Genomic DNA, 56,530 nt, shown 5'->3' on the forward strand with positions numbered 1-56,530 from the left:
GGGGGGGTCCCCAGCACGTACTTGCGGGGGGGGTAGGCGTGGTGTGGTTGTGGGTCGCCGAACACCTTGGCGGCCGCCGGGGGGCCCGGGGAGGGAGCGGCGTGCTCAGACGACGCGAGTTCCCAGTTGATCAGCTTGAGCACTTCGGCCTTGGCGTGCACGCGGGCCAGGTTCAGCTGCACCCACTCGGAGTCGATGAGCCGGTTGCCGTGTGCGTCCTTGGTGTTCTGCGCCCACTCCCTGACGCCGTCGAGCGCGACGAAGATCGGCTGCGCGGACACCAGGGCGACGCGCTCGTGGTTCAACTGGTTGGTGACGAGCTTCCAGCCCGCGTTCTCCTCGCCCACGAGGTTGGTCACGGGCACGCGCACGTCCTGGTAGTAGGTGGCGCTGGTGTCGACGCCGGACATGGTGTGCACGGGCGTCCAGGAGAAGCCCTCCGCGGTGGTCGGCACGATGAGCATCGAGATGCCGCGGTGCTTCTTGGCTTCGGGGTTGGTGCGGACGGCCAGCCACACGTAGTCGGCGTAGGCGATCAGGCTGGTCCACATCTTCTGGCCGTTGATGACGTAGTCGTCGCCATCGCGGACGGCGGTCGTGCGCAGCGCCGCCAGGTCGGTGCCCGCGCCGGGCTCCGAGTACCCGATGGAGAAGTGCAGATCACCCGCGGCGATCTTGGGCAGGAAGAACTTCTTCTGTTCGTCGGTGCCGAACGCCATGATCGTGGGCGCGACGCTGTTGATGGTCAGGAAAGGCACCGGCACGTTGGCGATCGCGGCCTCGTCGTTGAAGATCAGTCCGTCCATCGGGGGACGGGCCTGCCCGCCGAACTCCTTGGGCCAGGACAGGGTCAGCCAGCCGTCCTTGCCCATCTGGGCGACGGTCTCGCGGTAGACGTTGCCGCGGCCGACCTCGCCGTCGTTGGAGGCAAGCGCTTCGGCTCGCTCCGGAGTCATGAGCTTGGTGAAGTAGGCGCGCAGCTCGCGGCGCAGCTCCTCCTGCTCTGGGGTGTAGCCGATCCGCATCGAACGTCCTCGCTTCTCCGGTGCTGTTCTGCGATCTGTGCGGGACTCTGCTCGCCCCATGCACCAACCTCGTTGTAACACGTTCTAGTCTTGGGGTCCAGAACGGTGCAACACTGGCCGTTAGCGGCAGACGTCCTATTCTGTTCGCCAGCCCTGCCGGCGGTTGCTCCGTCGGCGCCGTGAAGTGCGGGAGGAGAGTGCTCATGCGAATCGAAGTGGATCTCGATCGCTGTGAAGGCAACGCAGTATGCGTGGGAATCGCGCCGGACCTGTTCGACCTCAACGACGACGACTACGCCGTGTTGAAGGTCGATGTCGTCCCGGCCGATCAGGAGGAGCGGGCCGAGCAGGCGATCGCCGAATGCCCCCGGGCCGCCCTGAACCGCCGAGACTAGAGGTATTCATAAGTGACAACGAACGTAACGCAGGATCAGGACGCCCTCGATCTGTCGGGGAAGGTCGCGGTCGTCACCGGCGCCGCGGCCGGACTCGGCCGGGCTGAGGCCGTCGGCCTGGCCCGCGCGGGCGCCACCGTGGTGGTCAACGACATCGCCAAGGCGCTCGACGCCTCCGATGTGATCGACGAGATCACGGCTGCCGGCGGCAAGGCGGTCACCGTCGCCGGTGACATCAGTGCGCGCTCGACGGCCGACGAACTGGTCACCACCGCCGACGGGCTCGGTGGTCTGCACATCGTCGTGAACAACGCGGGCATCACCCGGGACCGGATGCTGTTCAACATGTCCGACGAGGACTTCGACGCTGTCATCGCGGTGCATCTGCGGGGCCACTTCCTGCTGACGCGCAATGCCGCGACCTACTGGCGGGACAAGGCCAAAGAGGGCGACGGAACGGTTTACGGCCGCCTGGTCAACACGTCGTCCGAGGCCGGACTGGGCGGCCCGCCCGGGCAGGCCAACTACGGCGCCGCCAAGGCCGGCATCACGGCCCTCACCGTGTCCGCCGCCCGCGGCCTCGCCCGCTACGGCGTGCGGGCGAATGCGATCTGCCCCCGGGCCCGCACGCCCATGACCGCAGAGACGTTCGGATCGGCACCGGAACTGGCCGACGGCGAGGTCGACAGCCTCTCACCCGAGCACGTCGTGACGTTGGTGCACTTCCTGGCCTCTCCGGCGGCCGAGACCGTCAACGGTCAGGTGTTCATCGTCTATGGGCCCTCGGTGGCCCTGGTGGCGCCGCCGGTCCTCGAGGAGCGGTTCGACGCCGAGGGCGGTGCCTGGGATCCCGCCGCGCTGAGTTCGGCTGTGGGCTCCTACTTTGCCGACCGGGACCCGGCGCGGATGTTTTCCGCCGTCGGCCTTCTGGACGATTGACGGCTGCTTAAGAGAGCCGCGGATGCCCGCCGAGACTAGAACACGTTCTAAGATGATCTACGTCACATAGGCCTTGACCTGGACAGATATATCATTCATGTCTCATCTGTGCGATCTTTGACACTGCGAACGTGTTCTAGTTTAATATGGCGATCTCACGGGTTCGGAGGCCGAATCGGGTGAGGGAACCACCGCGGACAGCAGGTGGCAAACACTTCGCCAAGCCAACAATCCCGTGGCGAGAGCCCAGACATGTGAACTTCGCCGGACGAGAAGGGAACCGAGGTTGATCGAACAGCTTGCGGTTCCGGCTCGGGCCGTGGGCGGCTTCTTCGAGATGTCGATCGACACCTTCCGGGCGATGTTCGCGCGGCCCTTCCAGTTCCGGGAGTTCCTGGACCAGACCTGGATGATCGCGCGCGTCTCCCTGATTCCGACGCTGCTGGTCTCGATTCCGTTCACCGTGCTTGTCGCATTCACGCTGAACATCCTTCTGCGTGAGATTGGCGCCGCCGACCTGTCAGGTGCGGGCACCGCGTTCGGCACCGTCACCCAGCTGGGCCCCGTGGTCACCGTGCTCGTGGTGGCCGGTGCCGGTGCGACGGCCATCTGCGCCGACCTCGGCGCCCGCACCATCCGTGAAGAGATCGACGCGATGCGCGTGCTCGGAATCGATCCCATCCAGCGCCTCGTCGTGCCCAGGGTGCTCGCTTCGACGTTCGTCGCGCTGCTCCTCAACGGTCTGGTGTGCGCGATCGGCATCGCCGGCGGCTACGTGTTCTCGGTCTTCCTGCAGGGGGTCAACCCGGGTGCGTTCATCAACGGGCTGACCGTGCTCACCGGCCTGCCGGAACTTCTCCTCGCTGAGGTCAAGGCCCTGCTGTTCGGCGTGGTCGCCGGACTGGTCGGCTGCTACCGCGGCCTGACCGTGCAGGGCGGCCCCAAGGGTGTCGGCGTGGCGGTCAACGAGACCGTGGTCTACGCCTTCATCTGCCTGTTCGTCATCAACGTCATCATGACCGCGATCGGCGTTAGGGTCCTGGAACGATGAGCGGCTTCAGCAGTTACGACGCCACACTGCGCCTGCGGCGCTTCGTCGCGGGCCTTCCCCGGATCGTCGACGGGTTCGGTGAGCAGGCGCTGTTCTACGGCGAATCGATGCGCTACATCCCGAACGCGCTCAGGAAGTACCGGCGGGAGACCGTCCGACTCATCGCCGAGATGACGATGGGCACCGGCGCACTCGCGATCATCGGCGGCACCGTGGGCGTCGCGGCGTTTTTGACGTTGGCCTCCGGCGGCGTCATCGCGGTGCAGGGCTACTCCTCACTCGGCAACATCGGCATCGAGGCCCTGACCGGGTTCCTCTCGGCCTTCCTCAACGTCCGCGTCGTCGCACCGATCGTCGCCGGCATCGCCCTGGCCGCCACGATCGGCGCCGGAACCACGGCCCAGTTGGGCGCCATGCGTGTCGCCGAGGAGATCGATGCCGTCGAGTCGATGGCCGTGCACTCGGTGTCCTACCTGGTGTCCACGCGCCTGATGGCGGGTCTGATCGCGATCATCCCGCTGTACTCACTGTCGGTGTTGGCGGCGTTCTTCGCGGCGCGGTTCACCACGGTGTTCATCAACGGTCAGTCCGCGGGCCTCTACGACCATTACTTCAACACCTTCCTGGTGCCCAGTGACCTGTTGTGGTCGTTCCTACAGGCGATCGTGATGTCGATCGCGGTCATGCTCGTGCACACCTACTACGGCTACAACGCCTCCGGCGGTCCGGTCGGCGTGGGCATCGCGGTCGGCAATGCGGTGCGCACCTCGCTGATCGTGGTCGTCGTGATCACGCTGTTCATCTCACTCGCCGTCTACGGCGGGTCCGGCAACTTCAACCTCTCCGGGTAGCGGGACATGGCAGAAGGCGAAGCAAGACGCACGCATGTGCGGGTGGCCGCGGCCATCCTCGGCGCGATCATCGCGGCGGCGACGGTGTTCACCTACCTCGGCTACACCGCCGCATTCACCTCGACCGATGCGATCACCGTGATCTCGCCCCGCGCGGGCCTGGTCATGGAGCAGGACGCCAAGGTGAAATACCGCGGCATCCAGGTCGGCAAGGTCAAGAAGATCGAGTACGAGGGCGATCGGGCCAAGTTGACCCTGGCCGTCGAGAGCAGCCAACTGCGTCATATCCCGGCCAACGCGGACGTGCAGATCGCGGGCAATACGGTGTTCGGTGCCAAGTCGGTCGAATTCCTCACGCCCGCCGAGCCCGAGGGCCGGATGGAACCCGGCGCGACGATCGGCGACGCCAGCGTGCAGCTCGAGGTCAACACGTTGTTCCAGACGCTGACCGATGTGCTTCACAAGATCGACCCGGTCCACCTCAACGCCACGCTGACCGCGCTCGGTGACGGTCTGCGCGGCAACGGCGACAACTTCGGTGCGGCGCTGGCTGGGCTGAACGGCTACCTGGACCAGATCAACCCCAAGCTGTCGACGCTGCAGTCCGACATCCAGCAGGCCGGTGTCGTGGCCAACATCTATGCCGACGCCGCGCCGGACCTGGCCCGGATCTTCGACAACGCACCCGCGCTGAGCCAGACCATCGTCGACGAGCAGGAGAACCTGAACGCCACCCTGCTCGCGGCGACGGGGCTGGCCAACAACGCCTACGACACGCTTGCGCCGGCCGCTGAGGACTACATCGCGGCGATCCAGAGGGCACGTGCGCCGGCCAAGGTGCTGGGCGACTACTCACCGGTGTTCGGCTGCCTGCTGGAGGCCATGGTGGACGCCGCCGCCAAATTCGGACCGATCATCGGCGGCACCCGGCCGGGCCTGTTCGTGTCGTCGAACTTCCTGCCCGGCTCGCCCGCGTACACCTACCCGGAGAGCCTGCCGATCGTGAACGCCACGGGTGGCCCCAACTGCCGTGGCCTGCCGGACATTCCGAGCAAGCAGTTTGGTGGCTCCTGGTACCGCTCACCGTTCCTGGTGACCGACAACGCCTACGTGCCGTTCCAGCCCAACACCGAGTTGCAGTTCGACGCACCGTCGACGCTGCAGTTCCTGTTCAACGGTGCCTTCGCAGAGCGGGATGACTTCTGATGGGCGAGAACGGAAACCTGGTCAAGGTCGGCGTGTTCACCACGGTCATGCTGTTGGTGGCCGCCGGCCTGGTGGTGGTGTTCGGCGAGTTCCGGTTCGCGGCGGGCAACACCTATCACGCGATCTTTGAGAACGCCTCCCGGCTCAAGAGCGGTCAGGACGTGCGCATCGCCGGTGTTCCGGTGGGGACGGTCAAGTCCGTCAAGCTCGCCAAGGACAACACCGTCGACGTCACGTTCGACGTGAACAAGAAGTACCAGATGTACACCTCGACTCGGGCGCTGATCCGCTACGAGAACCTGGTGGGGGACCGGTACCTCGAAATCACCTCCGGCCAAGGCGAACTGCGGAAGCTGCCAGCAGGCGGCACGATCGGTCTGGACAACACCGAGCCCGCCCTGGACCTCGACGCGCTGCTGGGCGGACTGCGCCCGGTGCTCAAGGGTCTCGACGGCAACAAGGTCAACGAGGTCAGCAACGCGGTCATCGAGCTGCTTCAGGGACAGGGTGGTGCGCTCGCCGAGACATTGTCGAGCACAAGCGCGTTCACCACCGACCTCGCAGCGCGTGACCAGCTGATCGGTGACGTCATCAGCAACCTCAACGTCGTGCTCAAGTCGGTCGACGACAAGGGTGCCCAGTTCGACAAGAGCGTCGACCAGCTCCAGCAGCTGATCACCGGGCTCGCGCAGAACGCGGACCCGATCGCCAACGCCATCCCGCCACTGGCCGCGGCCGAGGCGGATCTGACTGACATGCTCGCCAAGGGCCGCCGACCGGTCCAGGGCGTCATCGAGAACCTGCGGCCGCTGATGTCGAAGCTCGACGAGCGCAAGCAGGACGTCAACGACACGCTCGATCCGTTGGCCGAGAACTACCTGCGGCTCAACGCCCTTGGCGCCTACGGTTCGTTCTTCAACATCTATTACTGCTCGGTCCGGCTGAAGATCAACGGACCTGCGGGCAGTGACATCCTGATCCCGTTCGGCGGACCGCCGGACCCGTCTCAGGGGAGGTGCTCTCCTGCCAAGGACAACTGACGGGTCCAATCCCGTCCGGACCGGTGTCTTCGGCATCGCGGTGGTCGTGTGCCTCGTCCTCGTGTCGTTCGGCTACACCAAGTTGCCGTTCTGGCCTCAGGGCAAGACCTACGAGGCGTACTTCACCGACGCCGGCGGCATCTCGCCGGGTAATGACGTCAACATCTCCGGCATCAAGGTCGGTCATGTCGAATCGATCGGCCTGGCGGGCAACGCCGCCAAGGTGAGCTTCACCGTCGACCGCGGAATCCAGGTCGGGGACCAGACGCTCGTCGCCATCAAGACCGACACGGTGCTCGGGCAGAAGTCGCTCGACGTGAAACCCGCCGGCGGCGGCGAGTCGACCACGATCCCGTTGGGGCGCACCACCACCCCGTACACGCTCAACGCGGCTCTGCAGGATCTCGGTGCCAACACCGCCGCGCTCGACAAGCCCCAGCTGGAACAGGCACTGCGCACGCTGACCGACACGTTGCGCGATGCGACACCGCAGTTGCGGGGTGCCCTCGACGGCATCGCCGACCTGTCGCGCAGCATCAACACGCGCGACGAGGCCCTCGGTGAACTGCTGGCGCACAGCAGGTCCCTCACGAACACGCTTGGACAGCGTGCCAAGCAGGTCAACCAGCTGATCGTCGACGGAAACCAGCTCTTCGCCGCGCTTGACGAACGGCGCGCCGCGCTGTCCTCGCTGATCGCCGGAATCGACGACGTGTCCCAGCAGATCTCGGGATTCGTGGCCGACAACCGCAAGGAGTTCGGACCGGCGCTGACCAAGCTGAACCTGGTGCTGGACAACCTCAACAGTCGCCGCGAGCAGATCAGCCAGGCGCTCAAACGCCTGCCCGGTTATGCCACCGCACTCGGTGAGGTGGTCGGCTCGGCACCCGGCTTCCAGATCAACCTGTACGGCCTTCCGCCCGCCACGATCTCAGAAGTCCTGCTGGACACCTACTTCCAGCCCGGCAAGCTTCCTGACAGCCTCTCCGACTACCTGAAGGGCCTCATCGCCGAACGTCTCATCCTGAGGCCGAAGTCACCATGACCGATACCCAGACCGCAACACCCTGGTACCGCAACCGCGGCCTGCTGATCGCGACCGTCGTCGCATTGGTGGCCGCGCTGGCGGTGGGCCTGTACGTGCTCTGGCCGGGCCGGTCCACCTACAAGGTCATCGGGTACTTCTCGTCCGCCGTGGGCCTCTACCCCGGCGACGAGGTGCGCGTCGTCGGTGTCCCCGTGGGCACCATCGACTCGATCGAACCGCGGGTCTCCGACGTCAAGATCACGATGTCGGTCTCCGACGACGTCATGGTGCCCGCCGACGCTCAGGCCATCGTCGTGTCGCCGAACCTGGTGGCGGCGCGCTTCATTCAGCTCACACCGGCGTACGAGCCCGGCTCGAACGCCCAGGTGCTCGCCGACGGCGCGGTCATCGGCCTGGACCGCACCGGTGTGCCGGTCGAATGGGACGAGGTCAAGACCGAACTCTCGAAGCTGTCGGAGACCCTGGGACCCGAGCAGGGCAGCCTGCAGGGACCGCTGACCGAGTTCGTCGACCAGGCCGCCACCACGTTCGACGGCAACGGCGACTCCTTCCGCAACGTGCTGCGCGAGTTGTCCCAGACGGCAGGGCGACTCGGTGACTCGCGCACCGACCTGTTCGGGACGGTCAAGAACCTGCAGCTTCTGGTGAACGCGCTGTCGCAGAGCAACGAACAGATCGTGCAGTTCTCGAACCACGTCGCGTCGGTCTCCCAGGTGCTCGCCGAGAGCACCTCCGGCCTGGACGCCACTTTGGGCACCCTGAACCAGGCGCTGACCGATGTGCGTGGGTTCCTCGACGAGAACAACGACACTCTGATCGGGTCGGTCAACAAGTTGACGCAGCTGACGTCCCTGATCTCCAACCAGAGCGACGATCTCGAACAGATCCTGCACGTCACGCCCAACGGCCTGGCGAACTTCTACAACATCTACAACCCCGCGCAGGGCACGGTCGGCGGCGTGCTGTCACTGCCGAACTTCGCCAACCCGGTGCAGTTCATCTGTGGTGGCACGTTCGACACCGGCACCACCGCCAACGGCGACAACATCAAGCGTGCCGAGATCTGCAAGCAGCGGATGGGGCCGGTGCTGCGTCGGATCACGATGAACTTCCCGCCGCTGCTGTTCCATCCGATCAACAGCATCACGGCCTACAAGGGACAGATCATCTACGACACCCCGGAGACTGAGGCGAAGGCCCAGACCCCGGTGCCCTACCTGCAGTGGCAGCCCGCCCCAGGTGTCACGCCTCCGGTGATCCCGCCGGGCGCGACCCTCGGCGACATGGTGCTGCCCCCGGCAGCCGATCCGGGCCAGATCTCGCCCGGACCGCCGTTCATCGTCGGCAGCGGGCCCGCACCGGGTCCCGCACCCGAGGCGCCACCGGCGCCGGCGGCAGCATCGGGAGGTGGTGGCTGATGGTCACCGGAGGACGAGGAACGAAGGCGGGGAACGTGATCGCGTGGCGCGCGGGTGGACACCGAGCCGTCGTGCTGGGTGTCAGCGCGACGATGCTGGCGGGCTGCTCGTTCGGCGGACTGAACTCGGTCAACATGCCCGGCACCAAAGGGCATGGACCGGGGTCGTATTCAGTCACCGTGGAGCTCCCCGACGTCGCGACCCTGCCGCAGAACTCGCCGGTGCTCGTCGATGACGTCACGGTCGGCAGCGTCTCGGGCATCGAGGCGGTCCAGCGCGCCGATGGAACGTTCTTCGCCGCGGTGAAACTCTCGGTCGACTCCAACGTCGAACTCCCCGCCAACGCCACCGCGCGGGTGGCGCAGACGTCGTTGTTGGGTTCGCAGCACATCGAACTCGCTGCGCCGGTCGGAGAACCCGGCGAGGGCAGGCTGGTCGACGGTGCCAACATTCCGGAGAGCCGGGCCGGCCGCTACCCGACCACCGAAGAGGTGCTGTCGTCCCTGGGCTTCGTGGTCAACAAGGGCAATCTCGGTGCGCTGCAGGACATCACCAATGAGGCCTACGCGGCGGTGGCCGGCCGGGCAGGCAGTTTCGCCGGGCTGCTGCCCAAACTGGCCGAGCTGACCAACTCGCTGCGCATGCAGACCAACGACATCGTCGCGGCGCTGGACGGCCTGAACCGGCTCTCGTCGACGCTGGCCAACAGCCGGGACAGCCTGGGGCGCACGCTCGAGACGCTGCCCGAGGCGCTCGAGGTGCTCAACCGCAACCGCGCCAACATCGTCGATGCCCTGACCGCCCTGGGGCGGGTGGGAACCGTCGCCGCCAACGTGCTGTCCAAGACCAAGGACGATTTCGCCGCGGACTTCAAGGACCTGTACCCGGTGATCCGGTCGTTCGCCGAGAACGCCGACAACCTCATCACGGGTCTGACGTTCATCCCGACCTTCCCCTTCGACCGTCGGTACCTGCGCAACGCGGTCCGCGGCGACTACCTGAACGTGTACGCAACCTTCGACCTGACGCTGCGGCGACTGGGTGAGTCGGTCTTCACCACCTCGGGGCTCGATCCGAACATGAAGCACATGAGCGAGGTCCTCAATCCGCCCGACTTCCTGACCGGGCAGATGGCCAACCTCTCGGGGCAGGCCGCTGATCCATTCAAGATTCCCGCGGGTGATGTTCCGGGTGAGAAGGGACCGCGCTGATGCTTGATCGTCTTTCCCGGATCCAGCTGCTGATCTTCTCGATCGTCACGGTGCTCACGGTGACCGCCATCGCGGTGTTCTACCTGCACCTGCCGGCCAAAGTGGGTATCGGCTCCTACAAGGTGGCGGCCAACTTCGCTGCAGGCGGCGGCATCTACGAGAACGCCAACGTCACCTATCGGGGCGTGACGATCGGGCGAGTCGAGTCCGTGGGGCTGACCGATGACGGCGTCCTGGCGTCGATGCGACTCAACAGCAACACCCCGGTCCCCGACAACGTCACGGCGACGGTCAAGAGTGTCTCCGCCGTCGGTGAGCAGTACATCGACCTGGTGCCGCCGGAGGGTACGGACGCCTCGACCGACAAACTGCGCAACGGCGCCACGATCGGTCAGGACCGCACCGCGGTGGGTCAGGACATCTCAAGCCTGCTGCGGCAGGCCAACGCGCTGGTCGACAGCGTCAGCAACAGCAGACTGCAGGATGTCCTGCGCGAGGCGTTCAAGGCCTTCAACGGCTCCGGTCCGGAACTGGCCCGCATGATCCAGTCGACCCGACTGCTGATCGATGAGGCCAACGCCAGCGCCGGGCAGACCACAGCGTTGATCGACCAGGCCGGCCCGTTCCTGCAGGCCCAGATTCGCGCCGGCGACGACATCAAGTCGCTGGCCGACGGCCTCGCGCAGGTCACGACCCAGTTCAACAACGCCGACCCGCAGTTCCGCAGTGTGCTGGCCACCGCGCCGGGTGCCACGGACGCGGCCAACACGGCGTTCAGCGGCATTCGGCCGGACTTCCCGATGCTGGCCGCCAACCTGGCCAACCTCGGCCGCGTCGGGGTGATCTACCACAAGTCGATTGAGCAGGCGCTGGTGATCTTCCCGGCGTTGATCGCGGCGCTGATCACCGTCGCCGGCGGTGTGCCGGCGGACGAGGGTGGCAAGCTGGACTTCAAGATCGACCTCGGCGATCCGCCGCCGTGTCAGGTCGGGTTCCTGCCCGCAACGACGATCCGTTCGCCGGCTGACGAGACGGTCCGCGAACTGCCCAACGATCTGTACTGCAAGACCGCGCAGAACGACCCCACGGTGGTCCGCGGCGCGCGCAACTATCCGTGCATGGAGGTTCCGGGCAAGCGGGCGCCGACCGTTCAGCTGTGCCGCGATCCGAAGGGGTTCGTCCCGATCGGCAGCAACCCGTGGCGCGGTCCGCCGATCCCGTACGGGACACCGGTCGAGGACGGGCGCAACATCACGCCGCCGAACAAGTTCCCGAACATCCCGCCGGCCGCCGACTACGACCCGGGTCCGCCCGTGGTGCAGTTGCCGCCGGGGGTGCCGCCAGGTCCCGGTCCGGCGCCGCATGCGCCGTTCCCGCTGCCGGTGCCGCCGAACGACAACGGCGCTCCTCCGCCGTGGCCGTTCTTCGCGCCCCAGGACCAGATCGTGCCGCCGTACGCGCGCCAACCCGCGGACGCTCCGCCGCCCCCGGCGGCGCCGCCCGCGGAGACCGCACCGCCGGCCGACGGACCGCTGCCCGCCGAGGCCCCAGCGCCGCAGGCCAGTGGGCCCAGCTACGCCACGTATGATCAGGACGGCAAGTTCGTCGATCCCAACGGTGGTGGCACAGGGGTGCTGACCTCGGCTGCGGAAAATCACCGCCCCGCCGAGAGTTGGGTCGATCTGATGCTCGATCCGAGGCAGGTGTAATGACCGAATCCCCGACTTCGACGTCTGAGGTGACGCCGAAGCCGGTGAGACGCCGTGCCTCGCGCGCGGCGGGACCGGCATCCCCGGACAGTGCCGCAGCGGTGGTCACCGCACGCGTGGACGCTGCGCCGTCGTCTTCGGGGCCACCCTCGTCGTGGCCTCACGTCGCGGCGCCGCCGCCCCGCAGGCAGCCGAACCGCCGCGTGGCCGGGATCATCGCCGCGGTGGCGGCCGTGGTCCTGCTCCCGCCGTTCGGCGGGGTGGCCGGGGTGCTGTTCCAGCAGAAGCGGGCCGCGGACGCGCTCGCCGAACGGGACCAGCGCTACGTCGACACCGCGTCGCAGACCGTGGTCAACATGTTCACCTATACGCCCGACACCATCGAAGAGAGCGTCAACCGCTTCGTCGACGGCACCAGTGGCCCGCTGCGCGACATGATCAGCCAGAACGACAACGTCGAGAACCTCAAGTCGCTCTTCCGCGACACCAACGCGACATCCGAGGCGGTTGTCAACGGTGCCGCCCTCGAGGACGTCGACGAGGACCGGAAGAACGCCTCGGTGATGGTCGCGGTGCGGGTCACCGTGACCGACATCGACGGGGTGAACAAGCCGTCGCAGGCCTACCGGCTGCGCGTGATCGTGCACGAAGATGACAACGGCCGGATGACGGGTTACGACCTGAAGTACCCCGACGGGGGCAACTGATGAACAGGTGGGCGCGTCTTTCGGTGACGGCGTTGTCGGTGCTCGTCGTCGCGGCGATCGTGGGCCTCGGCGGCATGGTCGGCTGGCTGTATTGGAACCGGGTCGAGACCAAGGGTGCGCAGGCCACTCAGGCTGAGCTGGAAAAGGTTGCCGCGGAGCAGATCCCACAGGTCTTCGGATACGACTACCAGACGGTTGAGCGCAGCCTCACCGATGCCTACAACCTGCTGACACCGGAGTACCGCCGGGAGTTCGTCGACCGCGCCACCAAGGACATCATCCCGCAGGCGCGGGAACGCCAGGTGATCAGTCAGGCCCGCGTCGTCGGCGTCGGTGTGCTCGAAGCGCAGCGCGATTCCGGGTCGGTGATGGTCTTCATGAATCGCACCGTGACCGATAAGTCGAAACAGCCCGCCTACGACGGCAGCCGACTCCGCGTCGACTATCAGAAGGTCGACGGCAAGTGGCTGATCCAGTACATCCAGCCCATCTGAGCGCGTCCTTGGCCGCGGTGTGGGTCTAGTTCCGTGTCCCGGCCAAGGCGTCCAAGAACGCCCTCGCGCTGGGGTGGTGGTGGGCGAGTGCGTCCTTGGCCGCGGTGTGGGTCTAGTTCCGTGTCCCGGCCAAGGCGTCCAAGAACGCCCTCGCCCAGCGGTCCACGTCGTGGACCAGCACCTGTCGACGCAGCGCACGCATCCGGCGCCGGCCCTCCTCGGGGTCCTGATTCAGCGCGTCCTCGATGGTGTCCTTGACCCCGTCCAGGTCGTGCGGGTTGACCAGGTAAGCCTGTCGGAGTTCGGCTGCGGCACCGGTGAACTCTGAGAGCACCAACGCGCCACCGAGGTCACTGCGGCAGGCCACATACTCTTTGGCCACCAGGTTCATCCCGTCGCGCAACGGGGTCACCAACATGACGTCGGCCGCCACGAAGAACGCGATGAGCTCGTCACGGGGCACTGGACGGTGCAGATACTGCACGACCGGGTGGCCGACCTCACCGAACTCTCCGTTGAGGTGACCGACCTGCCGCTCGATGTCGTCGCGCAGCACGCGGTAGGCCTCGACGCGTTCCCGGCTCGGAGTGGCCAGCTGGACCAGCACAGTGTCCTCGCGATTGACGCGACCCTCGGCAAGCAGTTCGGTGAACGCTTTGAGACGGACGTCGATGCCCTTGGTGTAGTCCAACCTGTCCACGCCGAGCAGGATCTTGCGGGGGTTGCCCAGTTCGGCACGGATCGCGCGGGCCCGCCGACGGATGTCGCGGTTGCGCGCCTTCTGGTCGAGCTCGTCGGAGTCGATCGAGATGGGAAAGGCCCCGACCTTGATGGTGCGGAAGCCCACCTGCACCTCACCGAACCGCGACCGCACGCCGACCGATGCGCGGGAGGTGTTGGCACCGATCAGCCGGCGCGCCAGGAACAGAAAGTTCTCCGCACCGCCGGGCAGATGGAAGCCGACCAGGTCCGCGCCGAGAAGACCCTCGGTGATCTCGGTGCGCCACGGCATCTGCATGAACAGTTCGACCGGCGGGAACGGGATGTGCAGGAAGAAGCCGATGACCAGGTCGGGCCGCAGCATCCGCAGCATCTTGGGCACCAGCTGCAGCTGGTAGTCCTGCACCCACACGGTGGCGCCCTGGGCTGCCTCCTTGGCGGTGGCCTCGGCGAACCTGCGGTTGACGTCGACATACCGGTCCCACCATTCGCGGTGGTACACCGGTTTGACGATGACGTCGTGGTAGAGCGGCCACAGCGTCGCGTTCGAGAAGCCCTCGTAGTATTCGGCGACGTCCTGCGCGCTCAGCCGCACCGGCTGCATCCGCAGGTCATCCTCGACAATCGGGTCCTCGATGACGTCGACGTCGTCCTCGGCCACGCCGGCCCAGCCGATCCAGGCGCCGCGGCGCTTGCGCAGCAGCGGCTCAAGAGCCGTGACGAGGCCACCCGGACTGCGTTTCCAGGTGACGCTCCCGTCCGGGTGGCGCTCCATGTCGATCGGCAGCCGGTTGGCCACCACCACGAAGTCAGACTCTCCGGATCGGGCGCGGTCACCGTCCCCGGCTGTCACCTACGCCTCGAGCTTTGACGGTCCAATGCCGAGCATCGAGAGGAAGACCCGACATTCATCGGCATCGGTGGCGTACGCGGCGACGACGCGTCGAGCCTGGCTGGCGGTGCTGTCAGCCAACGGCTCGACGTCGCCGAGGTCAGCAGGATCACTTTTTGCGGGCATCACTCAACCATAGGTGACACGCCGTGGTTTCCCAGCAGGGAGAGGGCCGCGCACCGGTCAGCGGGCGGCGTCCTCGCCCCCGATCTGGGTGTCGGCACCCGGGTGCAGGTTCTCGTTGCCTGCGGTTGCACCAGGGGTGCCCGTCGTCCGCTCCAGGCATTCACCCGGGACGGAGCCGGGGCAGGGCACGCTTTCGAGTCCGGGGCCGTTCGGCTCCCCCGTGACGTTGGGGGACACGGTCGGGTAGAGGCCACCGCGGACGTTGGGCGACAGCGAGGGAATGCAGTGGAGGGTGTAGAGATCCTCGACCTCACCAGCGGGGCAGGCCGCAACAGGCGTTGCTGCGGGAGTGCCGGGCACCAGGATGGCGGCGGCGGGTGCGGCCGAGAGTGCAAGGGCGAAACCGCCCGCGACGACAACCCGCCGGGTACGACTGTTCAGGTTGAGCATTCTCACGCTTTCTATGGGTTCCAAGCTGGACACTTACAGGACTCACGCAGAAATGAATGGTAATGGTCGCAGCGCCCGCTCGCGCGCCGCTTGCGCCGACTGGTGGGTCGCGCCCGGCTCGGACTGCCGCGTGGCGGCCTCGAACAGGCCCGGGGTTTACGTAGCAGTGCGAAGTTGTAAAGTGCATGGCATGGCCACGCCTGAGCAGCCCGATGGTGGATCCAACGCGCCCAGCGCGCCCGAGTTCGTCAGTTACGAGACTGTCGAAGACGGCCGGATCGCACGGGTCTGGTTGAACCGTCCCGCCGAGCACAACGCGCAGAACCGCACGCTGCTGGTGCAGCTCGACGACGCCTTCCGCCGCGCGGAGGCCGATGACAACGTGCGCGTGGTCATCCTGGGTGCGCGCGGCAAGAACTTCTCCGCGGGCCACGACCTCGGGTCGGATGCCGCGATGAGGGAACGGACGCCGGGTCCCGGGATGCACCCCAGTTTCGCGATCGACGGCGCCACCCGGCCCGGCATGGTCGAGAAGCTGTACCTGCAGGAATGGCACTACTACTTCCAGAACACCGTCCGCTGGCGTGATCTGCGCAAGGTCACGATCGCCTCAGTGCAGGGCAACGCGATCTCGGCGGGGCTGATGCTGATCTGGGCCTGCGACCTGATCGTGGCCGCAGACAATGCGAAGTTCAGCGACGTCGTGGCGTCCCGGCTGGGCATGCCCGGTGTCGAGTATTTCGCCCATCCTTGGGAGTTCGGACCGCGCAAGGCCAAAGAGCTTCTGATGACCGGTGATTCGATCGACGCCGACGAGGCTTACCGCCTCGGCATGGTCTCCAAGGTCTTCCCTGTCGACGAGTTGGAGGACAAGACCCTCGAATTCGCCAAGCGCATCGCCGCGCAGCCGACCATGGCCACGCTGTTGATCAAGGACTCCGTCAACGCCGCCTCCGATGCGATGGGCTTCACTGAGGCTCTGCGTCATGCGTTCCACATTCATGAACTGGGGCATGCGCATTGGGCGGCCCACAACGAGAACCGTTTCCCCGTCGCCCAGGTGCCGGACGTGCAGGACTGGCGTACGGCGCCGCGGACTCAGCCCGCTCGGCGCGATACGCCATAACTGTCCGGCTGCCGGCGGGGTCATGATTGCATTACTGGAACGTGTTCCAGTTTTCTGAGGAGTCGGTGTGCAGTTGTCGTTTGAAGATCGGACCTACCTGGTCACCGGTGGTGGCAGCGGAATCGGCAGGGGTGTGGCGGCAGCACTGTCCGCCGCGGGCGCCAATGTGATGATTCTCGGCCGCAACGCAGACCGCCTGGCGGAGGCCGCCGATGAGATCACCGGACAGGGTCCGGGAGCCGTCCGCTACCAGCCCGCCGATGTGACCAACGAGGACCAGGTGGCCGCCGCTGTCGAGGCCGCAACGGCCTGGACGGGCCGACTGAATGGTGTCGTGCACAGTGCTGGTGGCAGTCACACGATCGGCCCGATCACGCAGATCGATTCCGAATTGTGGCGAAGCACTGTCGATCTCAATGTCAACGGCACCATGTACGTCCTCAAGCACTCGGCACGGGAGATGGTGCGTGGCGGCGGTGGCTCCTTCGTCGGGATATCGTCGATCGCGGCCAGCAACACCCACCGCTGGTTCGGGGCCTACGGACCCGCCAAGTCGGCCCTGGATGCTCTGCTCAAGCTCGCGGCCGACGAACTGGGGCCGTCGTGGGTCCGGGTCAACGGCATTCGGCCAGGTTTGACCCGCACGGAGATGGTCGGACCGATCATGGAACTTCCGGCCACCCTGGAGGACTACCGGCAGTGCACCCCACTGCCACGCGTGGGCGAGGTGTCCGACATTGCGAACGTCGCGCTGTTCCTGCTCTCGGATGCTGCTGAATACGTCACCGGACAGGTCATCAACGTCGACGGCGGGCATGGACTGCGTCGAGGTCCAGACATCTCGGGTCTGCTCGAACCCGCGTTCGGCGCCGACGGGTTACGCGGAGTCGTCTGACCCGGTCCCCGCATCGCTGGCCGACAGGGTCGCGATGGCCGACCAGTCCAAGTGCTCGCCGCCGTTCGCGATGAGCGTGAGGAACCGGTCCCGCAGCAGACCGGCGATCGGCAGCGGCACCGAAAGGCGCTCACCGGCCTCGAGCACCAACCGGATGTCCTTCAACCCCAGGGGGGCCGCGAACCCCGCGGGTTCGAACTGCTCCCCGGCGATCAGCCCGCCATAGGTCCTGTACACCGGGGCATCGAACAGCGTGGAGGTCAGGATGTCCACGTACTGATGGGCGTCGACGCCGGCCTTGCCGACCAGCGCCATCGCCTCCCCGAGGGATTCGATCACCGAGGCGATCAGGAAGTTGCCGCTGAGCTTGATCAGGTTGGCGGCGGGAGGGTCGTCGGCGACGACGAACGTGCGCTGCCCGATCGTGTCGAGCAGTTCCTCCACGTCGGCGACAGCCGAGGCTGCACCCGCCGCGACGACGAACAGCTTGGCGGCCGCGGCGGCCTCGGGTCTGCCGAAGACCGGTGCGGCGACGAAGCGTTGGCCCGCATCCGCGTGGGCCTGTGCGAGTTGTGCGCTCAGTCCGACGCTGATGGTGCTGCACGAGATGTGCACGCCCGGCGAGGCCAGGTTGTCAAGAATGCCGTCAGCGAGGTCGATGTCGCCGAACGTGACACCGCGCACCGCATCGTCGTCGGCGAGCATCGTGAACACGACATCCCCGCGGCAGGCGTCGGCCACGGTGTCGGCACGGTGCGCGCCCTGCCTCTCCAGGGCGTCCACCTTCGCGGGGGTTCGGTTGTAGGCAGTCACGTGATGGCCCGCCCGCACCAGATTGGCGGCGATTCCCGCGCCCATGCTGCCCAGTCCGATGAATCCGATTCTCATCACTACACCCTCGCCCAGATCCGGTTCCGGTGTCACGTGAACGCGGTGTCGGCTGCAACAGCGGGACACCGCGACCTCCACGGCCTCACCGTCTCCGGTTGGCGCGAAGAGGCCGATCCCGTTCGCGCCGTGAGTACTTCGAAAACGTGACATCTGACGGGGTGGTCTGTAAAGCTACCCCGATGCGGACCGCTGGTGACGACACGGCTGTGCCCGATACCGCCCATGAGGCACTGCACACCCCACGGCGCGCGTGGACCGCCGTCATCCTGCTCGCCGTCGTGGGGACGCTGAACTACGCCGACCGTTTCCTGCCGGCGGTGCTCGCCGAACCGATCAAGAACGACCTTGCGTTGTCCGACACCGCAATCGGAGTCATCAACGGGTTCGGGTTCTTGATCGTCTACGCGATACTCGGCATCGTCATCGCGCGAGTCGCCGATCGCGGAGCGTTCGGCCTGGTGATCTCGTCCTGCCTGACGCTGTGGGGTGCGATGACGATGGTCGGCGGCTGGGTGCAGTCAGGGTTCCAACTGGCGTTGACCCGCGTCGGCGTGGCCATCGGCGAGGCGGGCAGCACCCCGGCCGCCCACGCGTATGTGGCGCGAAACTTCGCCCCGCACAGGCGGGCGGCACCGTTGGCCGTCATCACGCTGTCGATTCCGCTCGCCAGCGCGGCCAGCCTCATCGGCGGTGGTCTGCTGGCGCAGTCGCTGGGATGGCGGACGGCGTTCGTGGTCATGGGTGCCTTGAGCATCGCGGTGGCTCCACTGGTGCTGCTGGTCCTGGGGCGGCGCCAGACGCTGCCCGCCCAGTCACCGTCCGAACGGGTCGAGTCGGGGCGGTGGTGGGACCTGCTGAGCAAACCCAGTTATCGCGCGGTGGTGGCCGGAGCCGCCTGCATTTCGGTTGCCGGGTACGCCCTCACGACGTTCGCGCCCGCGTTCCTGATGCGCAGTCGCGGAATGTCTCTGGGTGAAGTGGCCTGGCAGTACGGAGTCGCCAGCGGCGTGACGGGAGTGCTGGGGCTGCTCGTCGTCGGGCGGGTCGCCGACAGGTTGTCCGCGCGTGACCCGCGCTGGCTGCTGTGGCTCGTCGCGATCATGACCGCGGCCATGGTGCCGTTCTCTCTGGCCGCGCTGATAGTCGACGATGCGGTTGTCACGGTGTGGTGCATCGCGTTGAGCTACGTCATCGGGACCGCCTACATGGCCCCGTCGATCGCCGCGATTCAGCGGCTGGTTCGTCCAGAACAGCGGGCCACGGCCTCGGCGATCTTCCTGTTCTTCGGCGCGGTCGTGGGCTCACTCGGGCCGTTCCTGACCGGCATGATCAGCGATGCCCTCACCGCCGAACTCGGCCGCATGGCGTTGGAGCGCGCGCTGTACCTCGTGCCGGTGTTCCAGGTGATCGCCATTGGGTGTTATCTGTGGGCGAACCGGCGGTTCGCACAGGAGATCGTGGACACCCGCGAGGCGCAGGCCGCGTCGGCGGGCTGACCCAGACGTTCGCTGATTCGGCACCCCAACTTCTGACGCCGGGTGTTCTCGCGGCATCACCACACGGGCGGCCCGCGTAGAGCGCCGCGGTCCTGACCAGCGCATCCCGGTCTGCGCGCCAATGTGCTGTGGCGTGACGTGTACACATGAAGTCGAAGGCGGCGGGTATACCGCGGGTACTGGTTTCGAACGGGAAGGCCTTCATGACCGCAGCACGCTCGCAACTGGACCGTCGCGATCTCGCCGAGGCGCAACGGGTCATCGGAGCCGTGGGCTCGGCCTTCTCAGCCCGAGTGGTGGGTCAGGACCACCTCAGAGAATCGATGCTGCTGGCTCTGCTGGCCGGCGGACACCTGCTGCTCGAAAGCGTGCCCGGGTTGGCCAAGACCACCGCGGCGCGCGTGGTCGCTCAGTCGATCGACGGCAGTTTCCGGCGCATCCAGTGCACGCCGGACCTGCTGCCCAGCGACATCATCGGTACCCAGATCTATGAGTCCGCGACCAATTCGTTCGTGACCGTGCTCGGCCCGGTGCACGCCAACATCGTGCTGCTCGACGAGATCAATCGGTCGAGCGCCAAGACGCAGAGCGCGATGCTCGAGGCCATGGAGGAACGCCAGACCACCGTGGCAGGTGTCGAGCACGCCATCCCGGAGCCGTTCCTGGTGATCGCCACTCAGAACCCGGTCGACCAGGAGGGCACATATCCGCTCTCGGAGGCGCAGACCGACCGGTTCATGCTCAAGGAGGTGGTGCGCTATCCCTCGGTGGACGATGAGGTGGAGGTGATCGCCCGCATGGACGCCGGTCTGTACGACAGAGACCACACCGCACGACCGGTGGTGGGCCTGCCGGACATCCGGCGGGTGCAGATGCTGGCCCGTTCCGTCTATATGGACACCGACCTGGTCCGCTACGCCAGCAGTCTGGTCTCCGTGACGCGGACGCCCGAGCGTCACCTGCCGTCGCACCTGGCGCGACTCATCGAGTACGGGGCGAGTCCCCGCGCCACCATCGCGTTCTGCCGGACCGCCCGGGCACTCGCCGTGCTGCGCGGTCGAGGACACGTGATCCCCGAGGACATCGCACATCTGGCGCACCGCGTGCTGCGGCATCGACTGATCCTGGGATTCCAGGCCACGACCGAACGGGTCACCCCCGATACGGTCGTGGACGCTGTCCTGCAAGCGGTCCGGGTGCCGTGAGGGCGTCGTGGGCAAGCATCTGGACGCCGCACGCGCACACTTCGGCCGCGACACCGGTGGATTTCTGGAGGGGGGACGGTATGCCCTGGTGCACACCCGAAGCCTGGAATTCGACGATCTGCGACCCTACGTGCCGGGCGACGACGTTCGTGACATCGATTGGAAGGCGACCGCCCGGTCGGGACACACGCTGATCAAGCGTTTCGTGTCGGAGAAGCACCACAAGATCCTTGTGATCGCCGACGCGGGTCGCGACACCGCGGGGCTGGCTCCGTCAGGTGAGGTGCGGCGCGACGTGGCCGCCCACGTGATCGGCGCGCTGGGCCTGATCACACTGCGCCGTTCGGATCAGATCGGCATGGTCTTCGGCGACGCCCGCGGATGCGTGGACATCCCGCTGCGACGAGGTGAGACGCATATCGAGCGCATGCTGCACAGGTTCGCGCAGCACACCACGGCGGCACCGGCGCGCAGCGACGTGATCGAGCAGTTGGACTGGGTGGCACGACATCACCGGCACCCGATGCTGATCTTCGTGGTGTCCGGTGAACCCGATGTCGGGGCTCGTCTCAGCGAGGTCCTGCGTCCCTTGGCGACGCTGCACGACGTGATGTGGGCGATGGTCAGCGATATGCCGGCTGTGGACTCGGTCGAGGACGGGCGGGCCGGCTGCGACGTAGCCGGCGGGCGTGTGATCCTCAGCGGGGCAGACCTCGGGACCACCGTCCTGGAGGCCTACCGGCGCGCGGAACAGGATCGGCGGCAGCACCTTTCGGAGTTCCTTGCCGCACACGGCGTGCCATACGCGTTGATCGGCGGAAGCCGCGGAATCAGGATGGCGCTGACTGAGATGACCGAGGTCTACGGCCGTGCCGGATGACCTGCTCCGGTTCGTCAGTGGTCCGGCGCCGTTCTCGTGGTGGTGGCTGGCCCTGGCCGCGGTGCTGATCGCCGTCGTGATCGCCTGGTATTCGGCGGTGTTCGCGCTGACCGCACCCCAACGCCGCGTGCGGGACATCCCCGTCGTCGGATCCGCCAGGATCGCCCTGGCCAAGCGCCGGTATGCGCGCGCCGTGAACACGATTCGCGCGCGGCACCGTGCCGGCGATCTGGCCGGCGCGCCCGCGAGCGCCGCGCTCAGCGCGCAGCTGCGCGCGTTCCTGACAGAGGCCACGGGCGTCCGCGTGCAGTACATGCAGGTCGCCGACATCGCGATGAGTGAAGTGCGTTCCGCGGCACCGCTGCTCACCGACCTCAATGACGCACAGTTCAACGCCGCGTCAACAGTCGACGTCACCGCGACGGCCGACGCGGTCGAGGAGTTGATCCGGGCATGGAACTGACCTGGTGGTTGGTCGCGATCCTCGGCATGGTCGCCCTGGCGGTCTGCGTGGCCGCCGCCCTGCTGTGGCCACGGTCGGCGGCCCAGCGTGTGCTGCGCCCGTTGGCGAATGTCGAGCGGTTGACTCGCCTGCCCGAGTACCGCCGTGCCGTCCGCATGCGCACCGCGGCCACGATCGCGGCCGTCGCGCTGCTGCTGATGACCGTCGTCGCGGCGGTCGTGGCCGCCTCCCGTCCCACGGGTGGGCCGACCCTCTGGCCGTACTCGGACAGCGCAGCACCTGAGGACATCATGGTGTGCATCGGAGCGCCGCTGACGGATCCGGCCACCGCACCGGCGCTGCGGTTCTTCGCCGACGCCATCCCGACCTTCGGCACCGAACGCATCGGGCTGACCTCGGCCAACCGTCGCGTGGTGCCTTTGACTCGCGACTATCAGTACGCGGCAGCGCAGTTCGCCGACTATGGGCGTCCCGTCGAGCAGCAGGGTGATTCGCCGGCATTCGTGCGACCGGTGTCCTACGCCGACTACGCCCTGACGCTGCCGGACCTGCTCGGCCTCTGCCTGACGGGCTTCCCGCATTTCGACGAGCCCAGTGCGCAACGACGATCGCTGATCTACATCGGGCCGGGGACACTGTCCGACGCCCAACCGTCGCTCTTCTCCGCCGCCCAGCTCACCGAATTGGCCTCGCGCGGCGGGATCCAGGTCAACTCCGTGGTGACCAGCGGGGACGATGCCGTCGTCGCCGCCATCTCGGAGGCCACAGGGGGACGAACGTACCCCGCGGACGACGATGTGCCCCAACGCCTTGCCGACATCCGGAGTCATCCGCCGGGTGCACCGGTCGAGGCGCAGGCGGGACCCGTCCGCGCGATCGAGACGCCGGACGTGCCGCTCACGGTGGCACTGATCGCGCTGCTGGCGCTGGCACTCTGGCCGGTGGTGATGCCCCGATGACGCTGCATCCGGTGTTGCCGCCGCTGATTCTGGCTCTCATCGCCGCGGCGCTGCTGACGGCGCGGCTGATCACCTTCCGGCGCCTGCGCCGTGCCGCGCCTTCACGAGCGGCGATGTGGCGCTGGGCCGCGGTCAGTTCGGCCGCCGCACTGCTGGTCCTTGCCGCGGCCCGACCGGTGTTCGGCGACGATGGTGCGCCACCGCGGGTGGCCGGTGAGACCACCCCGAATGTGTTCATCGTCCTCGACCAATCGGCGGAAATGGACATGCCCGCGGCCCGCGACGACGTCGACGAACTCCTCGACCGCCACCCCGATGCCCGGTTCGCCCTGATCGGCTTCACATCCCGGCCGTCGTTGGTCTGGCCGTTGTCTGCCGACACCTGGAGCCTTCGTTCGGTGGTGGCCGCAATGACCGCGTCGGGAACTGATGCCGGCGATGTCGGGGCCGCAGCCAACGTGCTCCGGTACCAACTCATCGGGGCCGCGCAGCATTACCCGCGGGCCCGCAACCTGGTCTACTACCTCGGTACCGGAGTATCTGAATCCGGCAACCCACCAAGAGAATTCGATCTTCCAGAGGGCGAGGTTTCGGGCGGAGCGGTGGTGGGTTACTCACCCGCCGGTGTGGAGTCGCTGCAGGCTGTCGCCGACCAGATCGGGGTGCCGTTCGTGCCCCGCTTCGACGGTGCGGTGCTGCCTGCCGACACCGGCCCAGCGCAGGAGGTGCAGGCCGCGCAGACGGCGGCGGGGGAGCGCATCGAGGTGTACTGGGGCCTGGCGGCAGCGGCGTCGGTGCTCGTGCTGGCCGAACTGTTCATGGTTCTGCGTGAGTTCCGCCGGACCAGGATGCCGGTGGGGCAGGTGCTGCCATGACCCCGAGAATGCGGGTGCGACGCCGCCTCCTGATCGGCTCAGCCCCGATCGTGGCGCTGCTGGTGGTCGTTGTGATCAAACTGGTCTCGATGGTGATCGCCGGCCAGTGGGCGGCTTCGGCGTTCGACGACCGGGACGCCGCGGGACTGCGCGCGGCGGCGGGCGTGTTGAGCACGGTGAACATCATCGAACCGGCTAAGGCACACAGCGCTGGGGGGGCGGCGGCCGTGCTGGACAACCGACTCGGAGAGGCCGACAGCCGATTCACGCAGGCACTGTCGCTGGTGGGAGCCCAGGAGTCCTGCCCGATTCGGGTCAATCTGGCGCTGGTCCGCGAGACGCTCGGCGACCGGGCGTTCGCTGCCTTGGACGGACATGAGGCCGCCGAGCAGTATCTGCGCGCGTTGGAGGTTGTCGAGCAGGCGCCGTCGGGCTGCTTCGCGGGCAACACCGACAGCGACCCCGAACGCCAGTCGGTGCGCGAGGATGCGGTACCGCGCCTGACCGCAAAACTCGAGGCGGCCCGCGCGGCGGTGCCGCCACCTCCGCCTCCGCAGCCGGTGGGGGCGCCCCCGGTGGCGGCGGCGCCGGGGGCTGGGCAGGGCGGCACCGACGAGGACATCCGACTGCGCCTGGAACCGGGGGCGGGTGATCCGCTGGACAAGCTCGGGCAGATCCTGCGAGACGCCGCGGGTTGAGGCGGTCAGCTGGCCACGGTGGACGTCCGGCTGCCGTTGCGAGGTGGTTTCGCCAGGCCGAGATGGTCCCGCAGCGTGGTCCCGCTGTAATCGGAGCGGAACACGCCGCGTTCCTGCAGCAGCGGCACCACCTTGTCGACGAAGGGATCGAGGCCGCCCGGCGTGACATGCGGCACCAGGATGAAACCGTCGCTCGCGTCGGCCTGCACCAGTCGATTGATCGACTCCGCGACTGTCTCGGGTGATCCGATGAAGTTCTGTCGTCCCGTGACCTCGATGATCAGCTCACGGGTGGTGAGGTTCTCGGCCTCGGCCTTCGCGCGCCACTGGTTGGCCACCGCGATCGGATCGCGGTGCATCCGCACACTGGCCCGGCCGCGCGCAATGGTGTTCTCCCCGACCACCGGGTCGGTCGTGGGCAGCGGTCCGTCCGGGTCGTGGTCGGACAGGTCACGGTTCCACAGTTGCTCGAGGAACTTGATCGCGGTCTGCGGGGACACCTGCGCCAACCGCACCTCGTGCGCGAGGTCGGCGGCCTCGGCGTCGGTGTCGCCGAGTACGAATGTGGCGGCGGGCAGGATCATCAGGTCGTCGTGCCGACGGCCGTACTTGGCGAGTCGGCCCTTGACGTCGCTGAAGAAGGCCTGGCCCTCCTCGAGGGTTCCGTATCGGGAGAAGATCGCATCGGCAGCCGCGGCGGCGAACTCACGACCGCGGTCGGAGTCGCCGGCCTGGAAGATGACGGGGCGGCCCTGCGGGCTGCGCGGCACGTTGAATCGTCCGCTGATGTCGAAATGGTCGTCGTGATAGGAGAATTGGCCGGCCTGTGGATCCTTCAGAAAGACCCCGCTGTCCCTGTCGGCGACGATCTCGTCGCCGGTCCACGAGTCGAAGAGCGTGTGGGCGGCGGCCAGGAAGCTTTCGGCCCGCTCATAGCGCTGGTTCTCGGGCAGGAATCCACCACGGCGGAAGTTCTCACCGGTGAACGCATCCCATGACGTCACGACGTTCCAGGCCGCGCGCCCGTCGGACAGGTGGTCGAGCGACGCGAACTGGCGGGCCACCTCGTACGGTTCGTTGAATGTCGAGTTGATGGTTCCGGTCAGGCCGAGGTGGTCAGTGACCGCGGCCAGCGCGGCCAGCACCGTGAAGGTGTCCGGGCGACCGACGACGTCGAGGTCGTAGATCGTGCCGCCCTGCTCGCGCAGGCGCAGACCCTCAGCCAGGAACAGGAAGTCGAACTTCCCGCGTTCGGCGGTCTGGGCGAAGTGGACGAACGACGCGAAGTCGATGTGGCTGCCGGAGTTCGGGTCGCTCCACACCGTGGTGTTGTTCACGCCGGGGAAGTGGGCGGCCAGATGGATCTGCTTGACGGGCTTGGTCATGAGAGTCCTCAGGCGGTGGCGTAGCGGTTGGCCGGGCGGGGCAGTCCGAGTTGTTCGCGCAGCGTCGCGCCGGTGTATTCGGTGTGGAAGGCCTTGCGCCGCTGGAGTTCGGGTACCAGTCCGGTGGTGATCTGGAGCAGGTCGTGCGGAAGGGTCGCGGGCCGCAGCCGGAACCCGGACAGGCCCGCGGACTGTCGGTCGGTGAGAAGGTCTGCGAGCTGGGCCGGTGTGCCGACGAAAACCTCGGCATCGCTGGAATGTTCGTCCCCAGTGATGCCGTCAAGCCGCGCCTTTCGGGCCTGGGCCTCGGCGGGAGTGTCGGCGAGGAAGACCACCAGGTCGGCGAAGACGCGGACCGGGTGTGGACCGCTGCGCAGTGCGGCGATGGCCTTGACGGACTGTGCGGCCCCCGCGGTGTCGCGTGGCGTGATGAAGCCGACATCGGTGCTGCCGGCCAGCAGGGGGAAACCGGTGGCGCGGTGGGACAGGGCCGCGACGACCGGCTGTCCCTGCGGCGGACGGGGCGTGATGGAGGGGCCCTTCACCGAGAACTTCGTGCCCTGAAAGTCGATGTAGTGCAGCTTGTTCCGGTCGACGAACCGCCCGGTGGCGGCATCGCGGATCTCGGCGTCGTCCTCCCAGCTGTCCCAGAGCCTGCGCAGCACCTCGACATAGTCGGCGGCCTCATCGAACAGTTCGGTCGTCAGGTCCTCGGACAGGGCGGGGATGACGCGACGGCCGAAGTGGCGGGCCGTCTGCGGGCTGGGCGCCACCTGGACGCGGACCCCGGCGCGGCCCAGGCTGACGTAGTCCAGCGTGGCGATGGCCTTCGACAGGTGGAACGGCTCGGTGTGGGTGACCACGGCCGTGGGCACCAACCCGATCCGAGTGGTCCGCGGGGCCACGCGCGCCGCGATCAGCACGGCGTCGAGGCGCCCGCGGACCCGGTCGATGCGGGTGTCGGGGTGCAGCGGGTCGTCGGACTGCAGTGCCAGCGAGTCCTCGATCGTGACGAACGTCAGCAGCCCGCGCTCGGCTTCGGTGACCAGGTAGGTCCAGTAGTGCGGGCTCAGCAGGTCGGTCGGGCGGGCGTCGGGTTCGCGCCAGGAGGCCGGGTGCCAGCCGGTGCCGTCCAAGGCCACGGCGAGGTGGAGGTGTTCGGTCACCGGTCACCCTCACTTTCCTGCGCGGTGTCAGCGACAACGCCTTGTCATCGGTGGGGCATTCCCCCTTCAGTGTTCTGCCGTGTCGGGCGGTGCGGAAGCGATGGACGCAGCGTGATGCCAAAGCCGGCGTTTAGCGGGGGTGAGATGGGGAGAACCAGCATCGGTATGGAACATGAGGGCAGCCCGCCGCCGCACCCGAAGGACGCCACGAAGGCGACCGACGAGCAGCGGGAGGTGCAGCGACAGCTTGAGCACCAGGACGAGGACCCGCACGGACCCGGTCTGCAGCAGAGCCGGCGGCAGGTCGCCGACGAGAACTGACGTGTGGAGCCCCCTGTCAGGATTGAACTGACGACCTTTCGCTTACAAGGCGAGTGCTCTACCACTGAGCTAAGGAGGCGGTGTCGCGGCGTGCCGCGAACGAAGGTAAGCGTAGCGGGTCAGGTGTCGTGGTCGATCACCCGTTGCGAGCTGACCGGACGCGGCGTGGGCCGCCGAGTGCGGGCGCGGCCCGGGAGCGGGATGCGGTCGGCGATGTTGCTCAGCGGATTGACCACCTGGCTGAGCATGATGACGGCCTCGCGCAGGGTCTCTATGGTCGGCGCCAAGGCCTCCAGCCCGGGCGCGAGCCTGTTCAGGGTGTCGGCCACATCGGCCAACTGTTCCAGCGGTCCGTTGCGGGCCGTCAGCTTGTCGACCACCCCGCCCTCGGCCAGCAGGCGGTCGGCCAGGCCGTCCTCGGCGAGCAGTCGATCGATCAGGCCTTCTTCGGCCAGCAGTTGATCCACCAGGCCGCCGGGGGCCAGCGCGCGCTCGACGCCGCCGCCCTCCGCGGTCAGTTTGTCCAGGAGTCCGTCCGTGGCAGTGACGCGATCGATCAACCCGCCCGGCCGCATGAGCCGGTCGATGGGGCCGTCGGGGGCCAGCGCCCGGGTCAGCGGCGCATCCTCGGCCAGGAGATCGTCGGCCAGTTTGGCCATGCGGTTCGCGCGGGCCACGGTGTCGTTGAGGCCACGCAGGTTGGAGACCGCCATGCCTGCGTCCTGTCCGGCGACCTCGCCGAGACTGCGTCTGGCCAGGTCCAACGCGCCGCTGGCGATGTCGAGACTGGTTTCGGTGACGGCCAACCCCACGCGCGCCGGCGCCATGGCCAGGTCAACCAGGCTCTTGCCGAGGTTCATGATCGCCAGTGTATGGCCGACGGCAATGGCGAACCGCGGGTATCGGGAATCCACAGCCGGAACCAAACTCACAGGAAGTGCACAGCGACTCGTTAGCACAAGCGCAAGAAATTGCGAGGACATTTGAAGTCATGGCCGCTCCAGTAGCAACCGAGACCAAACCGGAAGCCCGGGTTCTGGTCGTCGATGACGAGACCAACATCGTCGAACTTCTGTCGGTGAGCTTGAAGTTCCAGGGATTCGAGGTCTACACCGCGGGCAGCGGACCGCAGGCCCTCGACACCGCCCGCGAGATCAAACCGGACGCCGTCATCCTCGACGTGATGATGCCCGGAATGGACGGCTTCGGTGTGCTCCGCCGGATGCGCGCCGACGGGATAGACGCGCCAGCGCTCTTCCTGACCGCCCGCGACACGCTGCAGGACAAGATCACCGGCCTGACCATCGGTGGCGACGACTATGTGACCAAACCGTTCAGCCTCGAAGAGGTGGTGGCCCGGCTGCGGGTGATTCTGCGCCGCAGCCAGAAGGACGTCGAGGAACCCCGCACATCCAGGCTGGTCTTCGCGGACATCGAACTCGACGAGGACACCCACGAGGTCTGGAAGGCCGGTGAACCGGTGTCGCTGTCGCCGACGGAGTTCACGCTGCTCCGTTATTTCGTCATCAACGCCGGAACTGTTCTGAGCAAGCCGAAGATCCTCGACCACGTGTGGCGCTACGACTTCGGCGGCGACGTCAATGTGGTCGAGTCCTATGTGTCCTACCTGCGCCGCAAGATCGACACGGGGGAGAAACGCCTGCTGCACACGCTGCGCGGCGTCGGATACGTCCTTCGGGAACCCCGCTGACTCCACGCGCGTGACAATGGACGGCATGAGGCCTCAGATCAGTCGGGGCGTGCCGTTGCGCGTCTCGCTTGTGGCCGCGACGCTGCTGCTCGTGGCCTGCGGTCTGCTCGCATCGGGTATCGCGGTCACCACGATTCTCCAGCACAGCCTCATGGCGCGCGTCGATCAGACGCTCATCGACGCCTCCACCGGGTGGGCGCAGGAACCGCGGCCAGACGCCCCACCGGCCAATGAGAACCCCAACCCGGGCCGGCCGCCGTCGAACTTCTACGTCCGCGGAGTCGGGGACAACGGTGAGGTGTGGATCGGCGGTCGCGACCATGCCGCAGAACCCAATCTGCCCTCGGACAACGACGTCGGCCCGGTGCCCACCACGGTCGACTCCGTGGACTCCCTGGCGCAGTGGCGCGCGGTGTCGGTGCGTGGATCCCACGGTGAGCTGATCACTGTGGCCATCGAACTGTCCGACATGCAGTCCACCGTGCGGGCACTCATCTATGCGCAGGCCGGCATCGGTATAGCGGTGCTCGTGGTGTTGGGCATCGTCGGCTACCTCGTCGTGCACCGCAGCCTCCGCCCCCTGGACGAGGTCGAGGAGACCGCTGCGGCGATCGCCGACGGAGAACTGGATCGTCGTGTCCCGCAACGTGATCCGCGCACCGAAGTGGGGCGTCTTTCGGTCGCGCTGAACGGCATGCTGGCCCAGATCCAGCGGGCGGTCGCGGCCTCGGATGCGTCGGCCGAGCAGGCTCGGACGTCCGAGGAACGCATGCGCCGGTTCATCACCGACGCCAGCCACGAACTCCGCACGCCGCTGACCACCATCCGCGGCTTCGCCGAGTTGTACCGCCAGGGCGCGGCCCGCGATGTCGAGATGCTGATGTCGCGCATCGAGAGCGAGTCCCGGCGGATGGGCCTGCTGGTCGAGGATCTGCTGCTGTTGGCGCGACTCGATGCGCAGCGTCCGCTCGAACAGCGCCGCGTCGATCTGCTGCTGCTGGCCACCGACGCGGTTCACGACGCGAAGTCGATCGCCCCTGACCGTCGCATCACGCTGGAGGTTGTCGACGGTCCCGGCACCCCCGAGGTGATCGGCGACGACTCCAGGCTGCGCCAGGTCCTCGGGAATCTGGTGGCCAACGCGTTGCAGCACACTCCGGCCTCGGCGGCGGTCAAGGTGAGGGTCGGGACGATCGGGGACGACGCCATCCTGGAGGTCGTCGACGAGGGCCCCGGAATGACGACCGAGGACGCGCAGCGGGTGTTCGAACGCTTCTACCGCACCGACACGTCCCGTACGCGATCCAGTGGCGGCACCGGCCTGGGCCTGTCGATCGTCGACTCCCTGGTGCTGGCCCACGGGGGCACCGTGACGGTCACGACGGCCCCGGGAGAGGGCAGCCGGTTTCTGGTCCGACTGCCCCGCATCGCTGAGGGGGAGGCCGTCACTGAGGCGGTGGAGGCTAGGTCAGTTGAGCCAGCGCGGCCTTGATCTTGGCCTGCGCCTCGTCGAGGGACTCCGGTGAGGGATTGCGGTCCACTCCGGCGAAGCCGAAGTCGGTCAGCTGGTAGGCCGGGAACACATGCACGTGCAGGTGAGGCACCTCCAGGCCCGCGATGAGCAGGCCGGCGCGGGGTGCGCCGAACGCGCGGACCACCGCCTGCCCGATCCGCTGCGACACCGCCATGAGGCGTCCGTAGGTCGCGGAGTCGATGTCCTGCCACTGGTCGATCTCGGCTCGCGGGACCACCAGGGTGTGGCCCTGGGTCATGGGCTCAATCGTCAGGAAGGCGACGAACTCGTCGTCCTCGTAGACGAAACGTCCGGGAAGCTCCCGGTTGATGATCTTGGTGAACACGGAGGACATGGGTCCCCAGCATAGGGCCCGGTTCTCCTGGCCTGTCCCGGCGAGCAGGTCCCGTCAGGGCGGGGGAACCCCAACAGAATCGCGCGATTCCGGGTGGAGAAGAGCGATTCTGTTGGGTCCCCGCTCGTAGGGGTCTGACCGCGGACCCGGTGGTTACCGGTCTGCGTCGGTGTAGCGGATGACGCCGCGGATGTTGCGGCCCTCCAGCATGTCCTTGTAGCCGTCGTTGATCTGCTCCAGCTTGTACTGGCGCGTGACCATGTCGTCGAGGTTGAGGCGACCGGCCTTGTACATCGACAGCAGCAGCGGGATGTCGTGGTGCGGGTTTCCGCCGCCGAAGATGGTGCCCTGCAGGTTCTTCTGCAGCAGCGTCAGCATCGACAGGTTCAGCGTGACGTTGGTGTCGAGCATGCTGCCGACCGCCGTCACGACGGCGGTGCCGCCCTTCGAGGTCAGGTTCAGGTAGCTGTCGATGTCTGAGCCCTTGAGCTCGCCGACCGTGATGATGGTCTTGCGGGCCATGCCGCCGGCCGTCACCTCGGCGATGCCCGCCATGGCGGAGTCGATGTCGGGGTAGGCGTGGGTGGCACCGAACTTCAGCGCCTGGTCACGCTTCCACTCGATCGGGTCGACCGCGAAGATGTTGCGGGCGCCGGCGTTCACCGCGCCCTGCAGCGCGCCCATGCCGACACCGCCGATGCCGATGATCGCGACGTCCTCGCCGGGACGGATGTCGCCGCTGCGGACGGCCGAGCCGTAACCGGTGGTGACACCGCAGCCGACCAGGCAGGCGACCTCGAACGGGATGGACGGATCGATCTTCACGACCGAGCTCTTGTGCACGACCATGTACGGGCTGAAGGTGCCCAGCAGGGTCATCGGGAACACCGGCTCGCCCTTGCCGGTGTGGATGCGGTGCGTGCCGTCGGAGACCGCGGTGCCGGCCAGCAGGCCCGCGCCCAGATCGCACAGGTTGCGCAGGCCGGCCTGACACGAGGGACACTCGCCACAGGACGGGATGAACGACAGCACGACGTGGTCGCCGACCTTGACGTTCTCCACACCGGGGCCCACCTCGGTGACGATGCCCGCGCCCTCGTGTCCGCCCAGCACCGGGAAACCGAACATCGGGATGTCCCCGGTCACCAGATGGTGATCCGAGTGGCACATGCCCGAGGCCTCCATCTGGATTTTGACCTCATCCTTGACGGGGTCCCCGATCTCGATCTCCTCGATCGACCAGGGCTGATTGAACTCCCGGATGATGGCGCCTTTTGTCTTCATGTTGCTCGCGTTCCTGCTTTCCTCTTCGGAGCCGACTACGTCTAGCTCCAGATACTAGTGACGAAGGTCTCACCCAAACTAGACGGGTGTCAAGTTTTCTGTGTGCGGACTACCAGATGGGCGCTGGCGACGTGCCGAGCGGGTAGTAACCCGGCAGTTTCTCACCCGAGAGCGACCGCTCGATGCGCTTCTGCATGGTTGGAGTCAGATCGCCGGACTCGATCAGCTTCGAATAGCCCTTCACCACGTGGCCGAAGTCGAAGAAATCGCGCTGCCATTCGATCAGCAGAGCCCCGTCCTGGTCGGTGAGGCGGAACCAGCTTCCCCCGATGCCGTAGATCTCCTCCCGCGTGCCGTCACTCTTGTTGGCGATCTGCTTCCAGAAGCCGACGATCTCGTTCTGCTTCTCATCGATCAGGGTCCGCTGGTACTCGTAGACCCAGTTCTCGAGGCCCTCCATCTCAAGGCCCAGGGCGATGTCGCGGATCTCCTCCTTGCCGATGCACATGACATCCTCTTTGGGGCCGATGTTCCAGCCGTAGGTGGCGTCGTCGGTGTAGAAGTCGGCCAGCGGCTTCCAATCGCCGGCGGCCTCGGCATCCTGGTTGGCCTTCAGCCAACGCTCGACCCAGTCTTCAAGCTGTTCACGTGACGCCATTGTCGTTCCTCTTCTGTGGGGGTGTTGATGGTCGGTCTCCTCACCTTCGGTCGTTCCTCCCTCAGGTTTCGTCGACCTCGGTGTTGACGGTCGGTCTCCTCACCTTCGGTCGTTCCTCCCTCAGGTTTCGTCGACCTCGGTGTTGATGGTCGGTCTCCTCACCTTCGGTCGTTCCTCCCTCAGGTTTCGTCGACCTCGGTGATGGAAAGTGCTCGGGTGGGACACATCTCGACCGCCATCTCGACGGCCTCGCGCAGTTCATCGGGTGGTTCGGTGTCAAGGATCTCGACGACCCCGCGTTTGGGCACCGAGAAGACCTCCGGTGCCTCGAGTTCACACATGGCGTGGCCCTGGCACAGGTCCTCGTCGAGTTCGATGCGATAGCAGCCCATGGCTCAGACCTTGGTGCGCCTGCGGTAGCGGACCCTGGCCGGGCGGGCCAGCTGGACCACCATCTTGGAGTGGTCGTTCTGGTAAGTCTCCGGAGGCTGCGCCATCTCAAACTCGTACTCGCGCAACAGCACCGAGAAGATCGCCTTGATCTGCATCTGTGCGAACGCGGCACCCACGCAGCGGTGCTTGCCGGCGCCGAACGGAATCCACGTCCACCGGTTGATCAGGTCCTCCTGACGAGGCTTCTCGTAGCGGTCCGGATCGAAGGCGTCCGGGTCGGGGAAGTCCTCGGGAATCCGGTTGGAGATGGCGGGAGAGGCCGCCACCATCTGCCCCTTGTGGATCGGATGCCCCGCCACCTCGAACTCATCCTGGGCCACCCGCATCAGGATGATCAGCGGCGGATGCAGTCGTAGCGTCTCCTTGAGTGCGTTGTCCAGGTTCGGGATCTGGCGCAGCGCATGGAAACTCACCTCCTGGCCGTCGGCGTAGAGGTCGTCGAGCTCCTGCTGGACCTTGGCGTAGAACTCGGGATGCCGCAGCAGTTCGATCAGTGTCCACGACGACGTTCCCGAACTGGTGTGGTGCCCGGCGAACATCAGCGAGATGAACATGCCGGTGACCTCGTTGGCCGAGAACCGGTGATTGCCGTCCTCATCCTTGATCGACACCAGCACGTCGAGCAGGTCGCGGTCGCTCTTGTCCGTGGGCGGGTTGGCGATTCGCCCGTTCATGACCTCCTGCACCAGTTCCACCAGGCTGGCCCGGGCCTCGTCCCGGATGCGGAAGCTCTCGATCGGCAGATAGGGGTCGACGTAGCAGAGCGGATCGGTCCCGCGCTCGAGCAGGTGGTAGTAGTTCGCGAACCGCGAGTCCAGTTGGTTGCGGAACTTCTGGCCGATCAGGCATGCCGTGGAGGTGTAGATGGTCAACTCCGCGAAGAAGTCCAACAGGTCGATCTCGCCGGTGTCACCCCAGTCGGCGATCATCCTGCGGACTTCGCCCTCGATGGTGGCCGCGTGCCCCTTCATCTGCTCGCCGCGAAGTGCGGTGTTGTGCAACATCTCCGCGCGACGCTCGGGATCGGCGTCGAAGACCACGCCCTCCCCGAAGATCGGGGTCATGAAGGGGTAGGCCTCGGCCTGGTTGAGTTCGCTGTCGCTGGATCGGAAGAAGAACTCGTTGGCCTCGGCCCCGGACAACAGCACCACCTGCTTGCCCGCGAGCTGGAACCACCCGACGTCACCGCACTCCTCGCGGATGCGCTTCATCAGGCCGATGGGGTCGGTGCGGAACTCCTCAAGGTGGCCGTGCTCATCCTCGCCGCCGGATACCCGGGGCACGACTGCAGTCGTCATGACGGCATTCCCTCCTCACCAAGCGCGAGTTTCTGACGGTCCTTCACCTCGGCCAACGGGGCCTCGGGCTGAAGTTCCATGTTGGCGATGAATCCGCCGCGGGGAGTCTCCGCGACGAACGTGATGGCGCGGGCCAGGTCGGCGGCCCGCAGGAAGTAGTCGTGGCGGGCCTGTCCCCATTTGGCCCAGTCCTCGAGCGCGGGTCCGATGAGCTCCGCGGGCAGGCTCCACCCCATCGCGGTCTTGGTCGGCCCCGGATGCACGACGGAGGCGCGTACGCCGGTGCCCTCGAGTTCCATCTGGAAGTTGGTCACCATCGCCACCAGTGCCGCCTTGGCCGCGCCGTAGGCGCCCATGTGCGGGCGGGGGCGCAGGGCGACGTCGGAACCCACGAAGATCAGGTCGCCGCGCCGGCGTTCGATCATGCCGGACAGCACCGCGGTGGCGACGCGGTTGGCGCCGATCAGGTGGATCTGGATCTGCGATTCGAAATCGTCGGTGGTGATGGAGTCGAGCTTGCCGAAGTAGGTGTCCCCGGCGCCGGCCACCAGCACCTCGATGTCGCCGAGTTCCGCGGTGACCCGTTTGACCGCGGCGGTCACGGAGTCGGCGTCGGTGACGTCGAGTGAGACGGCGATGGCCTCACCGCCGTCGGCCCTGATCTGGTCGACGATCTCCTGACATTTCTCCACGCGGCGGGCACCGAGGGCGACCGGGAATCCGTGGGCGGCCAGTTCGATCGCCGTGGCGGCGCCGATGCCGGACGATGCACCTGCGACCAGGGCGGGTCGACGGGCGGGGAGTGGATCGAAGCGGGGCATGTGAACCGATGACCTTTCAGCGAACCTGCACGGTGATGGGGAGGTGGGCGAATCCACGGACATTGCTGGAGTGGACGCGGACGGCGTTGGCCTCGTCGACCTCGTAGCCGCGGATCCGCCGGAACAGCTCGGTCAGGGCCACCCGCGCCTCCATTCGCGCCAGGTGGGCGCCGAGGCAGAAGTGCGCGCCGCTGCCGAAACTCAGCAGTTTGGATCCGATTTCACGACCGATGATGAACTCGTCGGGGTCGGCGAACACGCGTTCGTCGCGATGCGCCGAACCCGGCAGCAGCAGGAGCACGTCGCCGTCGGGAATCGTGGTGTCGTAGATCTCGAACTCCCCGGCGACGGTGCGGGCCAGGATCTGACTCGAGGTGTCGTAGCGCAGCGTCTCCTCGACCCACAGCGGGACGCGGGACAGGTCGTCGTAGACCGGGGCGAGCTGGTCAGGGTTGCGGTGTCCCCAGAAGGCCGCGTTCGCAAGCAGTTTTGTGGTGGTCTCGTTGCCGGCGATCACCATCAGGAACATGAATCCGAGCACTTCGTCGTCGGTGAGACGGTCGCCGTCGATCTCGGCGGCCAGCAGCGCCGAGGTGAGGTCGTCGGTCGCGCTCCGGCGACGCTGGGCGACCATCTCCTGGTAGTAGACGATCAGGTTGAGTGAGGCCTCGATCGCTGTCGGGGGGACGTCGGTGACCCCGTCCTCACGGTGCATCACGGCGTCGGCCCAGGCGCGCACCTGGTCGCGGTCCGGTTCGGGCACACCCATCAGTTCGGAGATGACATCCATGGGCAGCTTGCCGGCGAACTCGGCTACGTAGTCCACCGGGGCGCCGGCCTGGGCCTGGGCCAGCAGGGAATCGAGATGCTTGACGGTCAGTTCGGTGACCCGCGGCTCGAGCTCGCGAATACGCCTGGGCGTGAAGCCCTTTGAGACCAGCGTGCGCAGCCGCAGATGCGCCGGATCGTCCATGGCCAGAAACGACATGGTCTTCGAGGCGTGCGGTCCGCGAGACGCCGGGTCCAACGACACTCCGTAGGCGTTGGAGAGTCTGGTGCTGTTGCGGAATCCCGCGACGACGTCGGAGTGGCGCGACAGTGCCCAGAACCCGAGGTCCTCGTTGTGGTAGAGCGGTGCCTCGTCGCGCAGGCGCTGGTAATACGGGTACGGGTCCTCGTGGAAGTCGTAGTCGTAGGGGTCGAGGATCGGTTTGTCGATCTGGACGGTCATCGGTCTCCTTGGGCCGGGAGGATCAGGCCGACCACATAGGTCAGTTGATCGGTCGTCTGCTGATAGGTGAACGCGCCGCTGCCCGCCTGAACCAGCGCCCCAAAGAAGGCCATCTGCAGCGCGGCGACCGAACGCGCGTCCGCGCCGGGTCCCATCGCCGAACTGATCCTCCGGTGGATCTCGGCGCCGATGCGGTCCCGCACCGTCAGAACCGCGGGGTCTCCGCCGGACATCAGTGCCGTGGTGCAGGCCGCGGCGACCTCGGGATCGTCGGCGACGACGAGGGCGAGGCTGCGCAGCGCATTCTCGACGCGGGTGCGCTGGCTGTCGTTGACGTCGGTGAAGTAGGGCACGCGTTTGATCAGGTCAAGGTAGACCTCGGCGATCAGGTGATTCTTCGACGAGAAGTACGTGTAGGCCGTGGCCGGTGCGACCTGGGCCCGTTTCGCCACCGCACGGACCGTCAGGTCGGCGTACGAGGTCTCGCTCAGCATCTCCCGGCCGGCGTCGAGGACCTTGCGGAAGGTCTCTTCTTGGCGCCGATTGCGGGTGCTCTCCGGGGCTGCGCCGGACGCAGCTAACACGGAATCGCTGGACACATGTCCAACCTAGATCAGCCGTCGCGGTCCAGGCAAGATGTGGGCGGATATACGCAGTAAATCGCGTATGTGCCCGCCCCCTGGCCACGACGACGGGCCCGTCGACCCTTGCCCATTCCGGTGTCGTGAGGCTATGTTCGGACGGCGTACATCGGACACATGTCCAGATAGCGGTCCCCGCACCCGAGACGTTGGAGTTGCTCATGGCATTACTGGCCGACAAGCGCAGTCACCTGTTGATCGACGGGAAACTGGTCGCCGGCGCCAACGGTGAGTTCGACACGGTCAACCCCGCCACCGAGGAGGTGCTCGGCAGCGCAGCCGACGCCGACGCGGCGGACATGGGCGCTGCGATCGAGGCGGCGCGACGCGCGTTCGACGACACCGACTGGTCCCGTGACACCGAACTGCGGGTGCGATGCCTGCGGCAACTGCGCGCGGCGATGCAGGAGCACATCGAGGACCTGCGGGACCTGACCATCGCCGAGGTCGGTGCACCCAGGATGCTGACCTCCGGTGGTCAGCTGGAGGGGCCGGTCGACGACCTGAAGTTCTGCGCGGACACCGCCGAGAACTATCAGTGGACAACCGATCTGGGATTCGCCACACCCCAGGGCATGCCGACCAACCGCACCATCGCCCGCGAGGCGGTCGGGGGGGGGGGGGGGATCACGCCGTGGAATTTCCCGCACCAGATCAACCTGGCCAAGATCGGTCCCGCACTGGCCGCGGGGAACACCCTGGTCCTCAAGCCGGCGCCGGACACCCCGTGGGCCGCGGCGGTGCTCGGCGAGCTGATCGCCGAGCACACCGACTTTCCCCCCGGTGTGGTCAACATCGTCACCTCCAGCGACCACTCGGTGGGTGCGCTGCTGTCCAAAGACCCTCGGGTGGACATGGTTTCGTTCACGGGGTCGACGGCCACCGGCCGCGCCGTGATGACCGACGCCGCGGCGACCATCAAGAAGGTGTTCCTCGAACTCGGCGGCAAGTCCGCGTTCGTGGTGCTCGACGACGCCGATCTGGCCGGGGCCTGCTCGATGGCGGCGTTCACGGCCTCGATGCATGCCGGCCAGGGATGCGCGATCACGACGCGCCTGGTGGTGCCGCGAGCCTCCTACGATGCAGCGATCGATGCCGCAGCAGCCACGATGTCGGGCCTCAAGCCGGGTGACCCGACCAGCAAGCGCACCATCTGCGGCCCCCTGATCTCCGCGCGCCAGCGCGACCGCGTGCAGTCCTACCTCGACCTCGCGATCGAGGAGGGTGGCCGATTCGCCTGCGGCGGAGGACGTCCCGACGATCAGCCCAAGGGCTTCTTCATCGAACCGACTGTCATCGCGGGTCTGGACAACTCCGCGCGGGTCGCGCGGGAGGAGATCTTCGGCCCGGTGCTGACGGTGATCGCCCACGACGGCGACGACGACGCGGTGGCCATCGCCAACGACTCGCCCTACGGCCTGTCCGGGACGGTGTTCTCGGCCGACCCGGACCGTGCCGCGGCGGTCGCGGCCCGACTGCGCGTCGGAACAGTCAACGTCAACGGTGGCGTCTGGTACGCCGCCGACGCCCCCTTCGGCGGGTACAAGCAGTCTGGAATCGGCCGTGAGATGGGTGTGGCCGGCTTCGAGGAGTACACCGAGATCAAGGTCATCGCCACCCTGGCGACCTGACACACGCCCGAAAACCGGGCATTCAGACCACATTCGAGGAGAGATACGTGGGACGTTTTGAGGACAAGGTCGGCATCGTCACCGGCGCCGGTGGCGGCATCGGCCAGGCGTACGCCGAGGCGCTGGCGCGCGAGGGTGCGGCGGTCGTGATCGCCGACATCAACCTCGAAGGTGCCGAGAAGGTCGCGGCGGGCATCAAGGCTGAGGGCGGGACGGCGCTGGCCGTACCCGTCGACGTGTCGGACCCAGCGTCGGCCAAGGAGATGGCTGACCGCACTCTGGCGGAGTTCGGCGGTATCGACTACCTGGTGAACAACGCCGCGATCTTCGGCGGCATGAAGCTGGACTTCCTGGTGACCGTCGACCCCGAGTACTACCGGAAGTTCATGAGCGTCAACCTCGACGGCGCGCTGTGGTGCACCCGCGCGGTCTACAAGAAGATGGCCAAGCGTGGCGGCGGGGCGATCGTCAACCAGTCCTCGACCGCGGCGTGGCTGTACTCCAATTTCTACGGACTGGCCAAGACCGGGATCAATGGCCTGACCCAGCAGTTGTCCCGCGAGTTGGGCGGCCAGAACATCCGGATCAACGCGATCGCGCCTGGGCCGATCGACACCGAGGCCAACCGCACCACCACTCCGCAGGAGATCGTCGCCGACATCGTCAAGGGCCTGCCGCTGTCGAGGATGGGTACCCCCGACGATCTGGTGGGCATGTGCCTGTTCCTGCTCAGCGACGAGGCGTCGTGGATCACCGGGCAGATCTTCAACGTCGACGGCGGACAGATCATCCGGTCATGAGCACTCCAGAGGACATCAGGCTCGGCTACATCGGTCTGGGCAATCAGGGAGCGCCGATGGCCCGACGGCTGGTCGACTGGCCCGGGGGCCTCGTGGTGTTCGACGTCCGTACGGAGGCGATCACGCCCCTGGCGGAACTCGGCGCCAGCCTGGCCGACAGCGTCGCCGACGTCGCCGCCGCCGACGTCATCAGCGTCACGGTGCTCAACGACGCGCAGGTGCGGGAGGTGGTCGGCGAGCTCGCCGAGCACGCCAAGCCCGGAACCGTCATCGCGATCCACTCGACCATCGAGCCCCGGACCGCACCCGATCTCGCTGAGCAGTTGCGCCCCAAGGGGATTTATATCGTCGATGCTCCCGTCAGCGGGGGTGCGGGAGCGGCCGACAAGGGCGAGCTCGCGGTCATGGTCGGTGCCGACGACGAGGCCTACGCCATGGTCAAGCCGGTCTTCAAGCAGTGGGCGTCGCTGGTCGTCCGGGCCGGGGAGCCCGGCGCGGGCACCCGGATGAAGCTGGCCCGGAACATGTTGACGTTCATCGGGTTCGCGGCCGCCTGTGAGGCGCAGGTGCTTGCCGAGGCCAGCGGTATCGATCTTCAGAAGCTCGGGCGGGTGGTCCGGCATTCCGACGCGCAGAGTGGCGGGCCTGGAGCCATCATGTTCCGGGATGACACCAAACCCCTGGCACCGGACCACTTTCTGCACGATATGTTCGTCCACACCCGCGGGCTCGCCGAGAAGGATCTGACGCTCGCACTCGACCTTGGGGAGTCGGTCGGCGCGGAACTTCCGTTGGCGCACATCGCGCTGGAGCGCATCGCCGATGGGCTCGGCGTGCCGCATTCGAAGAATCAGGAGTGAGCATGGACGAACGCCGCCGCAAGGGCCTCGAGAAGATGAACGAGGTCTACGGCTGGGAGATGCCCAACATCGAGGGCGATCCGTACTTCGACCTGACCGTTGATCACCTGTTCGGCGACATCTGGAACCGGCCGGGTCTGTCGATGCGGGAGAAGCGCATCATGACCCTGACGGCGGTCACCGCGGTCGGCCGGCAGGACCTGGCGGAGATCCAGGTCAACGCCGCGCTGCTCAATGGTGAACTCGACGAGGCCGAGCTCAAGGACATCGCGGTCTTCCTGACGCAGTACCTCGGCTTCCCGCTGGGCTCGGGGCTCAACGGCACCGTCGACAAGGTGGCCAACAAGCGCCGCGAAGCCGCCGAACGGGGCGAGGGCGAGGACAAGCGCGCGAATGTGAACGCCGCGGTCAAGATGAGCAGCGGCCGCACGCTCGACGACAAGTGACCTGAGACGCCCTGAACTTCGGGCCCGGGGCCGGGGAGCGATAGGGTGACTGTCTGTGCACGTCCTCGTCATTGGTTCCGGTGCCCGTGAACACGCCCTGCTGCTCGCCCTGAAGCGAGATCCGCAGGTCGAGAGCCTTTCGGTGGCCCCCGGCAACGCCGGTACCGCCACGCTCGCCGAACAGCACGACGTCGACGTGACGTCCGCCGACGCCGTCGTCGCGCTGGCCCGCAGGGTGGGTGCCGACCTTGTGGTGATCGGACCCGAGGTGCCCTTGGTGCTCGGGGTCGCCGACGCCGTCCGCGCCGCCGGCATCGCGTGCTTCGGCCCCTCGAAGGACGCCGCGCGCATCGAGGGCTCCAAGGCGTTCGCCAAGGACGTCATGTCCGCCGCGGGGGTGCGCACCGCGACCAGCGAGGTCGTCGACAATCCGGGCCATCTCGATGCCGCCCTGGACCGGTTCGGCCCCGCCGCCGGGCAGCGGGCCTGGGTGGTCAAGGACGACGGGCTGGCCGCGGGCAAGGGTGTGGTGGTCACCGACGACCGTGCCGTCGCCCGTGCGCACGCCGCCGGGCTTCTCGACGAGGGCCACCCGGTGCTGCTGGAATCGTTCCTCGACGGACCCGAGGTGTCGCTGTTCTGCGTCGTCGACGGCGAGACTGTCGTCCCACTGCTGCCCGCGCAGGACTTCAAGCGGGTCGGCGACAACGACTCCGGTCCCAACACCGGCGGTATGGGCGCCTATGCACCGCTGCCCTGGTTGCCCGAGGAGATCCTCACACAGATCGTCGAGGAGACCGTCAAACCCGTTGCGGCGGAACTGGTCCGGCGTGGAAGCTCGTTCTCCGGCCTGCTGTACGCCGGCCTGGCCATCACGTCGGCCGGCCCGTCCGTGGTCGAGTTCAACTGCCGATTCGGCGATCCGGAGACGCAGTCGGTGCTTGCCCTGCTGGAGTCCCCGCTCGGACAGGTGCTGCACGCCGCGGCCACCGGCACGCTCGCCGACGTCGCGCCCCTGCAGTGGCGCCCGGGTTCAGCCGTCACGGTCGTCATCGCCGCGGAGAACTACCCCGGCAGGCCCAGGGTGGGCGACGTCATCATCGGCTCGGAGGCCGAAGGTGTGTTGCACGCCGGCACCGCCCGCCGCGACGACGGCGCCGTGGTGTCCTCCGGCGGCCGCGTGCTCGCCGTGGTGGGCACCGGCGCCGACCTGGCCGCGGCCAGAGCCGACGCCTACGCCAGGGTGAATTCGGTTCGTCTGCCGGGCAGTCATTTCCGCTCCGACATCGGGCTGCGCGCGGAGCGCGGCGAGATCACGGTCTAGTGGCGCCGGTTTGAGGCACTGCTCCCACGCGCGTATGGCCTGTGCCCCCTTACATCACCCCTGCCGTATGACTTACAGTTGACCGATCCATTGGTGTGATCGACCCCACACCAGGTGAGGAGTCGACGTGGCGTCAGCGAGTTTCGCGGGGAAGCACGCGATCGTCACAGGTGCGGGATCGGGCATCGGAGCGGCGCTGTGCCGTGCCCTGGTGGCGCGCGGCGCCCACGTCTTGTGCACCGACGTCGACGCCGATGCCGCCGAGCGCACGGCAGGCGCCCTGGGTTCGCAGGCCCGTTCGGCCCGAGTGGACGTGACCGATGCCGCGGCCGTGCAGGGTGCGGTGGACGACGTGGTGTCCCGCGCCGGACAGTTGGACCTGATGTTCAACAACGCCGGCATCACCTGGGCCGCCGACACCGAACTCCTGACGCTGGACCACTGGAACTCGATCATCGACGTCAACATCAGGGGAGTGGTGCACGGAGTCGCCGCGGCCTACCCGCAGATGGTCCGGCAGGGGCACGGGTTCATCGTCAACACCGCGTCGATGGCCGGGCTGGCGGCGGCGGGGCAGATCACCAGCTATGTGATGTCCAAGCATGCGGTCGTCGGGCTGTCGCTGGCGCTGCGATCGGAGGCCGCCGCACACCACATCGGGGTGCTGGCCGTCTGCCCGGCCGCCGTGGAGACCCCCATCCTCGACAAGGGCCTCATCACCGGCATCGACGGGCGTGAGTTCTACCGAATGGGCCAGCGCGGCAGGGAGTTCTACGATCCCGACCGGCTGGCGCGCGACACGTTGCGGGCCGTCGAGCGCAACCGCGCGATTCTCGTCGCACCGCGCAGGGCGTATGCGGGATGGCTCCTGGCCCGATATGCGCCCGGACTCATGCAGCGGATGTCGATTCGGTTCGTGGCCAGACAACGGGCCGCGCAGGTTTCCGCCGCCGGCAGCGTGGCGCAGACGGAAGGACGGACGGTATGACGGTCCCGGTGGCGATTCCGCGGTTCCCCGATGAGGTGACCGCGGGCTGGCTCAACAGCGTGCTCGACGCCGACTCCGGTGCGCGCGTCGAGGACGTGCAGGTGAACGCCATCGGCACCGGGCAGACCGGGGCCACCTACCGGGTGAACGTCGACTACGCCGCCAACCCCACCGGGCTGCCGGCCACGTTCGTGATCAAGCTGCCCGCCACCGACGACACCGTGCGGGACCGGGTGGCGTTGGGCTACCGCAGCGAGTGCGCCTTCTACCAGTCGGTCGCCGACCGCGTCACCGTACCGACACCGACCTGCTTCCACTGCGAGATCTCCGACGATGCAATGGAATACGCGCTGCTCCTCAGTGACCAGTCACCTGCGGTGCAGGGTGACCAGATCACGGGCTGCAGCGTGGAGCAGGCGCGCTCGGCGGCGGCCGCGATCGCAGGCCTGCACGGGCCGACCTGGGGGCAGCAGGAGTGGTTGACCTTTCCGGGTCTGGCGATGACGCTGGTCGACGACGCGTCCAAGAAGGGTCTGGGCGACATCGCGGTGATGAGCGCCGACATCACGGTCGAGAAGCTCGGCGACAAGCTCAGCGCAGCGGATCGGGAGACCTTCCGCGAGGCGATGGGATTGGTCACCCCCTGGCTGCAGAACGACTTCGGCAGGTTCAGCCTCATTCACGGCGACTATCGCCTCGACAACCTGCTGTTCGACCCCGACGACGGCCGGATCTGGGTGGTGGACTGGCAGACACTCGGTGCGGGCATGCCGTCGCGCGACCTGGCGTACTTCGTGGCCACCAGCCTGGAACCCGACGTGCGGGCGGGCGCCGAGCGCGACCTGGTGGCGGCCTATCACGACGCGCTGCTGGCGACCGGCGTCACCGACTATGATCTCGAAACCTGTTGGCAGGACTACTGTTACGGCATGGTTCAGGTGCTGTTGATCTCGGCACTGGGCTTCGCGTTCGCGGTCGGCACCGACCGGGGCGACGATATGGTGGCCACCATGCTGCGGCGGGGCTGCGCGGCGGTCCGCGAGCTGGGCACCATCGCGCAGATCCGGGCGGAAGCGGGACGGTGACTCCGCCTCGGTGGAGCTGACAATTGTCAGAAAACGCTGACAGGTGTCAGCAGTGGGTGTTAGCGTCCGCGGAGGCAACCAGAGGAGTGCTCCGTGGCGTTGGCACAACCGCGCACCGCGATCATCGGTGCGGGAATCAGCGGTCTGACCGCAGGCAAGATGCTCAAGGACTATGGGGTGCCGCACACCACCTTCGAGTTGTCGGACCGCATCGGAGGCAACTGGGCCTTCGAGAACCCCAACGGGCTCAGCAGCGCTTACCGTTCGCTGCACATCGACACCTCCAAACACCGGTTGTCCTTCAAGGACTTTCCGGTCCCTGAGGACTTCCCGTCGTTCCCGCACCACACGCAGATCAAGAGTTACCTCGACGACTATGCCGACGCCTTCGGTCTGCTCGACGGCATCGAGTTCAACAACGGTGTGGTCTCCGCACGTCAGGTCGACGGCGGGTGGGAGATCGAAGACCAGGCCGGTGCGATCCGTCGGTTCGACCTTCTGGTGGTCGGCAACGGGCATCACTGGGACGCACGGATGCCGGACTTTCCGGGGACGTTCACCGGTGAGGCCATCCACTCGCATCACTACATCGATCCGCAGACCCCGCTGAACCTGACTGGCAAGCGGATTCTGGTGGTGGGCATCGGCAACAGCGCAGCCGACATCACCGTCGAGCTGTCGTCGAAATCACTGCAGAACACCGTGACGCTCTCGACCAGGTCGAGTGCCTGGATCGTGCCGAAATACCTTGCCGGGCAACCCGGGGATAAGTTCTTCAAGACCAATCCGTACCTGCCCCTGTCATGGCAGCGCAAGGCCGCGCAGTGGTTCGCCCCCGTCGTCGGCGCCGACCCCACCAAGTACGGTCTGCCGCCGGCCAATCACAAGCTGTTCGAGGCGCACCCCACCCAGTCGGTGGAGCTGCCGCTGCGTCTGGGTTCCGGCGACGTCATCCCCAAGCCCAACGTCCGCCTGCTCGACGGGCAGACCGTGCACTTCGAGGACGGCACCAGCGCCGAGTTCGACGCGATCGTCTACGCGACGGGATACAACATCACGTTCCCGTTCTTCGATCAGGACTTCATCGACGCCCCCGACAACCACATTCGGCTCTACAAGCGGATGTTCAAACCCGGCGTGGACAACCTGGTGTTCATCGGCTTCGCGCAGTCGATCCCGACGCTGTTCCCCTTCGTGGAGTGCCAGTCGAGGCTGCTCGCCGCGTACGCCGTGGGCAGGTACGCGCTGCCCTCGGTGGCCGAGATGGAGCGGGTGATCGACGAAGACCAGAAACTGCACGCCGGCCACTGTGTGGACCGTCCGCGGCACACCCAGCAGGTCGACTACTTCTACTACGAGCACGACATCCGCACCAGGGAGCTGCCGGCCGGACTCAAGCGGGCGGGATGAGATCGCGCACTGACCGGCGGGCCCCACAGCGCAGCGATCAGCGCCGCGAGGTCCTTCTCGATGAGCTCGAAACCTCGCTGCAGGAGCAGAGTTTCGATGACATCAATCTCGCCGAGGTCGCCGAGCGGGCCGGAGTGAGCAGGTCGGCGTTCTACTTCTACTTTGAGAACAAGGCCGCCGCCGTGGCGGCACTCATGGAGCGGATGGTCGACGACACGTTCTTCGTCACCGACGTGTTCACCATGACCGACCAGAGCCCGGAGTCGCGCGTGTACAACATGCTCGACGGTCTCTTCGACACCTGGGAGCGGCACCGGCACATGTTCGCGGCCATGCTCGAGGCCCGCGGACGCAGCGTGCCGGTGCGCGAATTCTGGGACGAGGCGCGACTGTCGTTCGTCGACTCTGTGGCACAGATGATCCGCTCGGAACGTGCCGCCGGGTCCGCGCCCGAGGGAATCGACCCCGTGGTCCTGGCCACGATGCTGCTCGAGGTCAACGACCGGCTGCTGGAGCGTCTGACCTTCGGCGGTCCGCTGGACCGTCACCAACTCGCCGAGGGAGCCGCCGCGATCTGGCTGGGCTCCGTCTACGGGATCACCGCCCAACACGGCCGTCAACGGTAGGAGAGCAACGGGTGAGCACGCAGATGACCTTTTCCGAAGTGAGCTTCGACTCGGCCGGCGACACCTGCAGCGCATGGCATTTCGCCGCGGCGGGGTCCGGCTTCGACGGCGCTGCCGGCAGGCCGGTGGTCGTCATGGCGCACGGGTTCGCCGGAACCAAGGACTCTGGTCTGTCGCCGTTCGCCGAACGCTTCGCGACCGCCGGTCTGGACGTGTTGGCGTTCGACTATCGAGGCTTCGGCACTTCGGCGGGCAACCCCCGGCAGACGATCTCGATCGACCGCCAGGTCCAGGACTTCCACGCCGCCGCCACGCACGCCCGCGGACTGCCCGGCGTCGACCCCGCTCGGATCGTGTTGTGGGGCGCGTCGCTGTCGGGCGGCCACGTCATCCGCGTGGGGGCCGAACGCCCCGATGTCGCGGCGGTGATCTCGATGACCCCGCTGACCGACGCACTGGCCACGGGACGACTGATCATGAAGCAGTACTCGACGACCACGGCTCTGCGCTCGACGGCCAACGGTGCGGTGAATCGCGTCGCAGGCCGGTTCGGGCGCGCACCCATCATGATGCCCGTCGTGTCCGACCCCGGTGAGCCCGGAGCGCTCGCGCTCGAAGGCGCGGTGGACAGTTACCAGTCCATCGCCGGTCCGTCGTGGCGCAACGAGGTCGACGCATCAGTGGGCCTGGAGTTGGCGAAGATTCGAACCAAGCCCTACGCCAAGCGGTTGCGCGCCCCGCTGCTGGTGCAGATCGCGGACTTCGACCGATATGTGCCCGCCGATGCGGTCGCCAAGACCGCGGTGCACGGGCGGGCTCAGGTGCACCACTACCCGTGCGATCACTTCGACGTCTGGCCGGGCCACGACTGGTTCGAGCGCGCGGCGGCCGATCAGATCGCGTTCCTGCGCCGCGTGCTGTAAGGCACAGAGGAGACGGCCTAGAAGACTGTCGACCCCAGATCCACCGCGATCCGGGCCGCCGTCACCATCCGCGATTCGTCGCTGGCCAGCCAGCACACCGCGTCGGCGATGTCCTCGGGTTCGGCGATCCAGTCGGGCAGGAACGGCGTGACCATCTGCATCAGGCCCGGGTTGGTCTCGTTGGCGCGGTTCAGCGCGGCCATCATGTCGCCGGTGCCCATCGGCGTGTTGACGGCGCCGGGGTGCAGGCTGTTGACCCGGATTTTGTGCTTGCCGAGTTCGGCGGCGAAGGCGCGCGCCATGCCCGTGACCGCGTGCTTGCTGGCGGTGTAGTGCACCATGAACGGCTGCATCTTCAGGCCCGCCGCGGAACTCACCAGGATGATCGAACCGCCGCGGCCACCGTCGATGATCTTCTGTGCACCGGCGATCACGGTGTTCCAGGTCCCCGTGACATTGATGTCCATGACGTCGCGGAACGACTCCGGGGTGGTCTCGTTCCACGGTTCGGGCACGGTGATGCCGGCGTTGGCGATGATCACATCGAGCCGGCCGAACTCGGCCATGCCCTTGTCGACGACGTCACGCAGTGCGTCGAGGTCACGGGTGTCGGCCTGGGCCGACACGATGCCCTGACCCGTCTCCTCGACCAGGCGTACGGTTTCGGCGAGGTCTTCCGGGGTCGCCGAGTCGTACGGAACGCTCGGAGGCAGCGGACCGGCGAGGTCAACGGCGACGATGTTGGCGCCCTCCTTCGCCATCCGGACCGCGTGCGCGCGGCCCGGGCCGCGCGCCGCACCGGTGATGAAGACGACCTTGTCCCGCATCCTTTCGCTCATGTGCTCCTCAATCTCGTTGCTCCAGAGGTGATTCGATGTGGATCACTGCTGCCGCTGTGCGGCCTTGACCAGATTGGACCCGATGATCAGACGCTGAATCTCGCTGGTGCCCTCATACAGGCGCAGCAGGCGGACGTCGCGGTAGATGCGCTCCACCGTCACACCGCGCATGTAGCCCGATCCGCCGTGGATCTGCACCGCGAGATCGGCCACGGTGCCGGCCATCTCGGTGCAGAACAGTTTGGCGACCGACGGCGCGATGCGCCGGTCCGTCTCGTCGACCCACTGCCTGGCCGCGTCGCGGACCAGAGTGCGCCCGGCCATCACCTGGGTCTGCTGGTCGGCCAGCATGGCCTGCACGAGCTGGAAGTTGCCGATCGGTGTGCCGCCCTGGGTGGCGGTGGCCGCGTAGGCCACCGACTCGTCCAGCGCGCGCTGTGCGGCACCGACGGCCAGGGCGGCGATGTGGACGCGACCACGGGCCAGCGAGATCATCGCCGCGCGATAGCCGATGTCCTCCGCGCCGCCGATGAGCGCGCTGTGCGGAACGCGGACGTCGTTGAACGTCACATCCGAGGTCCAGGCCCCCTCCTGGCCCATCTTGGCGTCCTTGGCGCCGATCTCGACGCCCGCGGTCTCGGCAGGCACCAGGAACACCGCGATGCCCGCACCCTGGTCGTCCGCCGGACGGGTGCGCGCGAACGTGACGAACAGGTTGGCCACGGGCGCGTTGGTGATGAACTGCTTCTGCCCCGTGATCACCCAGTCGTCGCCGTCGCGGACGGCCTTGGTGCGCAGGCCCGACGGGTTGGACCCGGCGCCGGGTTCGGTGAGCGCGAAGGAGGCGACAACCTCGCCGGAGGCGATGCCCTCAAGCCAGCGGGCTTTCTGTTCGTCGGTGCCGAACCCCACCAGGACCTGGCCGGCGATGCCGTTGTTGGTGCCGAACATCGACCGCAGCGCCAGCGAGGTGTAGCCCAACTCCATGGCCAACTCGACGTCCTGGGCGAGGTTGAGTCCGAGTCCGCCCCACTCCTGGGGGATCGCGTAGCCGAACAGGCCCATCTTCTTGGCCTGGTCGCGGATGTCGTCGGGAACCTTGTCGTCCGTGAGGATCTCGCCCTCGCGCGGCACGACGGCCGTCCGAACGAAGTGCCGCGTCTGGGCGAGGATCTCCTGGAAGTCGTCGTCGCTGACTTCGCTGCTCATCGGCGCTCCTTGGGGAGATGGGGGCGTGGGCCGTGACGACGACCGCAGATTTTGTAACATCATATATGAAATACGATGCTTGACATCGGGCCGTCCGAGGCCGCCGACACGAAGGAGTTCTCAAGTGACACTGCTGGCTGGTCAGATCGCGGTCATCACGGGCGGTGCGCAGGGCTTGGGCCTGGCGATCGCGCAACGGTTCGTCGCCGAGGGCGCCAAGGTCGTCCTGGGTGACGTGAACCTCGAGGCCACCGAGGAGGCCGCCCGCAGCCTCGGCGGACCGGACGTCGCGAAGGCTGTGCGCTGTGACGTGACCTCGGCTGCCGAGGTCGAGGCCCTGGTCGCAGCCGCCGTGGACGGGTTCGGCGGGCTCGACATCATGATCAACAACGCGGGGATCACGCGTGACGCCACGATGCGCAAGATGACCGAGGATGAGTTCGACCAGGTCATCGCCGTCCACCTCAAGGGGACCTGGAACGGTCTGCGCGCTGCCGCGGCGGTCATGCGCGAGAACAAGCGCGGCGCGATCGTCAACATGTCCTCGATCTCCGGCAAGGTCGGCATGGTCGGGCAGACCAACTACTCCGCGGCCAAGGCAGGCATCGTCGGCATGACGAAGGCGGCATCCAAGGAGCTCGCCTACCTCGGCGTGCGGGTCAACGCCATTCAGCCCGGTCTGATCCGCTCCGCGATGACCGAGGCCATGCCGCAGCGCATCTGGGACTCGAAGGTCGCCGAGGTTCCGATGGGCCGTGCCGGTGAGCCCGAAGAGGTGGCCAAGGTGGCACTCTTCCTGGCGTCCGACCTGTCGTCCTACATGACCGGCACGGTCCTCGAGGTCACCGGAGGACGGCACCTGTGAGCGCGAATTCGACGAAATGGCGTGATTTACTCGAACTTTCCCGCCCATGTGTTCGTTTGGGCGAAAGGGAGCAGCATGCGTGAGACGGTGATCTGCGAACCGGTCCGGACCCCGATCGGCCGGTACGGCGGCATGTTCAAATCCCTGACCGCCGTCGAACTCGGCGTGGCGGCACTGCGTGGGCTGTTGCAGCGCACGGGAATCGCGCCCGAGGAGGTCGGAGACGTGATCCTCGGGCACTGTTACCCGAGCATGGAGGCGCCCGCGATCGGTCGTGTCGTCGCACTCGACGCCGGCCTGCCGATCACGGTGCCCGGTATGCAGTTGGATCGCCGCTGCGGGTCCGGTCTGCAGGCCGTTGTCCAGGCCACCCTCCAGGTCGCCAGCGGCGGCAACGATCTGGTGGTCGCCGGTGGCGCGGAGTCCATGAGCAATGTGGTGTTCCACTCCACCGATATGCGCTGGGGTGGCGCACGCACCGGCGTCAAAGTGCATGACGCGCTGTCGCGTGGTCGCACCACGGCGGGCGGCCGGGACTATCCCGTTCCCGGTGGCATGCTCGAGACCGCCGAGAACCTGCGTCGCCAGTACGGGATCTCGCGCGAGGAGCAGGACCGGTTGGCGGTCAGCTCGCACCAGCGTGCCGTTGCCGCGCAGAAGGCGGGCATCCTGGCCGAGGAGATCGTCCCCGTCACGGTCACGTCCCGCGCCGGCGAGGAGTTGATCGACACCGACGAGCATCCCCGCGCCGACACCTCCCTGGAGTCTCTGGCCAAGCTCAAGCCCGTTCTGGGAAAGAGCGACCCGGACGCCACCGTGACGGCTGGAAACTCCAGCGGTCAGAACGACGCCGCCTCGATGTGCATCGTGACCACGCCTGAGAAGGCCGCCGAACTTGGACTGACGCCGCTGGTGCGTCTGGTGTCCTGGGGTCTGGCCGGCGTGGCGCCCAACATCATGGGGATCGGCCCGGTCCCGGCGACCGACGTGGCGTTGCGCAATGCCGGACTCACGCTGGCCGACATCGATCTCATCGAACTCAACGAGGCCTTCGCGGCACAGGCCCTGGCGGTCACGAGGGAATGGAAGTTCACCGCGGCCGATTTCGAGCGGACCAATGTGCACGGTTCGGGAATCTCGTTGGGACACCCCGTCGGTGCCACCGGAGGGCGCATGTTGGCCACACTGGCACGTGAACTTCACCGCCGCGACGCGCGATACGGGCTGGAGACCATGTGCATCGGCGGCGGCCAGGGACTGGCCGCGGTGTTCGAGAGGGTGGCAGCGTGACACCCCCGCCGGCGACGATGCAGAGCGAAGCGATGAGGAGGAGCGGCGGCAATGACCCCGCCGGCGACGATGCAGAGCGAAGCGATGAGGAGGAGCGGCGGAGATGACACGTTTGGCGCAGACCCTGGGTCTGTCTGAATTTCAGACCGAGATCGTCTCGACGGTGCGGCAATTCGTCGACAAGGAGATCATCCCGGTCGCGCAGGACCTCGAGCATTCCGACACCTACCCACAGGCCATCGTCGACCAGATGAGGGAGATGGGCCTGTTCGGCCTGATGATTCCCGAGGAGTACGGCGGCCTCGGTGAGTCGCTGCTCACCTACGCGTTGTGCGTCGAGGAACTGGCCCGCGGGTGGATGAGCATCTCCGGTGTCATCAACACGCACTTCATCGTGGCGTACATGATTCGGCAGCACGGCACTGATGCGCAGAAGCGGTACCACCTGACCAAGATGGCCACAGGTGAGTCCCGCGGCGCATTCTCGATGTCAGAGCCCGAACTGGGTTCCGACGTCGCGGCCATCCGCACGCGCGGCAGGCGGGACGCCGACGGTGACTACACCATCGACGGCCAGAAGATGTGGCTCACCAACGGCGGCAGCTCGACACTGGTCGCGGCGCTTGTCCGCACCGATGAGGGCGCCGACAAGCCGCACCGCAACCTGACCGCGTTCCTGATCGAAAAGCCCTCGGGCTTCGGTGAAGTCGCACCCGGGCTGATCATCCCCGGCAAGATCGACAAGATGGGCTACAAGGGCATCGACACCACTGAGCTCATCTTCGACGGCTACCGGGCCGGGGCCGACCAGGTGCTCGGTGAGCAGCCTGGGCAGGGCTTCTTCCAGATGATGGACGGCGTGGAGGTGGGCCGGGTCAACGTCTCGGCCCGCGCCTGTGGTGTGGGCATTCGGGCGTTCGAGCTCGCGGCGCGGTATGCCCAGCAGCGCAGCACATTCGGCAAGCCCATCGCTGAGCACCAGGCGATCGCGTTCCAGCTGGCGGAGATGGCCACCAAGGTCGAGGCGGCGCATCTGATGATGGTCAACGCCGCGCGGTTGAAGGACTCGGGTGAACGCAACGATGTGGCGGCGGGGATGGCCAAGTACTTGGCCAGTGAGTTCTGCGCCGAGGTCACCCAGCAGAGTTTCCGAATCCACGGCGGGTACGGCTACTCCAAGGAGTACGAGATCGAGCGGCTCATGCGCGATGCGCCGTTCCTTCTCATCGGTGAGGGCACCAGCGAGATCCAGAAGCAGATCATCAGCAGGCGACTGCTGGCCGAGTACCAGATCTGATGCGATGACCGTCGGTGAGTTCGCGTCCCGCCCTCAGCTGTCGGAGGACGTCGCGCGATTCGTGCGCACCAGGATCTTCGACGGCACGTACGCGGCGGGTGGATACATCCGGTTGGAGCAGTTGGCGGCCGAACTGGGCATCAGCGTGACCCCCGTGCGCGAGGCGCTGTTCGAGTTGCGCGCCGAGGGCCTGTTGGCGCAGCAGCCTCGCCGCGGCTTCGTGGTGCTGCCCGTCACCCGGCGCGACATCACCGACGTCTCGGGCGTGCAGGCCCACATCGGTGGTGAGCTTGCGGCCCGCGCGGCGCTGGCCATCAGCGCCGAACAGCTGGCCGAGATCACGTCCATCCAGGACCGGTTGGAGGCCGCCTACGACGGCGACGACACCGATCTCGTGGTCCGCCTCAACCACGACTTCCACCGCGCGATCAACGTCGCGGCGGAGTCACCGAAGCTGGCCCAGTTGATGTCGCAGATCACCCGGTACGCACCGGAAGCCGTGTTCCCCATGGTGTCCGGATGGCCCGACCGGTCGAAGAGGGATCACCGCCGAGTCATCGCGGCACTGGCCGCCCACGATGAGGACACAGCGCGCAATGCGATGTCGGAACACCTTGCCGATGGCGCCGAACCCCTGATCGCGCACCTGATGACCTGTGGTGTGCTCGACCCGGAGCGCTGAGGCCAGATTGGCTGTGTAACGTACCGTAAGGGTTTCGGTTACTGAGGGGAGGCGCACGATGGGCGTACTCGACGGCATCCGCGTTCTCGACTACGGACGTTTCATTGCCGCCCCGTGGTGTACTGCGCTGCTGGCCGACATGGGTGCCGACGTTCTTCGCGTCGAGAAACGCGAGGGCGGCGAGGATCGCTGGGTGCAGGCCGTCACCGAGACCGGGGAGGGCGGCACATTCCTGCAGTGCAACCGCAACAAACGGTCGCTGACCCTGGACTCGACGACGGACGAGGGGGCCGAGATCACCCGCAGGCTCGTCGAGCGTTCCGACATCGTCGTGGCGAACATGCCCGCTGCCGGCATGCGGGCCAGTGGCCTCGACTATGAGAGCCTGCGAGCCGTCAAGCCCGACATCATCCTGGCCAGTGCGACGGCCTACGGCGAGGGCGGGCCCTACAGCGGCAAGATCGGGTTCGACGGTGCGGGGCAGGTCATGTCCGGGGCGGTGTACCGGCAGGGGCTGCCGGACCAGCCCATCCGAACTGTGGTGCCGTACGCCGACTTCGGTACGGCGTTGACGCTGACGATCGGCGTGATGATGGCGTTGTACCACCGTGATCGCACCGGTGAGGGACAGCATGTCGAGGGCGCGCTGCTGCCGACCGCGCTGATGTTGAGCAACGCCTTCCTGATCGAGCGTGATCTGCTCGGCGTCGACAAACCGCGGATGGCGAATCGCGGCACCTCGGTGGCGCCGTGCGATCTGTACCGGACCAAGGACGACGGCTGGGTGCTGCTGCAGACCGCAGGTCAGGCGATGTTCACCCGCTGGTGCCGACTTGTGGGCCGGGAGGATCTGATCGACGACCCGCGCTTCGCCGACGACGACAGCCGTTGGGAGCACGGCGACATCCTCAACGGAATCATGGCGCAGTGGTGCGCAGACAAGACCAAGGCCGAGATACTGGACCTCCTCGAATCCGCCAAGCTGCCCGCCGCGCCGATGCACTCGACCCAGGACGTGCTCGAGGACCAGCACATCGCGGCGATGGGATACCTCAAACGCATGGCATTCCCGGGAGCACCCAAGGACGTCCCCATCATCGAGACGCCGTTCCGGATGTCGGCCACTCCCGGTGAGATCCGCAGGCGGGCACCGCTGCTGGGTGAGCACACCGAGGAGGTGCTCGGAGAGATCGGTTATGACACCGAAGAGATTGCCGCGCTGCGAGAGCGGTCGATCATCTGACGGACAATCCCCTTCCGTCCCCTGAATTGTGCGGAATCGCATGAAATTTCGCGAAAAAGCCTGCAACAGCGCACAAATCAGGGCGGGGGCGCGGAGAGCAGCTCCCGAAGTCGCGTGACGTCGACCTTGCCGGTGGAGCCACGCGGGATGGCGCCCTCGTCGTCCAGGAAACGCCAGATGGTGGGGACCTTGAACGAACTGAGCCGGGCGCGCGCGGCATCCGGCACGCCGTCGGGATTCGAGCACACGACGGCCGCGGCGACGCGATTGCGCTGTGCGACTTCGACCTTCGTGACGAAAGCGGACCGGACGCCCGGGATGCCCCGCAGCGCGCCTTCGACCTCGCTCGGGTACACGGTCGCGCCGCTGACCTTGAACATGTCGTCAGATCGGCCGTGCTGGAACAGGAAGCCCTGCGCGTCGAGGTGTCCCAGGTCGCCAGTCGGGTAGTACCCGTCGGCGGTGAAAACCTCGGCGCGGTCTCGCCGGCATATGACGCGCAGGATGTGCGGGCCCCGGATCTGGATCATGCCGGTTTCACCAGTGGGCATCGGATCACCCGTCTCGGGGTCGACGATGCGGACCTCCATGCCGGGGAAGGGCTTGCCACAACTGCCCCACGCGCTGCGGGGCATGTCGGTGTCTGCGGGATAACCGCAGTAAGGACCGAAGGATTCGGTCATCCCGAACAGGTTCGCCCGCGCCCCCGGCGACGCCCGAAGTTCGCGTGGCAGCAGGGCTTCGAGGCTGCCGGCCTGCAGGCTGGACAGGTCGGCACCCACCGAATCGGCACGTCGGGCAAGCGCCTCGGCCTGGTCGGGCCAGCCGCGAAACAGCGTCACGCGCTCGCGTTCGAGCAGTGGCAGGGTGGTCTCCGGACTCGACACCGACTCGGTGATCAGTGTCGCGCCCGCGGCCAGGCTCGCGAGCACGCCGGCGCTGAACCCGCCCACCCAGAAGAACGGCATGGGAAGGTAGAGCCTGGTGTCGGCCGTGACGCAGCGCGCCACAAGACCTGATCGCACCGCGCCCAGAGCGCTGCCGTGGCTGTGCCGGACGCCTTTCGGTGCACCACTGCTGCCGGAGGTGAAGATGACGACCAGGGGGTCCGCGGCACAGACGGTGGCAGCGAGAGCATCGACGAACTCCGTGGAGACCCGCGTGGCGGGCAGTGCGGCGAGCTGCGCGGCGTCCCAGACATGCTCCAGCGGGCCGTTGTCTGTCGACGCGACTTTCCGGGCCTCGTCCAGGTGGCGGCGCCCCCGGAACTCCTCGACCGTGATCAGGTGCTGCACCGACGCGGTGCGCACCTGCGCCGCGAGTTCCCCGGGCCGCAGCAGCGTGCTCAACGGCACGAGCACCGCGCCGATCCGGGTCACCGCGAACGCCGTCTGCACCCACGCAA

Annotated in this window: 58 protein-coding genes and 1 tRNA gene (1 of these 59 cut by a window edge); 39 read left to right on the plus strand and 20 right to left on the minus strand. The window is 67.1% G+C overall.

What is annotated here, in order from left to right; genetic code table 11:
- Positions 1–1,025, minus strand: a 1,025-nt coding sequence (locus A5727_RS20985) for an acyl-CoA dehydrogenase family protein (protein WP_068254428.1), incomplete at its 3' end; no start/stop codon positions are given.
- A 203-nt stretch (positions 1,026–1,228) separates the two neighbouring features.
- Between A5727_RS20985 and A5727_RS20990 the strand changes: the two genes are divergently transcribed.
- From A5727_RS20990 to A5727_RS21045, 12 genes are all read left to right on the plus strand, one after another.
- On the plus strand, positions 1,229–1,420 hold the full coding sequence (locus A5727_RS20990; RefSeq protein WP_068254431.1) for a ferredoxin: 192 nt from the start codon (positions 1,229–1,231) through the stop codon (positions 1,418–1,420).
- A 12-nt stretch (positions 1,421–1,432) separates the two neighbouring features.
- Complete coding sequence (locus tag A5727_RS20995) at positions 1,433–2,359, plus strand: 3-oxoacyl-ACP reductase (protein ID WP_068254434.1); 927 nt, start codon at positions 1,433–1,435, stop codon at positions 2,357–2,359.
- 286 nt (positions 2,360–2,645) lie between these two features.
- Entirely contained in the window at positions 2,646–3,410 is a 765-nt protein-coding gene (locus A5727_RS21000; RefSeq protein ID WP_068254437.1) for an MlaE family ABC transporter permease, read from the plus strand.
- On the plus strand, positions 3,407–4,261 hold the full coding sequence (locus A5727_RS21005; RefSeq protein ID WP_068254439.1) for an MlaE family ABC transporter permease: 855 nt from the start codon (positions 3,407–3,409) through the stop codon (positions 4,259–4,261). Before A5727_RS21000 ends, A5727_RS21005 begins: the two co-directional genes overlap by 4 nt.
- 6 nt (positions 4,262–4,267) lie before the next feature.
- Complete coding sequence (locus A5727_RS21010) at positions 4,268–5,467, plus strand: MCE family protein (protein ID WP_068254442.1); 1,200 nt, start codon at positions 4,268–4,270, stop codon at positions 5,465–5,467.
- Entirely contained in the window at positions 5,467–6,507 is a 1,041-nt protein-coding gene (locus A5727_RS21015; RefSeq protein WP_068254445.1) for an MCE family protein, read from the plus strand. Before A5727_RS21010 ends, A5727_RS21015 begins: the two co-directional genes overlap by 1 nt.
- Positions 6,491–7,552: a virulence factor Mce family protein gene (locus tag A5727_RS21020; protein ID WP_068254449.1), complete on the plus strand. Its 1,062-nt coding sequence runs from the start codon at positions 6,491–6,493 to the stop codon at positions 7,550–7,552. The genes A5727_RS21015 and A5727_RS21020 overlap by 17 nt, the downstream gene beginning before the upstream one ends.
- Complete coding sequence (locus A5727_RS21025; RefSeq protein ID WP_068254453.1) at positions 7,549–8,973, plus strand: MCE family protein; 1,425 nt, start codon at positions 7,549–7,551, stop codon at positions 8,971–8,973. Before A5727_RS21020 ends, A5727_RS21025 begins: the two co-directional genes overlap by 4 nt.
- Positions 8,974–9,065: 92 nt before the next feature.
- Positions 9,066–10,184, plus strand: a complete 1,119-nt coding sequence (locus A5727_RS21030) for an MCE family protein (protein WP_157521494.1) — start codon at positions 9,066–9,068, stop codon at positions 10,182–10,184.
- Complete coding sequence (locus tag A5727_RS21035) at positions 10,184–11,893, plus strand: MCE family protein (protein WP_068254458.1); 1,710 nt, start codon at positions 10,184–10,186, stop codon at positions 11,891–11,893. Before A5727_RS21030 ends, A5727_RS21035 begins: the two co-directional genes overlap by 1 nt.
- The gene (locus A5727_RS21040; RefSeq protein ID WP_068254461.1) at positions 11,893–12,600 is read left to right on the plus strand and encodes an Rv1363c family protein; all 708 of its coding nucleotides are present in this window, start codon (positions 11,893–11,895) and stop codon (positions 12,598–12,600) included. Before A5727_RS21035 ends, A5727_RS21040 begins: the two co-directional genes overlap by 1 nt.
- On the plus strand, positions 12,600–13,094 hold the full coding sequence (locus A5727_RS21045; RefSeq protein WP_068254465.1) for a mammalian cell entry protein: 495 nt from the start codon (positions 12,600–12,602) through the stop codon (positions 13,092–13,094). The genes A5727_RS21040 and A5727_RS21045 overlap by 1 nt, the downstream gene beginning before the upstream one ends.
- A gap of 112 nt (positions 13,095–13,206) precedes the next feature.
- On the opposite strand, the gene A5727_RS21050 is transcribed toward A5727_RS21045, so the two are convergent.
- Genes A5727_RS21050 through A5727_RS21055 form a run of 3 tightly spaced genes read right to left on the minus strand, consistent with a single transcriptional unit; the run spans position 13,207 to position 15,282 of the window.
- Positions 13,207–14,667, minus strand: a complete 1,461-nt coding sequence (locus tag A5727_RS21050; RefSeq protein WP_068254468.1) for an alpha,alpha-trehalose-phosphate synthase (UDP-forming) — start codon at positions 14,665–14,667, stop codon at positions 13,207–13,209.
- Complete coding sequence (locus tag A5727_RS27630; protein ID WP_157521492.1) at positions 14,668–14,832, minus strand: hypothetical protein; 165 nt, start codon at positions 14,830–14,832, stop codon at positions 14,668–14,670.
- A gap of 57 nt (positions 14,833–14,889) precedes the next feature.
- Positions 14,890–15,282 (minus strand): hypothetical protein, encoded by a 393-nt coding sequence (locus A5727_RS21055; RefSeq protein ID WP_082949941.1) that lies wholly within the window; start codon positions 15,280–15,282, stop codon positions 14,890–14,892.
- Positions 15,283–15,472: 190 nt separating this feature from the next.
- Between A5727_RS21055 and A5727_RS21060 the strand changes: the two genes are divergently transcribed.
- Both A5727_RS21060 and A5727_RS21065 read left to right on the plus strand, forming a co-directional pair.
- Entirely contained in the window at positions 15,473–16,408 is a 936-nt protein-coding gene (locus tag A5727_RS21060) for an enoyl-CoA hydratase (protein WP_068254474.1), read from the plus strand.
- A gap of 67 nt (positions 16,409–16,475) precedes the next feature.
- Positions 16,476–17,303 (plus strand): SDR family oxidoreductase, encoded by an 828-nt coding sequence (locus tag A5727_RS21065; RefSeq protein ID WP_068254477.1) that lies wholly within the window; start codon positions 16,476–16,478, stop codon positions 17,301–17,303.
- On the opposite strand, the gene A5727_RS21070 is transcribed toward A5727_RS21065, so the two are convergent.
- Positions 17,286–18,191: an NAD(P)-dependent oxidoreductase gene (locus A5727_RS21070; protein WP_068254480.1), complete on the minus strand. Its 906-nt coding sequence runs from the start codon at positions 18,189–18,191 to the stop codon at positions 17,286–17,288. The genes A5727_RS21065 and A5727_RS21070 overlap by 18 nt on opposite strands.
- Positions 18,192–18,373: 182 nt before the next feature.
- Between A5727_RS21070 and A5727_RS21075 the strand changes: the two genes are divergently transcribed.
- From A5727_RS21075 to A5727_RS21105, 7 genes are all read left to right on the plus strand, one after another.
- Positions 18,374–19,690 (plus strand): spinster family MFS transporter, encoded by a 1,317-nt coding sequence (locus A5727_RS21075; protein WP_068254483.1) that lies wholly within the window; start codon positions 18,374–18,376, stop codon positions 19,688–19,690.
- 203 nt (positions 19,691–19,893) lie between these two features.
- Positions 19,894–20,895 (plus strand): AAA family ATPase, encoded by a 1,002-nt coding sequence (locus tag A5727_RS21080; RefSeq protein ID WP_068254612.1) that lies wholly within the window; start codon positions 19,894–19,896, stop codon positions 20,893–20,895.
- 7 nt (positions 20,896–20,902) lie between these two features.
- Positions 20,903–21,775 carry a DUF58 domain-containing protein gene (locus A5727_RS21085; RefSeq protein ID WP_068254487.1) on the plus strand — a complete coding sequence of 291 codons (873 nt, stop codon included), beginning with the start codon at positions 20,903–20,905 and terminating at the stop codon, positions 21,773–21,775.
- Positions 21,765–22,238 (plus strand): hypothetical protein, encoded by a 474-nt coding sequence (locus tag A5727_RS21090; protein ID WP_068254490.1) that lies wholly within the window; start codon positions 21,765–21,767, stop codon positions 22,236–22,238. Before A5727_RS21085 ends, A5727_RS21090 begins: the two co-directional genes overlap by 11 nt.
- Positions 22,229–23,197 carry a hypothetical protein gene (locus A5727_RS21095; RefSeq protein WP_068254493.1) on the plus strand — a complete coding sequence of 323 codons (969 nt, stop codon included), beginning with the start codon at positions 22,229–22,231 and terminating at the stop codon, positions 23,195–23,197. The genes A5727_RS21090 and A5727_RS21095 overlap by 10 nt, the downstream gene beginning before the upstream one ends.
- A complete protein-coding gene (locus A5727_RS21100; RefSeq protein ID WP_068254496.1) occupies positions 23,194–24,072 on the plus strand; it encodes a vWA domain-containing protein in 879 nt (292 codons plus the stop codon). The genes A5727_RS21095 and A5727_RS21100 overlap by 4 nt, the downstream gene beginning before the upstream one ends.
- A complete protein-coding gene (locus A5727_RS21105; RefSeq protein WP_068254500.1) occupies positions 24,069–24,770 on the plus strand; it encodes a hypothetical protein in 702 nt (233 codons plus the stop codon). Before A5727_RS21100 ends, A5727_RS21105 begins: the two co-directional genes overlap by 4 nt.
- Positions 24,771–24,775: 5 nt before the next feature.
- Here A5727_RS21105 and A5727_RS21110 read toward each other — a convergent pair whose 3' ends face one another.
- Both A5727_RS21110 and A5727_RS21115 read right to left on the minus strand, forming a co-directional pair.
- Positions 24,776–26,155 carry an NtaA/DmoA family FMN-dependent monooxygenase gene (locus tag A5727_RS21110; RefSeq protein ID WP_068254503.1) on the minus strand — a complete coding sequence of 460 codons (1,380 nt, stop codon included), beginning with the start codon at positions 26,153–26,155 and terminating at the stop codon, positions 24,776–24,778.
- 8 nt (positions 26,156–26,163) lie between these two features.
- Positions 26,164–27,321: an LLM class flavin-dependent oxidoreductase gene (locus A5727_RS21115; protein WP_231992179.1), complete on the minus strand. Its 1,158-nt coding sequence runs from the start codon at positions 27,319–27,321 to the stop codon at positions 26,164–26,166.
- A 144-nt stretch (positions 27,322–27,465) separates the two neighbouring features.
- Here A5727_RS21115 and A5727_RS27635 point away from each other — a divergent pair, with 144 nt between their 5' ends.
- On the plus strand, positions 27,466–27,642 hold the full coding sequence (locus A5727_RS27635) for a hypothetical protein (protein ID WP_157521493.1): 177 nt from the start codon (positions 27,466–27,468) through the stop codon (positions 27,640–27,642).
- Between the two features lie 4 nt (positions 27,643–27,646).
- Here A5727_RS27635 and A5727_RS21120 read toward each other — a convergent pair.
- Positions 27,647–27,721: transfer RNA gene (locus tag A5727_RS21120), tRNA-Thr, on the minus strand.
- A 40-nt stretch (positions 27,722–27,761) separates the two neighbouring features.
- Positions 27,762–28,502 (minus strand): hypothetical protein, encoded by a 741-nt coding sequence (locus tag A5727_RS21125; protein ID WP_068254617.1) that lies wholly within the window; start codon positions 28,500–28,502, stop codon positions 27,762–27,764.
- 131 nt (positions 28,503–28,633) lie between these two features.
- Here A5727_RS21125 and A5727_RS21130 point away from each other — a divergent pair, with 131 nt between their 5' ends.
- The gene (locus A5727_RS21130) at positions 28,634–29,353 is read left to right on the plus strand and encodes a response regulator transcription factor (protein ID WP_068254506.1); all 720 of its coding nucleotides are present in this window, start codon (positions 28,634–28,636) and stop codon (positions 29,351–29,353) included.
- Positions 29,354–29,369: 16 nt separating this feature from the next.
- The gene (locus A5727_RS21135; RefSeq protein ID WP_502687699.1) at positions 29,370–30,845 is read left to right on the plus strand and encodes a sensor histidine kinase; all 1,476 of its coding nucleotides are present in this window, start codon (positions 29,370–29,372) and stop codon (positions 30,843–30,845) included.
- Here the strand turns inward: A5727_RS21135 and A5727_RS21140 are convergent.
- From A5727_RS21140 to A5727_RS21175, 8 genes are all read right to left on the minus strand, one after another.
- Positions 30,817–31,221 (minus strand): HIT family protein, encoded by a 405-nt coding sequence (locus tag A5727_RS21140; protein ID WP_068254509.1) that lies wholly within the window; start codon positions 31,219–31,221, stop codon positions 30,817–30,819. The genes A5727_RS21135 and A5727_RS21140 overlap by 29 nt on opposite strands.
- Positions 31,222–31,374: 153 nt before the next feature.
- Positions 31,375–32,505: an NDMA-dependent alcohol dehydrogenase gene (locus tag A5727_RS21145; protein ID WP_068254512.1), complete on the minus strand. Its 1,131-nt coding sequence runs from the start codon at positions 32,503–32,505 to the stop codon at positions 31,375–31,377.
- Positions 32,506–32,614: 109 nt separating this feature from the next.
- The gene (locus A5727_RS21150) at positions 32,615–33,163 is read right to left on the minus strand and encodes a nuclear transport factor 2 family protein (protein ID WP_068254515.1); all 549 of its coding nucleotides are present in this window, start codon (positions 33,161–33,163) and stop codon (positions 32,615–32,617) included.
- A 179-nt stretch (positions 33,164–33,342) separates the two neighbouring features.
- Entirely contained in the window at positions 33,343–33,555 is a 213-nt protein-coding gene (locus A5727_RS21155) for a ferredoxin (RefSeq protein WP_068254518.1), read from the minus strand.
- Between the two features lie 3 nt (positions 33,556–33,558).
- Positions 33,559–34,914, minus strand: a complete 1,356-nt coding sequence (gene cyp51, locus A5727_RS21160) for a lanosterol 14-alpha demethylase (protein WP_068254522.1) — start codon at positions 34,912–34,914, stop codon at positions 33,559–33,561.
- Positions 34,911–35,735 carry an SDR family oxidoreductase gene (locus tag A5727_RS21165; RefSeq protein WP_068254526.1) on the minus strand — a complete coding sequence of 275 codons (825 nt, stop codon included), beginning with the start codon at positions 35,733–35,735 and terminating at the stop codon, positions 34,911–34,913. Before A5727_RS21165 ends, cyp51 begins: the two co-directional genes overlap by 4 nt.
- A 16-nt stretch (positions 35,736–35,751) precedes the next feature.
- Positions 35,752–36,966, minus strand: coding sequence for a cytochrome P450 (locus A5727_RS21170; RefSeq protein ID WP_068254529.1), 1,215 nt, complete (start codon positions 36,964–36,966; stop codon positions 35,752–35,754).
- A complete protein-coding gene (locus tag A5727_RS21175) occupies positions 36,963–37,565 on the minus strand; it encodes a TetR/AcrR family transcriptional regulator (RefSeq protein WP_068254532.1) in 603 nt (200 codons plus the stop codon). Before A5727_RS21175 ends, A5727_RS21170 begins: the two co-directional genes overlap by 4 nt.
- 203 nt (positions 37,566–37,768) lie before the next feature.
- Between A5727_RS21175 and A5727_RS21180 the strand changes: the two genes are divergently transcribed.
- The 10 genes from A5727_RS21180 (at position 37,769) to A5727_RS21225 (ending at position 47,700) form a co-directional block, all read left to right on the plus strand.
- Positions 37,769–39,238: an aldehyde dehydrogenase gene (locus tag A5727_RS21180; protein ID WP_068254536.1), complete on the plus strand. Its 1,470-nt coding sequence runs from the start codon at positions 37,769–37,771 to the stop codon at positions 39,236–39,238.
- A 47-nt stretch (positions 39,239–39,285) separates the two neighbouring features.
- Complete coding sequence (locus A5727_RS21185; protein WP_068254539.1) at positions 39,286–40,038, plus strand: SDR family oxidoreductase; 753 nt, start codon at positions 39,286–39,288, stop codon at positions 40,036–40,038.
- On the plus strand, positions 40,035–40,898 hold the full coding sequence (locus tag A5727_RS21190; protein ID WP_068254542.1) for an NAD(P)-dependent oxidoreductase: 864 nt from the start codon (positions 40,035–40,037) through the stop codon (positions 40,896–40,898). Before A5727_RS21185 ends, A5727_RS21190 begins: the two co-directional genes overlap by 4 nt.
- Positions 40,899–40,900: 2 nt before the next feature.
- Positions 40,901–41,344, plus strand: a complete 444-nt coding sequence (locus A5727_RS21195; RefSeq protein ID WP_068254544.1) for a carboxymuconolactone decarboxylase family protein — start codon at positions 40,901–40,903, stop codon at positions 41,342–41,344.
- 55 nt (positions 41,345–41,399) lie between these two features.
- On the plus strand, positions 41,400–42,668 hold the full coding sequence (purD, locus tag A5727_RS21200; RefSeq protein WP_068254547.1) for a phosphoribosylamine--glycine ligase: 1,269 nt from the start codon (positions 41,400–41,402) through the stop codon (positions 42,666–42,668).
- A gap of 127 nt (positions 42,669–42,795) precedes the next feature.
- Positions 42,796–43,656, plus strand: coding sequence for an SDR family NAD(P)-dependent oxidoreductase (locus A5727_RS21205; RefSeq protein WP_068254550.1), 861 nt, complete (start codon positions 42,796–42,798; stop codon positions 43,654–43,656).
- A complete protein-coding gene (locus tag A5727_RS21210; RefSeq protein ID WP_068254553.1) occupies positions 43,653–44,741 on the plus strand; it encodes a phosphotransferase family protein in 1,089 nt (362 codons plus the stop codon). The genes A5727_RS21205 and A5727_RS21210 overlap by 4 nt, the downstream gene beginning before the upstream one ends.
- Before the next feature lie 93 nt (positions 44,742–44,834).
- Positions 44,835–46,151 carry a flavin-containing monooxygenase gene (locus A5727_RS21215; protein ID WP_068254556.1) on the plus strand — a complete coding sequence of 439 codons (1,317 nt, stop codon included), beginning with the start codon at positions 44,835–44,837 and terminating at the stop codon, positions 46,149–46,151.
- Entirely contained in the window at positions 46,148–46,777 is a 630-nt protein-coding gene (locus tag A5727_RS21220; RefSeq protein WP_068254559.1) for a TetR/AcrR family transcriptional regulator, read from the plus strand. Before A5727_RS21215 ends, A5727_RS21220 begins: the two co-directional genes overlap by 4 nt.
- Positions 46,778–46,800: 23 nt before the next feature.
- Entirely contained in the window at positions 46,801–47,700 is a 900-nt protein-coding gene (locus tag A5727_RS21225; protein WP_068254622.1) for an alpha/beta hydrolase, read from the plus strand.
- 17 nt (positions 47,701–47,717) lie between these two features.
- Here the strand turns inward: A5727_RS21225 and A5727_RS21230 are convergent, their stop codons facing one another.
- Both A5727_RS21230 and A5727_RS21235 read right to left on the minus strand, forming a co-directional pair.
- Positions 47,718–48,539, minus strand: a complete 822-nt coding sequence (locus A5727_RS21230) for a mycofactocin-coupled SDR family oxidoreductase (protein WP_068254561.1) — start codon at positions 48,537–48,539, stop codon at positions 47,718–47,720.
- A 42-nt stretch (positions 48,540–48,581) separates the two neighbouring features.
- Positions 48,582–49,748 (minus strand): acyl-CoA dehydrogenase family protein, encoded by a 1,167-nt coding sequence (locus A5727_RS21235; protein WP_068254563.1) that lies wholly within the window; start codon positions 49,746–49,748, stop codon positions 48,582–48,584.
- A gap of 124 nt (positions 49,749–49,872) precedes the next feature.
- On the opposite strand from A5727_RS21235, the gene fabG reads away from it, so the two are divergent.
- From fabG to A5727_RS21260, 5 genes are all read left to right on the plus strand, one after another.
- Entirely contained in the window at positions 49,873–50,613 is a 741-nt protein-coding gene (gene fabG / locus A5727_RS21240; RefSeq protein WP_197507721.1) for a 3-oxoacyl-ACP reductase FabG, read from the plus strand.
- A gap of 75 nt (positions 50,614–50,688) precedes the next feature.
- A complete protein-coding gene (locus A5727_RS21245; protein WP_068254567.1) occupies positions 50,689–51,903 on the plus strand; it encodes an acetyl-CoA C-acetyltransferase in 1,215 nt (404 codons plus the stop codon).
- 103 nt (positions 51,904–52,006) lie between these two features.
- The gene (locus A5727_RS21250) at positions 52,007–53,200 is read left to right on the plus strand and encodes an acyl-CoA dehydrogenase family protein (RefSeq protein ID WP_068254571.1); all 1,194 of its coding nucleotides are present in this window, start codon (positions 52,007–52,009) and stop codon (positions 53,198–53,200) included.
- Positions 53,201–53,204: 4 nt separating this feature from the next.
- A complete protein-coding gene (locus A5727_RS21255; RefSeq protein ID WP_068254574.1) occupies positions 53,205–53,882 on the plus strand; it encodes a GntR family transcriptional regulator in 678 nt (225 codons plus the stop codon).
- 58 nt (positions 53,883–53,940) lie between these two features.
- Positions 53,941–55,125, plus strand: coding sequence for a CaiB/BaiF CoA transferase family protein (locus tag A5727_RS21260; protein WP_068254578.1), 1,185 nt, complete (start codon positions 53,941–53,943; stop codon positions 55,123–55,125).
- Between the two features lie 77 nt (positions 55,126–55,202).
- Here the strand turns inward: A5727_RS21260 and A5727_RS21265 are convergent, their stop codons facing one another.
- A protein-coding gene (locus A5727_RS21265) for a class I adenylate-forming enzyme family protein (RefSeq protein ID WP_068254581.1) crosses the window boundary here: on the minus strand, positions 55,203–56,530 show its 3' portion. 196 nt of this gene lie beyond the right edge of the window; only the last 1,328 of its 1,524 coding nucleotides appear in the window; its start codon lies beyond the right edge, outside the window — the gene reads right to left on this strand; the stop codon is at positions 55,203–55,205.

Source organism: Mycobacterium sp. ACS4331 (assembly GCF_001667265.1).
Lineage (GTDB): Bacteria > Actinomycetota > Actinomycetes > Mycobacteriales > Mycobacteriaceae > Mycobacterium.

Bases quoted from the DNA above. Each gene is read 5' to 3' on its own strand.
- A5727_RS21015 (WP_068254445.1), top strand. From the start codon at position 5,467: ATGGGCGAGAACGGAAACCTGGTCAAGGTCGGCGTGTTCACCACGGTC.
- A5727_RS21005 (WP_068254439.1), top strand. From the start codon at position 3,407: ATGAGCGGCTTCAGCAGTTACGACGCCACACTGCGCCTGCGGCGCTTC.
- A5727_RS21025 (WP_068254453.1), top strand. From the start codon at position 7,549: ATGACCGATACCCAGACCGCAACACCCTGGTACCGCAACCGCGGCCTG.
- A5727_RS21105 (WP_068254500.1), top strand. From the start codon at position 24,069: ATGACCCCGAGAATGCGGGTGCGACGCCGCCTCCTGATCGGCTCAGCC.
- A5727_RS21255 (WP_068254574.1), top strand. From the start codon at position 53,205: ATGACCGTCGGTGAGTTCGCGTCCCGCCCTCAGCTGTCGGAGGACGTC.
- A5727_RS21010 (WP_068254442.1), top strand. From the start codon at position 4,268: ATGGCAGAAGGCGAAGCAAGACGCACGCATGTGCGGGTGGCCGCGGCC.
- A5727_RS21145 (WP_068254512.1), bottom strand. From the start codon at position 32,505: ATGAAGACAAAAGGCGCCATCATCCGGGAGTTCAATCAGCCCTGGTCG.
- A5727_RS21195 (WP_068254544.1), top strand. From the start codon at position 40,901: ATGGACGAACGCCGCCGCAAGGGCCTCGAGAAGATGAACGAGGTCTAC.
- A5727_RS21230 (WP_068254561.1), bottom strand. From the start codon at position 48,539: ATGAGCGAAAGGATGCGGGACAAGGTCGTCTTCATCACCGGTGCGGCG.
- A5727_RS21125 (WP_068254617.1), bottom strand. From the start codon at position 28,502: ATGAACCTCGGCAAGAGCCTGGTTGACCTGGCCATGGCGCCGGCGCGC.
- A5727_RS21095 (WP_068254493.1), top strand. From the start codon at position 22,229: ATGGAACTGACCTGGTGGTTGGTCGCGATCCTCGGCATGGTCGCCCTG.
- A5727_RS27630 (WP_157521492.1), bottom strand. From the start codon at position 14,832: ATGCCCGCAAAAAGTGATCCTGCTGACCTCGGCGACGTCGAGCCGTTG.
- A5727_RS21260 (WP_068254578.1), top strand. From the start codon at position 53,941: ATGGGCGTACTCGACGGCATCCGCGTTCTCGACTACGGACGTTTCATT.
- A5727_RS21035 (WP_068254458.1), top strand. From the start codon at position 10,184: ATGCTTGATCGTCTTTCCCGGATCCAGCTGCTGATCTTCTCGATCGTC.
- A5727_RS21135 (WP_502687699.1), top strand. From the start codon at position 29,370: ATGGACGGCATGAGGCCTCAGATCAGTCGGGGCGTGCCGTTGCGCGTC.
- A5727_RS21030 (WP_157521494.1), top strand. From the start codon at position 9,066: ATGCTGGCGGGCTGCTCGTTCGGCGGACTGAACTCGGTCAACATGCCC.
- A5727_RS21250 (WP_068254571.1), top strand. From the start codon at position 52,007: ATGACACGTTTGGCGCAGACCCTGGGTCTGTCTGAATTTCAGACCGAG.
- A5727_RS21055 (WP_082949941.1), bottom strand. From the start codon at position 15,282: ATGCTCAACCTGAACAGTCGTACCCGGCGGGTTGTCGTCGCGGGCGGT.
- cyp51 (WP_068254522.1), bottom strand. From the start codon at position 34,914: ATGACGACTGCAGTCGTGCCCCGGGTATCCGGCGGCGAGGATGAGCAC.
- A5727_RS21045 (WP_068254465.1), top strand. From the start codon at position 12,600: ATGAACAGGTGGGCGCGTCTTTCGGTGACGGCGTTGTCGGTGCTCGTC.
- A5727_RS21130 (WP_068254506.1), top strand. From the start codon at position 28,634: ATGGCCGCTCCAGTAGCAACCGAGACCAAACCGGAAGCCCGGGTTCTG.
- A5727_RS21075 (WP_068254483.1), top strand. From the start codon at position 18,374: ATGCGGACCGCTGGTGACGACACGGCTGTGCCCGATACCGCCCATGAG.
- A5727_RS21100 (WP_068254496.1), top strand. From the start codon at position 23,194: ATGACGCTGCATCCGGTGTTGCCGCCGCTGATTCTGGCTCTCATCGCC.
- A5727_RS21245 (WP_068254567.1), top strand. From the start codon at position 50,689: ATGCGTGAGACGGTGATCTGCGAACCGGTCCGGACCCCGATCGGCCGG.
- A5727_RS21140 (WP_068254509.1), bottom strand. From the start codon at position 31,221: ATGTCCTCCGTGTTCACCAAGATCATCAACCGGGAGCTTCCCGGACGT.
- A5727_RS21220 (WP_068254559.1), top strand. From the start codon at position 46,148: ATGAGATCGCGCACTGACCGGCGGGCCCCACAGCGCAGCGATCAGCGC.
- A5727_RS21190 (WP_068254542.1), top strand. From the start codon at position 40,035: ATGAGCACTCCAGAGGACATCAGGCTCGGCTACATCGGTCTGGGCAAT.
- A5727_RS21070 (WP_068254480.1), bottom strand. From the start codon at position 18,191: ATGAGAATCGGATTCATCGGACTGGGCAGCATGGGCGCGGGAATCGCC.
- A5727_RS21210 (WP_068254553.1), top strand. From the start codon at position 43,653: ATGACGGTCCCGGTGGCGATTCCGCGGTTCCCCGATGAGGTGACCGCG.
- A5727_RS21165 (WP_068254526.1), bottom strand. From the start codon at position 35,735: ATGCCCCGCTTCGATCCACTCCCCGCCCGTCGACCCGCCCTGGTCGCA.
- A5727_RS21040 (WP_068254461.1), top strand. From the start codon at position 11,893: ATGACCGAATCCCCGACTTCGACGTCTGAGGTGACGCCGAAGCCGGTG.
- A5727_RS21150 (WP_068254515.1), bottom strand. From the start codon at position 33,163: ATGGCGTCACGTGAACAGCTTGAAGACTGGGTCGAGCGTTGGCTGAAG.
- A5727_RS21110 (WP_068254503.1), bottom strand. From the start codon at position 26,155: ATGACCAAGCCCGTCAAGCAGATCCATCTGGCCGCCCACTTCCCCGGC.
- A5727_RS21080 (WP_068254612.1), top strand. From the start codon at position 19,894: ATGACCGCAGCACGCTCGCAACTGGACCGTCGCGATCTCGCCGAGGCG.
- A5727_RS20990 (WP_068254431.1), top strand. From the start codon at position 1,229: ATGCGAATCGAAGTGGATCTCGATCGCTGTGAAGGCAACGCAGTATGC.
- A5727_RS21225 (WP_068254622.1), top strand. From the start codon at position 46,801: ATGACCTTTTCCGAAGTGAGCTTCGACTCGGCCGGCGACACCTGCAGC.
- A5727_RS21060 (WP_068254474.1), top strand. From the start codon at position 15,473: ATGGCCACGCCTGAGCAGCCCGATGGTGGATCCAACGCGCCCAGCGCG.
- A5727_RS21235 (WP_068254563.1), bottom strand. From the start codon at position 49,748: ATGAGCAGCGAAGTCAGCGACGACGACTTCCAGGAGATCCTCGCCCAG.
- A5727_RS27635 (WP_157521493.1), top strand. From the start codon at position 27,466: ATGGGGAGAACCAGCATCGGTATGGAACATGAGGGCAGCCCGCCGCCG.
- A5727_RS21170 (WP_068254529.1), bottom strand. From the start codon at position 36,966: ATGACCGTCCAGATCGACAAACCGATCCTCGACCCCTACGACTACGAC.
- A5727_RS21155 (WP_068254518.1), bottom strand. From the start codon at position 33,555: ATGGGCTGCTATCGCATCGAACTCGACGAGGACCTGTGCCAGGGCCAC.
- A5727_RS21180 (WP_068254536.1), top strand. From the start codon at position 37,769: ATGGCATTACTGGCCGACAAGCGCAGTCACCTGTTGATCGACGGGAAA.